The organism is Arcobacter thermotolerans (assembly GCF_983172305.1).
In genome coordinates this window covers 1-56905 of the sequence record NZ_CFAFZJ010000013.1, presented here as the reverse complement: position 1 = coordinate 56905, position 56905 = coordinate 1, and the positions used below count along the sequence as shown (strand labels likewise).

At 27.1% G+C, this 56905-nt stretch carries 66 protein-coding genes (1 of these 66 cut by a window edge); 40 read left to right on the top strand and 26 right to left on the bottom strand.

The features are described 5' to 3' along the window. On the top strand, positions 1–223 hold the 3' portion of the coding sequence (locus AC5LG6_RS09770) for an NnrS family protein (RefSeq protein WP_120986092.1). 1040 nt of this gene lie to the left of the window's left edge; only the last 223 of its 1263 coding nucleotides appear in the window; the start codon falls outside the window, past its left edge; it ends in the stop codon at positions 221–223. Positions 224–264: 41 nt separating this feature from the next. On the opposite strand, the gene AC5LG6_RS09765 is transcribed toward AC5LG6_RS09770, so the two are convergent. Next, the gene (locus AC5LG6_RS09765; protein WP_120986094.1) at positions 265–930 is read right to left on the bottom strand and encodes a rhodanese-like domain-containing protein; all 666 of its coding nucleotides are present in this window, start codon (positions 928–930) and stop codon (positions 265–267) included. A 130-nt stretch (positions 931–1060) separates the two neighbouring features. Between AC5LG6_RS09765 and AC5LG6_RS09760 the strand changes: the two genes are divergently transcribed. From AC5LG6_RS09760 to AC5LG6_RS09740, 5 genes are all read left to right on the top strand, one after another. Then, positions 1061–3676, top strand: a complete 2616-nt coding sequence (locus AC5LG6_RS09760; protein WP_498586403.1) for a valine--tRNA ligase — start codon at positions 1061–1063, stop codon at positions 3674–3676. Between the two features lie 27 nt (positions 3677–3703). Next, positions 3704–4405 carry a tetratricopeptide repeat protein gene (locus AC5LG6_RS09755; protein WP_066404262.1) on the top strand — a complete coding sequence of 234 codons (702 nt, stop codon included), beginning with the start codon at positions 3704–3706 and terminating at the stop codon, positions 4403–4405. A 270-nt stretch (positions 4406–4675) separates the two neighbouring features. Next, complete coding sequence (locus AC5LG6_RS09750; protein ID WP_066404263.1) at positions 4676–4948, top strand: type II toxin-antitoxin system Phd/YefM family antitoxin; 273 nt, start codon at positions 4676–4678, stop codon at positions 4946–4948. A gap of 2 nt (positions 4949–4950) precedes the next feature. After that, complete coding sequence (locus AC5LG6_RS09745) at positions 4951–5274, top strand: type II toxin-antitoxin system RelE/ParE family toxin (protein ID WP_066404265.1); 324 nt, start codon at positions 4951–4953, stop codon at positions 5272–5274. Between the two features lie 68 nt (positions 5275–5342). Beyond that, entirely contained in the window at positions 5343–6428 is a 1086-nt protein-coding gene (locus AC5LG6_RS09740) for an SPM autocatalytic domain-containing protein (RefSeq protein ID WP_066404267.1), read from the top strand. Between the two features lie 17 nt (positions 6429–6445). On the opposite strand, the gene AC5LG6_RS09735 is transcribed toward AC5LG6_RS09740, so the two are convergent. The 3 genes from AC5LG6_RS09735 to AC5LG6_RS09725 are packed head-to-tail and all read right to left on the bottom strand — an operon-like array spanning position 6446 to position 10225. Further along, entirely contained in the window at positions 6446–7981 is a 1536-nt protein-coding gene (locus AC5LG6_RS09735) for a methyl-accepting chemotaxis protein (protein WP_498586402.1), read from the bottom strand. A gap of 60 nt (positions 7982–8041) precedes the next feature. Then, positions 8042–8896, bottom strand: coding sequence for a hypothetical protein (locus tag AC5LG6_RS09730; protein ID WP_260887123.1), 855 nt, complete (start codon positions 8894–8896; stop codon positions 8042–8044). Positions 8897–8902: 6 nt separating this feature from the next. Continuing rightward, complete coding sequence (locus AC5LG6_RS09725; RefSeq protein WP_260887122.1) at positions 8903–10225, bottom strand: MFS transporter; 1323 nt, start codon at positions 10223–10225, stop codon at positions 8903–8905. 85 nt (positions 10226–10310) lie between these two features. Between AC5LG6_RS09725 and AC5LG6_RS09720 the strand changes: the two genes are divergently transcribed. Next, entirely contained in the window at positions 10311–10910 is a 600-nt protein-coding gene (locus AC5LG6_RS09720) for a non-canonical purine NTP pyrophosphatase (protein WP_498586401.1), read from the top strand. Here AC5LG6_RS09720 and AC5LG6_RS09715 read toward each other — a convergent pair. The 4 genes from AC5LG6_RS09715 to AC5LG6_RS09700 are packed head-to-tail and all read right to left on the bottom strand — an operon-like array spanning position 10900 to position 12589. Then, a complete protein-coding gene (locus AC5LG6_RS09715) occupies positions 10900–11226 on the bottom strand; it encodes a hypothetical protein (protein WP_498586400.1) in 327 nt (108 codons plus the stop codon). The genes AC5LG6_RS09720 and AC5LG6_RS09715 overlap by 11 nt on opposite strands. After that, a complete protein-coding gene (locus tag AC5LG6_RS09710) occupies positions 11223–11576 on the bottom strand; it encodes a hypothetical protein (protein WP_186984981.1) in 354 nt (117 codons plus the stop codon). The genes AC5LG6_RS09715 and AC5LG6_RS09710 overlap by 4 nt, the downstream gene beginning before the upstream one ends. Next, on the bottom strand, positions 11554–11784 hold the full coding sequence (locus AC5LG6_RS09705) for a hypothetical protein (protein WP_141051691.1): 231 nt from the start codon (positions 11782–11784) through the stop codon (positions 11554–11556). The genes AC5LG6_RS09710 and AC5LG6_RS09705 overlap by 23 nt, the downstream gene beginning before the upstream one ends. Positions 11785–11824: 40 nt before the next feature. Continuing rightward, a complete protein-coding gene (locus tag AC5LG6_RS09700) occupies positions 11825–12589 on the bottom strand; it encodes a pyrroline-5-carboxylate reductase (protein WP_434257496.1) in 765 nt (254 codons plus the stop codon). A 135-nt stretch (positions 12590–12724) separates the two neighbouring features. Here AC5LG6_RS09700 and AC5LG6_RS09695 point away from each other — a divergent pair, with 135 nt between their 5' ends. From AC5LG6_RS09695 to AC5LG6_RS09665, 7 genes are all read left to right on the top strand, one after another. Further along, complete coding sequence (locus AC5LG6_RS09695; RefSeq protein WP_434252829.1) at positions 12725–13378, top strand: hypothetical protein; 654 nt, start codon at positions 12725–12727, stop codon at positions 13376–13378. Positions 13379–13637: 259 nt separating this feature from the next. Further along, the gene (locus AC5LG6_RS09690) at positions 13638–14291 is read left to right on the top strand and encodes an outer membrane protein assembly factor BamD (RefSeq protein ID WP_066155605.1); all 654 of its coding nucleotides are present in this window, start codon (positions 13638–13640) and stop codon (positions 14289–14291) included. Between the two features lie 39 nt (positions 14292–14330). Next, a complete protein-coding gene (lon, locus tag AC5LG6_RS09685; RefSeq protein WP_141048612.1) occupies positions 14331–16748 on the top strand; it encodes an endopeptidase La in 2418 nt (805 codons plus the stop codon). Beyond that, a complete protein-coding gene (locus AC5LG6_RS09680) occupies positions 16748–17311 on the top strand; it encodes a rhomboid family intramembrane serine protease (RefSeq protein WP_066167948.1) in 564 nt (187 codons plus the stop codon). Before lon ends, AC5LG6_RS09680 begins: the two co-directional genes overlap by 1 nt. After that, the gene (locus AC5LG6_RS09675; protein ID WP_434266169.1) at positions 17308–17763 is read left to right on the top strand and encodes a low molecular weight protein-tyrosine-phosphatase; all 456 of its coding nucleotides are present in this window, start codon (positions 17308–17310) and stop codon (positions 17761–17763) included. The genes AC5LG6_RS09680 and AC5LG6_RS09675 overlap by 4 nt, the downstream gene beginning before the upstream one ends. Positions 17764–17833: 70 nt before the next feature. Continuing rightward, a complete protein-coding gene (locus tag AC5LG6_RS09670) occupies positions 17834–18058 on the top strand; it encodes a DUF2798 domain-containing protein (RefSeq protein ID WP_498586398.1) in 225 nt (74 codons plus the stop codon). 36 nt (positions 18059–18094) lie between these two features. Continuing rightward, positions 18095–18970, top strand: a complete 876-nt coding sequence (locus AC5LG6_RS09665) for a DMT family transporter (RefSeq protein WP_498586397.1) — start codon at positions 18095–18097, stop codon at positions 18968–18970. Here the strand turns inward: AC5LG6_RS09665 and AC5LG6_RS09660 are convergent. The 8 genes from AC5LG6_RS09660 to sufB form a co-directional block, all read right to left on the bottom strand. Continuing rightward, positions 18967–19890 carry an AEC family transporter gene (locus tag AC5LG6_RS09660; protein ID WP_498586396.1) on the bottom strand — a complete coding sequence of 308 codons (924 nt, stop codon included), beginning with the start codon at positions 19888–19890 and terminating at the stop codon, positions 18967–18969. The genes AC5LG6_RS09665 and AC5LG6_RS09660 overlap by 4 nt on opposite strands. A gap of 95 nt (positions 19891–19985) precedes the next feature. Next, positions 19986–21437 carry an acetyl-CoA carboxylase biotin carboxylase subunit gene (locus AC5LG6_RS09655; protein WP_498586395.1) on the bottom strand — a complete coding sequence of 484 codons (1452 nt, stop codon included), beginning with the start codon at positions 21435–21437 and terminating at the stop codon, positions 19986–19988. Positions 21438–21600: 163 nt separating this feature from the next. Further along, complete coding sequence (locus tag AC5LG6_RS09650; RefSeq protein WP_066167964.1) at positions 21601–21951, bottom strand: metal-sulfur cluster assembly factor; 351 nt, start codon at positions 21949–21951, stop codon at positions 21601–21603. A 15-nt stretch (positions 21952–21966) separates the two neighbouring features. Continuing rightward, positions 21967–22374, bottom strand: coding sequence for a SufE family protein (locus AC5LG6_RS09645; RefSeq protein ID WP_066167967.1), 408 nt, complete (start codon positions 22372–22374; stop codon positions 21967–21969). Between the two features lie 4 nt (positions 22375–22378). Next, complete coding sequence (locus AC5LG6_RS09640) at positions 22379–23566, bottom strand: aminotransferase class V-fold PLP-dependent enzyme (RefSeq protein WP_498586394.1); 1188 nt, start codon at positions 23564–23566, stop codon at positions 22379–22381. A gap of 1 nt (position 23567) precedes the next feature. Further along, positions 23568–24596 (bottom strand): SufD family Fe-S cluster assembly protein, encoded by a 1029-nt coding sequence (locus AC5LG6_RS09635; RefSeq protein ID WP_498586392.1) that lies wholly within the window; start codon positions 24594–24596, stop codon positions 23568–23570. Continuing rightward, positions 24583–25356 carry a Fe-S cluster assembly ATPase SufC gene (gene sufC, locus AC5LG6_RS09630; protein ID WP_066358954.1) on the bottom strand — a complete coding sequence of 258 codons (774 nt, stop codon included), beginning with the start codon at positions 25354–25356 and terminating at the stop codon, positions 24583–24585. Before sufC ends, AC5LG6_RS09635 begins: the two co-directional genes overlap by 14 nt. Before the next feature lie 2 nt (positions 25357–25358). After that, the gene (gene sufB / locus AC5LG6_RS09625; protein WP_434254330.1) at positions 25359–26795 is read right to left on the bottom strand and encodes a Fe-S cluster assembly protein SufB; all 1437 of its coding nucleotides are present in this window, start codon (positions 26793–26795) and stop codon (positions 25359–25361) included. Positions 26796–27034: 239 nt separating this feature from the next. Between sufB and AC5LG6_RS09620 the strand changes: the two genes are divergently transcribed. Both AC5LG6_RS09620 and AC5LG6_RS09615 read left to right on the top strand, forming a co-directional pair. Next, positions 27035–27967 (top strand): NifU family protein, encoded by a 933-nt coding sequence (locus AC5LG6_RS09620; RefSeq protein ID WP_498586391.1) that lies wholly within the window; start codon positions 27035–27037, stop codon positions 27965–27967. Between the two features lie 53 nt (positions 27968–28020). Further along, positions 28021–28644, top strand: coding sequence for a CBS domain-containing protein (locus tag AC5LG6_RS09615; protein ID WP_066219730.1), 624 nt, complete (start codon positions 28021–28023; stop codon positions 28642–28644). A gap of 17 nt (positions 28645–28661) precedes the next feature. On the opposite strand, the gene AC5LG6_RS09610 is transcribed toward AC5LG6_RS09615, so the two are convergent. After that, positions 28662–29912, bottom strand: coding sequence for a GGDEF domain-containing protein (locus AC5LG6_RS09610; protein ID WP_148570109.1), 1251 nt, complete (start codon positions 29910–29912; stop codon positions 28662–28664). A gap of 76 nt (positions 29913–29988) precedes the next feature. On the opposite strand from AC5LG6_RS09610, the gene argH reads away from it, so the two are divergent. Then, entirely contained in the window at positions 29989–31380 is a 1392-nt protein-coding gene (argH, locus tag AC5LG6_RS09605) for an argininosuccinate lyase (RefSeq protein WP_434257510.1), read from the top strand. Positions 31381–31414: 34 nt separating this feature from the next. On the opposite strand, the gene uvrB is transcribed toward argH, so the two are convergent. Genes uvrB through greA form a run of 3 tightly spaced genes read right to left on the bottom strand, consistent with a single transcriptional unit; the run spans position 31415 to position 34583 of the window. After that, on the bottom strand, positions 31415–33388 hold the full coding sequence (gene uvrB, locus AC5LG6_RS09600) for an excinuclease ABC subunit UvrB (RefSeq protein ID WP_498586390.1): 1974 nt from the start codon (positions 33386–33388) through the stop codon (positions 31415–31417). A gap of 8 nt (positions 33389–33396) precedes the next feature. After that, positions 33397–34095 (bottom strand): UDP-2,3-diacylglucosamine diphosphatase, encoded by a 699-nt coding sequence (locus AC5LG6_RS09595; RefSeq protein ID WP_390870138.1) that lies wholly within the window; start codon positions 34093–34095, stop codon positions 33397–33399. Between the two features lie 2 nt (positions 34096–34097). Then, the gene (greA, locus tag AC5LG6_RS09590; protein WP_431394685.1) at positions 34098–34583 is read right to left on the bottom strand and encodes a transcription elongation factor GreA; all 486 of its coding nucleotides are present in this window, start codon (positions 34581–34583) and stop codon (positions 34098–34100) included. 61 nt (positions 34584–34644) lie between these two features. Between greA and AC5LG6_RS09585 the strand changes: the two genes are divergently transcribed. Further along, positions 34645–35313, top strand: coding sequence for a tRNA threonylcarbamoyladenosine dehydratase (locus AC5LG6_RS09585; RefSeq protein ID WP_066219708.1), 669 nt, complete (start codon positions 34645–34647; stop codon positions 35311–35313). Positions 35314–35356: 43 nt separating this feature from the next. Beyond that, complete coding sequence (locus tag AC5LG6_RS09580; RefSeq protein WP_498586389.1) at positions 35357–36265, top strand: chemotaxis protein CheV; 909 nt, start codon at positions 35357–35359, stop codon at positions 36263–36265. A gap of 50 nt (positions 36266–36315) precedes the next feature. On the opposite strand, the gene AC5LG6_RS09575 is transcribed toward AC5LG6_RS09580, so the two are convergent. Then, a complete protein-coding gene (locus tag AC5LG6_RS09575) occupies positions 36316–38331 on the bottom strand; it encodes a TonB-dependent receptor (protein ID WP_498586388.1) in 2016 nt (671 codons plus the stop codon). Between the two features lie 131 nt (positions 38332–38462). Here AC5LG6_RS09575 and AC5LG6_RS09570 point away from each other — a divergent pair, with 131 nt between their 5' ends. The 5 genes from AC5LG6_RS09570 to AC5LG6_RS09550 are packed head-to-tail and all read left to right on the top strand — an operon-like array spanning position 38463 to position 41914. Next, positions 38463–38873 carry a hypothetical protein gene (locus tag AC5LG6_RS09570; protein ID WP_260896197.1) on the top strand — a complete coding sequence of 137 codons (411 nt, stop codon included), beginning with the start codon at positions 38463–38465 and terminating at the stop codon, positions 38871–38873. After that, positions 38870–39517: an endonuclease III gene (nth, locus tag AC5LG6_RS09565; RefSeq protein WP_141047173.1), complete on the top strand. Its 648-nt coding sequence runs from the start codon at positions 38870–38872 to the stop codon at positions 39515–39517. Before AC5LG6_RS09570 ends, nth begins: the two co-directional genes overlap by 4 nt. A gap of 48 nt (positions 39518–39565) precedes the next feature. Further along, positions 39566–40408 (top strand): thiamine-phosphate kinase, encoded by an 843-nt coding sequence (locus tag AC5LG6_RS09560; protein ID WP_498586387.1) that lies wholly within the window; start codon positions 39566–39568, stop codon positions 40406–40408. Positions 40409–40440: 32 nt separating this feature from the next. Next, on the top strand, positions 40441–41502 hold the full coding sequence (truD, locus tag AC5LG6_RS09555; RefSeq protein WP_498586386.1) for a tRNA pseudouridine(13) synthase TruD: 1062 nt from the start codon (positions 40441–40443) through the stop codon (positions 41500–41502). A gap of 55 nt (positions 41503–41557) precedes the next feature. Then, entirely contained in the window at positions 41558–41914 is a 357-nt protein-coding gene (locus tag AC5LG6_RS09550; protein WP_066404356.1) for a hypothetical protein, read from the top strand. Positions 41915–41920: 6 nt separating this feature from the next. Here the strand turns inward: AC5LG6_RS09550 and AC5LG6_RS09545 are convergent, their stop codons facing one another. Continuing rightward, positions 41921–44122, bottom strand: coding sequence for a methyl-accepting chemotaxis protein (locus AC5LG6_RS09545; RefSeq protein ID WP_498586385.1), 2202 nt, complete (start codon positions 44120–44122; stop codon positions 41921–41923). A gap of 131 nt (positions 44123–44253) precedes the next feature. Between AC5LG6_RS09545 and ruvA the strand changes: the two genes are divergently transcribed. The 7 genes from ruvA (at position 44254) to AC5LG6_RS09510 (ending at position 50849) form a co-directional block, all read left to right on the top strand. Beyond that, positions 44254–44811 carry a Holliday junction branch migration protein RuvA gene (gene ruvA, locus AC5LG6_RS09540; RefSeq protein WP_066220242.1) on the top strand — a complete coding sequence of 186 codons (558 nt, stop codon included), beginning with the start codon at positions 44254–44256 and terminating at the stop codon, positions 44809–44811. A 16-nt stretch (positions 44812–44827) separates the two neighbouring features. Next, the gene (locus AC5LG6_RS09535; protein WP_498586384.1) at positions 44828–45868 is read left to right on the top strand and encodes a D-alanine--D-alanine ligase; all 1041 of its coding nucleotides are present in this window, start codon (positions 44828–44830) and stop codon (positions 45866–45868) included. 2 nt (positions 45869–45870) lie between these two features. Beyond that, entirely contained in the window at positions 45871–46590 is a 720-nt protein-coding gene (estV, locus tag AC5LG6_RS09530; protein WP_498586383.1) for an EstV family lipase, read from the top strand. Continuing rightward, positions 46577–48013 carry a Mur ligase family protein gene (locus tag AC5LG6_RS09525; RefSeq protein WP_434244348.1) on the top strand — a complete coding sequence of 479 codons (1437 nt, stop codon included), beginning with the start codon at positions 46577–46579 and terminating at the stop codon, positions 48011–48013. The genes estV and AC5LG6_RS09525 overlap by 14 nt, the downstream gene beginning before the upstream one ends. A gap of 8 nt (positions 48014–48021) precedes the next feature. After that, complete coding sequence (locus tag AC5LG6_RS09520; protein WP_498586382.1) at positions 48022–48510, top strand: HIT family protein; 489 nt, start codon at positions 48022–48024, stop codon at positions 48508–48510. Between the two features lie 46 nt (positions 48511–48556). After that, complete coding sequence (locus AC5LG6_RS09515) at positions 48557–49183, top strand: putative metalloprotease CJM1_0395 family protein (RefSeq protein WP_260933863.1); 627 nt, start codon at positions 48557–48559, stop codon at positions 49181–49183. Between the two features lie 535 nt (positions 49184–49718). Beyond that, positions 49719–50849, top strand: a complete 1131-nt coding sequence (locus AC5LG6_RS09510; RefSeq protein ID WP_260937260.1) for a tyrosine-type recombinase/integrase — start codon at positions 49719–49721, stop codon at positions 50847–50849. Here the strand turns inward: AC5LG6_RS09510 and AC5LG6_RS09505 are convergent. Further along, complete coding sequence (locus AC5LG6_RS09505; RefSeq protein ID WP_260937262.1) at positions 50846–51814, bottom strand: hypothetical protein; 969 nt, start codon at positions 51812–51814, stop codon at positions 50846–50848. The genes AC5LG6_RS09510 and AC5LG6_RS09505 overlap by 4 nt on opposite strands. A gap of 220 nt (positions 51815–52034) precedes the next feature. Here AC5LG6_RS09505 and AC5LG6_RS09500 point away from each other — a divergent pair, with 220 nt between their 5' ends. The 4 genes from AC5LG6_RS09500 to AC5LG6_RS09485 all read left to right on the top strand — a co-directional run bounded on the left by AC5LG6_RS09500 (position 52035) and on the right by AC5LG6_RS09485 (position 53617). After that, entirely contained in the window at positions 52035–52280 is a 246-nt protein-coding gene (locus AC5LG6_RS09500; RefSeq protein ID WP_260937265.1) for a hypothetical protein, read from the top strand. 11 nt (positions 52281–52291) lie between these two features. Next, positions 52292–52627 carry a hypothetical protein gene (locus AC5LG6_RS09495; protein ID WP_498586381.1) on the top strand — a complete coding sequence of 112 codons (336 nt, stop codon included), beginning with the start codon at positions 52292–52294 and terminating at the stop codon, positions 52625–52627. A gap of 139 nt (positions 52628–52766) precedes the next feature. Then, positions 52767–53177 (top strand): hypothetical protein, encoded by a 411-nt coding sequence (locus AC5LG6_RS09490; RefSeq protein ID WP_498586380.1) that lies wholly within the window; start codon positions 52767–52769, stop codon positions 53175–53177. Then, a complete protein-coding gene (locus AC5LG6_RS09485) occupies positions 53174–53617 on the top strand; it encodes a hypothetical protein (RefSeq protein ID WP_260937271.1) in 444 nt (147 codons plus the stop codon). Before AC5LG6_RS09490 ends, AC5LG6_RS09485 begins: the two co-directional genes overlap by 4 nt. A 35-nt stretch (positions 53618–53652) precedes the next feature. Here AC5LG6_RS09485 and AC5LG6_RS09480 read toward each other — a convergent pair whose 3' ends face one another. The 3 genes from AC5LG6_RS09480 to AC5LG6_RS09470 form a co-directional block, all read right to left on the bottom strand. Continuing rightward, complete coding sequence (locus AC5LG6_RS09480) at positions 53653–53922, bottom strand: hypothetical protein (protein ID WP_498586379.1); 270 nt, start codon at positions 53920–53922, stop codon at positions 53653–53655. Between the two features lie 105 nt (positions 53923–54027). Continuing rightward, positions 54028–54600 carry a GNAT family N-acetyltransferase gene (locus AC5LG6_RS09475; protein WP_498586378.1) on the bottom strand — a complete coding sequence of 191 codons (573 nt, stop codon included), beginning with the start codon at positions 54598–54600 and terminating at the stop codon, positions 54028–54030. A gap of 129 nt (positions 54601–54729) precedes the next feature. After that, the gene (locus AC5LG6_RS09470; RefSeq protein WP_051487492.1) at positions 54730–55002 is read right to left on the bottom strand and encodes a helix-turn-helix domain-containing protein; all 273 of its coding nucleotides are present in this window, start codon (positions 55000–55002) and stop codon (positions 54730–54732) included. A 147-nt stretch (positions 55003–55149) separates the two neighbouring features. Here AC5LG6_RS09470 and AC5LG6_RS09465 point away from each other — a divergent pair, with 147 nt between their 5' ends. From AC5LG6_RS09465 to AC5LG6_RS09445, 5 genes are read left to right on the top strand one after another with little or no spacing between them, the layout of a single operon-like run. Next, positions 55150–55452 (top strand): hypothetical protein, encoded by a 303-nt coding sequence (locus AC5LG6_RS09465; protein WP_148572144.1) that lies wholly within the window; start codon positions 55150–55152, stop codon positions 55450–55452. A 28-nt stretch (positions 55453–55480) separates the two neighbouring features. Continuing rightward, the gene (locus AC5LG6_RS09460; RefSeq protein WP_148572140.1) at positions 55481–55768 is read left to right on the top strand and encodes a hypothetical protein; all 288 of its coding nucleotides are present in this window, start codon (positions 55481–55483) and stop codon (positions 55766–55768) included. A gap of 4 nt (positions 55769–55772) precedes the next feature. After that, positions 55773–56054 carry a hypothetical protein gene (locus tag AC5LG6_RS09455; RefSeq protein WP_260937277.1) on the top strand — a complete coding sequence of 94 codons (282 nt, stop codon included), beginning with the start codon at positions 55773–55775 and terminating at the stop codon, positions 56052–56054. 12 nt (positions 56055–56066) lie between these two features. Beyond that, positions 56067–56429 carry a hypothetical protein gene (locus AC5LG6_RS09450; protein WP_260937281.1) on the top strand — a complete coding sequence of 121 codons (363 nt, stop codon included), beginning with the start codon at positions 56067–56069 and terminating at the stop codon, positions 56427–56429. Between the two features lie 9 nt (positions 56430–56438). Further along, positions 56439–56624, top strand: a complete 186-nt coding sequence (locus AC5LG6_RS09445) for a hypothetical protein (RefSeq protein WP_260937284.1) — start codon at positions 56439–56441, stop codon at positions 56622–56624. Positions 56625–56905 lie beyond the last annotated feature (281 nt).

The following is a 56905-nucleotide window of genomic DNA, read 5'->3' as shown; positions in this document are numbered from 1 at the left end:
GATTTTAGCTTTAGTTAGGATATTTGCATCTATTTGTGTTAATTTTGGATTTAACTATATTGTTTTTATAGAGCTAAGTGCTATTTTGTTGATATTAGCACTAATTATTTGGTCTTTTAAATATGTTGTTATTTTATTAGAAAATGATAAAAAACCAGAAATAGTAGTTCAAAAAGTAGATGAAAATAAAAAAGAGGAATTTAAGCCAAAATGGAAAGTATAAATATTTTGTTTTCAAGGTTTTTGCCTTGAAAACAATATTTTTTATGGTTTAATAGTTGATAATCCAACACTAAGCCACGACTGCATTCCACCTCTGTACCATTTCATTTTTTCTTGAGGATAACCAATAGCTATTAACTCTTTCATAGCTTCAGGAGATTGTCCACACCAAATTCCATTACAAAACATTAAAAGAGTTTTTGCATTTGTAAAGTCATATTTTCCATTTTTTTCAACTACTCCAAAAGTCTCTAAAGCCTCAGCAAACTCATCTGGGTATTGAGATTTTTTTGTATAAACATATGGAACATTTATCGCCGTTGCAATAGTTTCATGGTTATACCAGTTTTCAGTTCTACTATCAATTAAAAGAAGATTTTTATCTGTTTTTGATTTCTCTATAAACTCTAAAACTTCTAACTCCCCATAAGTATCTATTTTATCTGATGCTTTTATTGGAGCAATTTTTCCAAAATATGTTACAAAACTTCTTTTGCAATTTTCATCTACAGTTGGAGCTGCTTCGTGTTTCCCACCAAAAATATCTTTTGGGTCAAATGCTACAGTTTCACACTCCTTTGGTTTAGCTTCCCTTTTTATAGTTGTTTTTTTACCATTTTCTAAAGTTACTTCAACTCCAGAACTTTGTAAATCAGCACTTAGTAGAGAAGTGGCTACAAGCAAACTTCCTAAAATTATTTTAAACATAAACTCTCCTTGTTTTAAAATTGTATGGAGTTTGATTTTATCAAAAACTTTTAAAAATGACAACTATCAGGGACTTAAGTGAAATTTAGGTAAAATCTATGCCATTTTAGTAACACAATTAGGATTATTTATGAGTGAAAAGTACGAACCATCAAAGATAGAAGATAGTTTTTATAAAATTTGGGAAGATAGAGGTTATTTTGAGATTGATGGAAACAGATCAATTCAAGAGCCAAATAAAAATTTTGCAATTATGATGCCACCTCCAAATGTAACAGGAAGCTTACATATTGGACATGCACTTACATTTACATTGCAAGATATTATTACAAGATATAAAAGAATGGATGGGTATAAAACTCTTTGGCAACCAGGAACTGACCACGCTGGAATTGCAACTCAAAATGTTGTTGAAAAACAACTTTTAAAAGAGGGCACTACAAAAGAGGCTTTAGGAAGAGAAAAATTTTTAGAAAGAGTTTGGAAGTGGAAAGAGTTTAGTGGTGGAACAATAGTTCATCAAATGAGAAAACTAGGAGTTAGTCCTGCTTGGTCAAGAGAGCGATTTACTATGGATGAGGGTTTAAAAGAGGCTGTAAAAGAGGCTTTTGTTAAACTTTATGATGAGGGTATGATTACTCAAAACAACTATATGGTAAATTGGTGTACTCATGATGGAGCTTTAAGTGACATTGAGGTTGAACACGAAGAGGTAAATGGTAAGTTCTATCATATGAACTATCACTTTGCAGATGGAAGTGGCTTTGTAACAGTTGCAACAACAAGACCTGAAACATACTTTGGTGATACAGCTATAATGGTTCATCCAGATGATGAGAGATACACAAATATTGTAGGACGTGAGGTAGTTTTACCTTTAACAAATAGAAAAATAAAAGTAATTACAGATTCTCATGTTGATATGAGTTTTGGAACAGGTGTTGTAAAAGTAACTCCAGCTCACGATACAAATGACTATGAAGTAGGGCTTAGACATAATCTAGAGTTTATAAAATGCTTTGATGAAAAAGGTATTTTAAATGATTATTGTGGAGAGTTTAAAGGTTTAGAGCGATTAGAAGCTAGACCTTTGATTGTTAAAAAACTACAAGATGAGGGATTTATTGTAAAAATTGAAGAGCATATTCATCAAGTAGGGCATTGCTATAGATGTAAAAATATAGTTGAACCATATATTTCAAAACAGTGGTTTGTAAAAAAAGAGGTTGCTAAAAAATCAATTGAAAAAACTTATGCAGGAGAAGCAAAATTTCATCCAAGTCACTGGTTAAACTCATATAGAGCTTGGATGGATGAGTTAAGAGATTGGTGTATTTCAAGACAACTTTGGTGGGGACATAGAATTCCAGTATTCTATTGCGATAGCTGTAATCACCAATGGGCTACAAAAGAGGATGAGCCAAAGATGTGTCCAAAATGTGGTAAAGAGCATATTCATCAAGACCCAGATGTTTTAGATACTTGGTTTAGTAGTGCTTTATGGGCATTTTCACCACTTGGTTGGGGAAATAATGGTCAAATGCAAAAAACATTTGGTGCAAACGATTTAAAAGATTTTTATCCAAACTCACTTTTAATTACTGGATTTGACATTATGTTCTTCTGGGTTGCTAGAATGATGATGATGGGTGAACATTTTATGGGACAACTTCCATTTAAAGATATTTATATGCACGCATTAGTTCGAGATGAGCATGGTGCAAAAATGAGTAAATCAAAAGGAAATGTAATAGATCCTCTTGATATGGTTGAAACTCATAGTGCTGATATTATTAGATTTACTTTAGCATATCTTGCAATTCAAGGAAGAGATATAAAACTTGGTGAAAAAAATCTTGAGCAGTTTAGAAACTTTACAAATAAACTTTATAATGCTTCAAACTTTTTAACACTAAATGTTGATACATTCCTTGATTTAAAAGATATTGAAATCAAAACACCACTTGGACTTTATATGCAAAGCAAACTTAGCCATGCTGTTGATGAGGTTAGAAATTCACTTGATAGTTATAAGTTTAATGAAGCAGCAAGTACACTTTATAGATTTGTTTGGATGGAGTTTTGTGATTGGGGAATTGAGTACTCAAAAGCTTCTAAAGAGTCTATTGTAGAACTAGGTAGCTTATTTAAAGAGACATTAAAAATGGTTAGTCCATTTATGCCTTTCATTTCAGACTATTTATATCACAAATTAAGTGGAACAACACTTGAAAATGGTGATTCATTAATGATTATGAACTTTCCAAAAGATATTAAAAAAGATGAAAATATTGAAAATATGTTCTCTATTATTGAAGAGGCTATTATAAGTATAAGAAGAGCTAAAACTCTAATTGATATGGGTAACTCTAAAATCGAAAAAGCATATCTAAAACTTGATGTTAAAATTGATACAGATGTTGCAAAACCATTTATTGAAAAATTAGCAAAAGTTGAAAATATTGAGTTTGTAAATTCAAAAGTTGAAAACTCTATAACAGATGTTTCAAACAATCTTGAGGTTTATATTCCAACAAGTGCAATTGATATGAAACCAATTATTGAAAAGCTTGAAAAACAACAAGAGAAAGCACAAAAAGAGTTTGATAAGTTAAATGGTATGTTATCAAATGAAAGATTCGTTGCAAATGCACCTGCAAATGTAATAGAAGAGAATAAAAAAGCTCTTGAAGAAGTAAAAACAAGGTTAGATAAAATAGAGGCTGAGCTTAAAAGTTTGGCTTAAAATTTATAGGGAAAAAAGAAACATAAAATGAAAAATTTGATTTTAGGAGTAGTATTAATATTGACTTTAGCATCTTGTGCAAAAGTTCAATACACACCAGAACAAGCAGGAAAAGATTATGCTAAATTACTTGTTTTAGCATCTCAAGGAGATTCTAATGCTCAAAATAGCATAGGAGTTATACAAGAAAAACTTGGAAACTATGATATAGCTGTTAGTTATTATGAAGAATCTGTAAAGCTTGATAATGAAGTTGCACAGTACAATCTTGCAGTTTTATATGATGAAGGTAAATTTATAAAACAAGATTATAATAAAGCTTTTGAATTATATAAAAAATCTGTAGATAAAGGGTATCCTTATGCAGAAAATAATTTAGCTATGATGTATTATAGAGGAAAAGGGATTACTCAAGATTATAATAAAGCTTTTGAATTATTAGAAAAATCAGCAAATCAAGGACTCTCAATAGCTCAATATAATTTTGGAGTTGTGTATGATAATGGTAGAGGGGTAAAACAAGATTATAAAAAAGCTATTGAGTGGTATGAAAAATCAGCAAATCAAGGAAATACAAAAGCTCAATTTAATCTTGGAATTATGTATGCAAATGGTCAAGGTGTAATACAAGATAAAAAAAGAGCAAAAGAGTATTTTAGAAAAGCTTGTGATGGTGGAGACCAAAAAGGTTGTGATAATTATAAAATTTTAAATCAACAAGGGTATTAAAATTTTAGTACGGAACTGAGACTTTAGTCTCAGCTTAAAGCAAAATCTTGCGATAGCAAGTGTTGAGAAAGAGAGTGCTAAAGCACAAGAATCCCAGCTATATTATCAAAGAAACATTTGATAGGCTTGGACTTGTGTTTTAGCACTCTCTTTGAGAAAAGTCCAAGTTCTGAAATAAATAAACCAAAAAACTAACATTAATTCATTTTCATTTAATACCAAATAAAAACTAAATTTAGTACAATATCTAAAATAGTTAAAGGATTTAAAATGAATCTAAGTAGTGATATAAAACCAATCTCTTATCTAAAATCAAAAACAGCAGAAGTTATAAATGAAGCAAATGAAAATAAAAGAGCAATAATCATAACTCAAAATGGTGAAGCAAAAGTCGTAATCCAAGATATAAAATCTTATGAAAATATGCAAAATTCAATAAATCTGTTAAAACTTATTGTTCAAAGTGAGAATGATATAGAAAATGGTGATATTATAAATCAAGAAGAGATGTTTGAAAATTTAGAAAAAAAACTTTTTGAGTAAATATGAAAAATTTTGAAGTTTTATGGACAAAAAGTGCCAAATATGATTTGGAATTGATTGTTGAATATATCAAATTAGATAGTTTTGCTACTGCTAGAGAGATATTTTTTGGTATAAAAAAAGAGTGTGAAAGTTTATACTATTTTCCTAAAAGAAAAAGAGTGGTTGTAGAACTGGCTCAAATAGGAATTTTGAAATATAGAGAGCTTATATATAAAAGGTGGAGAGTTATATTTAAAATAGAAAAGCAAAAAGTTTATATTCTTTTAGTAGTTGATTGTAGTAGAAACTTAGAAGATATACTGTTTCAAAGGCTAATAAAATAGAGTAAAAATAACCTTGACAATTATCCTTTAATATTATACAATTCTTAAAATTAGTTAAAGGATTGAATATGATTATAAAAAATTCGAAAATTGAACTATATTCAAGTTCACAAAGTATAAACAAACACTCATCATATACTAGTTTACAGCTACATTATGGAGCAAAAGATGAAAACAGTCAAAGCGAAAATCAAGCTTTTAAGCTAGATATTAGCCAACAATTTAGCACTATTTCAAGTTCAAGTAAAATAGCATTTAGTAGTGAAGATATGCTAAGCCCTGAAGATAGGATAAAAAAGATGATTATTGAAAGACTTTTAGAACGACTTACAAATAAAGATAAAGTATCTTTATATCCACAGCAAAAAAGTGTAAATATGGAATTTTCTCAAAATAAAACTCAAAGTTCAACATCTTCATTTTTAAGTGCAATTTTCAAAAACCCATACAAAAATGATGAAAATCAAAACCAAGAGTTAAAGGCTATGGTTTTTACAAATACACAAGAGTATTATCAAAAAGAGAGTATTGATTTTGGTGCAAAAGTTAAATTTAATACTCCGAATAAAAGTTATGAGATGAGTTTGGATATATCTTTTTCAAAAGAGTTTTATGAGAAAACATCTACAAGGCTGGTAATTGGTGATGAGAAATTTATTGATCCATTGGTTGTAAATTTTGGTGAAGATATAAATCCATTTGATAATATAAGTAGCCTAAAATTTGCATTTGATTTGGATAGTGATGGAAAAGATGAGCTAATACCATATCTAAAAGCAGGTGCTGGATACTTAGTGCTTGATAAAAATCTAAATGGAAAAATAGATAGTGGAAAAGAGCTTTTTGGACCACAAACAGGAGATGGTTTTAAAGAGTTGGCAAAATATGATAGTGATAAAAATGGTTTTATAGATGAAGCAGATGAAGTATTTTCTAAACTTAAAATATGGAGTTTTGATGAGGCTGGAAATAGCTCTTTAATCTCTCTTTTAGATGCAAATATAGGTGCAATATACTTAAGTGATGTTCAAAGTGGCTTTAAGTACAAAGATGCAATTAATAGCACTTTGGCACAACAACAAAGCAACGGAGTATTTATAAAAGAGGATGGAAGCGGTTTAGGAGTTGTAAACTCTATAAATATAGTAGTATAATCTTAAAAAAGATTATACTACTTTAGCTCTTGTAGAGTTTTTATAAGTCTGTTTGAAATCTCAACTAAAGAGTTTGAGCTATCTTGTGTTTTTTGGGCTTCTGTTAGAGTATTTTGTGTACTTAAAACAACATCTCTCATATTTTTTGTAACTTCATTTAAACTTTCTGAGCCATCTTTTGCATTTTGTGAAACTATAGAAGAGTTCTGTTTTTGCTCACTCATAGAGTGTGAAATCTCTTTTGAAATAGTGCTAATATCAGATATTGTATCATCTATTTCATGAATAGAGTCAAGTGAATTTTTAACCAAATTTTGAATGAGCGCAATTCTTTCTGTTATATTTTTTGCAGCATCATTCGACCTTGAAGCTAAATTTCTTACTTCTTGAGCAACAACTGCAAAACCTTTTCCAGCTTCTCCTGCTGTTGCTGCTTCAACTGCTGCATTTAGACTTAAAATATTTGTTTGAAATGCTATTTGAGAGATTATATTTACTGTTTCACCTATTTTCTGACTCTCTTCATTTAATTTTACCATTGCAGTTGCTGTCTGTTTTGATTGAACAGTTGCCTCTTGAGCTATTTCTTCATTTTTTGAAGTTTTTGAAGAGATATCTACAATTGCTTGTTGCATCTCATCTATTTTGTTTGATAAATCTTGAATTAAAGAGTTGATATTTTGTGAAGAGTTTGTCGCATTTTGAGAGTTTTCATTTGAAAATTTTGCATCTTTTAACATATTTATTGAAGTAGTTAAAAGAGTATTTAAAGAGTTAGAAAACTCTTTTATCTCTCTTTCTATATCCATCATAGTATTTGTTTTAGTTGTAATATCTGTAGCATATTTTACAACTCTAAAAGCTTTACCATCCATATCTAATATTGGGTTGTAACTAGCTTGTATCCAAATATGTTTTCCATTTTTTCCTACTCTTAAATACTCTCCACTATCAAACTCTCCGCGATTTAGTTTTCTCCAAAACTCTTTGTATTCGTTTGAATTTTTATAGCTATCTTCGCAAAAAATAGAGTGATGTTTTCCAACAATATCATCTTTTTTGTAACCTAGAGTATTTAAAAAATTATCATTTGCATTTAAAATATTTCCATTCATATCGAATTCAATAACTGCATTAGATTTATTTATGGCTTTTACTTGTCCTATATAAAATAGATTTCTTAATCGATTTTTTGTAATATCTTGAGCTAGTTTTACAACTTCCACAACTTTTCCATTTTCTATAACTGGCATATAAGATGCTCTTAAAAATATTAGATTTCCATCTTTTTTTACTCTTTGAAACTCTGCTGTTAAAGTTTTTCCTGCTCTTAAATCATTCCATCCATCTTTATACTCTTGAGTTTTTGTAAATTTTTCTTCGCAAAACATAGAGTGATGTTTCCCTACAATCTCCTCTAAAGAGTAACCCATAGTTTTTAAAAAAACTTCATTTGCCTTGATTATTGTACCATCTGGTTTAAAATAAATAACTGCATAGTTTCTATTTATAACTTCGCTTAAAATCTTCTCATTTTTATTTTTAAAAAACATTTGTTAATCTCCCCTTTAAAATTTGATTATACATCAAAAAATCTTTTTATTATTAAAATCTTAAGATTTTGATTTTATAACTCTATATAAAATATCAACAAATAGTATAGAGATAAAAGATATAAAAAACCAGAAAAAGTGGTTTAAAAACTCAGTTTTTGCTTCTTTGTATAGTTCAAAATATATTTTCTCTATATTTGTGTTTATATAAAATATTGCATCATTTTGTAAACTATTATTTACTTTACTTGCTTCTTCATTAAAATATATAGGAATTAATTTTTTAAACCAAAGTGGTGCTATATTTTCATTTTGATTATTTGTAAATGAGCTAATATCTTTTTCAAAACTTATAATCGCACTTGAACTTTTTGTTTCATCAAACTGGTTTGTGGCATCAAAATTTATCACTAAAGATGATAAGTTTCTAAAATTTTTGCTAGGAACAAATGTATATATATCACTACTAGGAGTAATATTTTTATTTATCTCATTTGGAATAGAACCTTCAATAGTCAAAAGCTCTTTTTGTAAATCATCACTTTGAGTAGATAGAATAATTTGTCCTAAACTATCATCTATTTTTATATTTGATATCTCCCAAGATAGAGTTTTATCTAAATTATTTGTAAGCTCTATAAGCTCTTTCTCTTTTATTGAAAAAAGAGCTTTTTGAATAGATATTGATGAAAAGTTGTCATTAAAAACAGAATTTATTGTATTTAATATCTCAATATCTTTAGTTTGTAGATATTTTTTTAAATTCTCTTGAATAAAAAGAGATGTAGTTTTTGTCTCTAGTTGATATTTTGTAAAAATTTGCTCTTTTTGTTTTTCAAAGTTATTTAAAAATGAAAATCCAAATCCTATTAATAAAATAGATATTAAAAAAAAGTAAACTACAAATCTAAACATCTTAAATCACTTCAAAATTGATTTAATATCATCTTCACTTATCTTATCAACACTATATTTTACTACTAAAATATTTTCTGTATTATTTATATACCATTCATCGATATTTGAATTATCGTTTAGTTTTCCACTATTTTCAAGTTTATATTCATCTAAACTTAAATATAAATTTTTTGTTTTTGATGGATTTTTCATTAAAATTATTAAAATAGCCCATAATATACAAATAACAGCAACTGCTAAAGTGAAACTTTCTATCTCATAAGAGTCTAATTTGTCTAATAATATACCACCAAAAACTCCACCAACAAATGTTCCTAAATATCCAAAAGAGTTAAATACTCCTAAAACACTACCTCTTTGATGAACTTTTGCAAATTTAGATGTAAGAGATTGCATAATTGGTTCATGCATATTAAAGCCTATAAAAAATAGAACAACACCAATACAAAAGATTATAGAACTACTGCTAAATCCCATTAATAAATAAGATATTATAAATAATAAAATTCCTATAACTAATACTTCTCTATATTTGCCTTTTTTCTCTGCTAAAATTGAAGCTGGTCCCATTGCAAGAAGCCCCAAAATCATAGATGGAATATAAACTTGCCATAAATCTTTTATCTCCCAACTGTATATTTTTGTAAGAATTATTGGAATAACTAAAAATGCAAAAGTCATTAATGCTTTTTGTAAAAAGTTAGTAATGTGCATTTTATTTATATTTGCATTTCCTAAAACATCTTTTATTCTCAATTTATCATTATAAGTATGAGTTATTTTTGGTGGATTTGGTACTTTTTTAACTAATATAAAAATAGCAATCAAAGATAAAATCATAGTAATATAAAAAAGAGCTGGAACACCTGCATATCCACCAATAACTGGACCCAATCCCATAGCAAGTGCAAATGAAATACCAATAAAACCACCCATAATTGCCATGGCTTTTGATCTTTGTTCTTCTTTTACAACATCACTAATCATAGCAGTTACCACTGCACCAATAGCTCCAGCACCTTGTAAAAGTCTTCCTAAAAGAAGAGCTAAAATATCTGTTGCTAGAGCACAAATAAGTGAACCAATAGCAAAAAGTAAAAGACCAGTGATTATTGTGCCTTTTCTCCCTAATTTGTCACTCATAATTCCAAAAGGAGTTTGAAAAATAACTTGAGTTAGTGCATAACCACCAACAACAATTCCAACAAGTGTAGCATTTGCACCTTCTAGGCTAAATGCATATACAGAGATAACAGGAAGAACTATAAAAAGTCCAAAAAATCGTAAAGATATAATAAAACTCAAAGGTAAAACTGATTTAATCATACATAATCCTAAATATATTATAATTTGAGTATTGATTATATACTAAGGTTCCTTTTAAATAGGAACTATTTTTTAAAGGCAAAAAATGAATATTATTTTAGCAAGTGCAAATAAAGGTAAAATAGAGGAGTTTAAAAAGCTTCTTCCAAATAACAAAGTTATTGCATATAGTTATATTTTAGGAAAATTTGATATTCCTGAAACAGGAGTTACATTTAAAGAGAACGCAATTATAAAAGCAAGTGTAGTAAATGAGAAATTAAAAGCAAAAGGTGAAAAAGATTTTATAGTTATTTCAGATGATTCTGGAATATCACTTCCTATTTTAGATGGAGCACCTGGGGTTTATAGTGCAAGATTTGCAAGTTTAAATGCAAGTGATAAAGAGAATAATGAAAAATTAATCTCAAAATTAAATGAGCTTAATTTAGAAAAAACAGCAGCTTTTTATACAGCTTGCATAGCAATAATATATAAAGATTTCACATATACAGTTCATGGTTTTATGCATGGAATGGCTATAAATAAAGAGTTAGGAACAAATGGTTTTGGATATGATCCACTTTTTATTCCAGATGGTTTTGATAAAACTTTAGGAGAGTTAGATTTTGAAGTAAAGCAAGAGTTTTCACATAGAAATAGGGCACTTAAATTGGCAAAAAAAGTTTTAGAAGTTATTCTTTAACAATTTGTTTAGTTACTCTTATATTTAACTCTTTATCTTGAACACTCAAAAAAAAGAGTTTACTATTTTCTTCTCCATATCTTTTTGCAATAATTTCAAATAAATCATCATCTATTTTTATGTCTTTTGTATCTTCTAGCTCTGTTTTTAAAATATAATCTTCTAGAAATAAAATATGATTTTTTGCTTGTAAATATAGGTATTTTTGTTTAAAAGCTTCATTTTTTAAAGAGTTTGTTTCCAAAATAAAATTTGCTAAAACAGAAAAAACAACTACTAGAACTAAAGTTATAAAAAGCACATAAGATTTTTTCATAGTGCAATTTTCCATACTTGTTTATAGCTATTTTCTAAAGAGATATTTATAGTTGCTACTTCATTGCTTATATAAATATTAAATTCATTTACATTTTTTAGTAAAATATGATTATCAAAATAGAGTATTTTATTATTCAAACCAAATTTATTTAACTCATTTTTATTTTTTTCAATAAATATTTTTGTATAGTTTAGTTCAAGTTTTGCTAACTCTTTTGAAAGTGATGTTTTATTTAAAATAACTAAATCTTTTACAAGTAAAGTTGAGTATATTATTATAGTTGTTGATATTGCTAGAGTTAATATTAGTTCAAATAAAGAGAAGCTATTTTTCATATTTAAAAACATTTATTTTCTCATTTTTAAAGCTATATTTATCTACTTTTATAATTTCTTTTTTTTCATCTTTTGTGATAGTCAAAAACTCATCTTGCTTTAAAAAATATCTGTAATCTTTTGTAGCAAAACTATTTTCAAGTTCATTTAAACTATTAAAAATTTCTTCATCTTCGTAGCTATTGTAGGGAATCTTTAAAAATCCTCCTACAATTATCATTAGAATTAAAAGACTAACTATTGTCTCAAAAAGAGTTATACTACTTTTGTGCAATATTTTGTGATTTTTGAAATGACCCTTCAATAGCTTTAATAAAAGCATCTCTTACTCTTCCTTCTTCAAGTTTTGCATATCCAGCAGCTGTTGTTCCACCTGGACTCATTACACTATCTTTTATAATAGCACTATGAGAGTGTTTTAAAAGAGAAGAAGTTCCACTAAAAAGTCCTTGAACTAAGTGTTGAGCTAAATGTCTTTCAAGTCCAACTTTAACAGCTCCATCTGCTATAGCTTCAGCAACTAAAGCTAAAAAAGCAGGTCCAGAAGCTGTAATTGCACTAGCAATATCTAGTTGATTTTCATTATTTACCCAAATAGCTTCACCAATAGATCCAAAAGCTTCAAGAGTTAAATTTTTTATCTCAATATCTCCTGTAGCTGTTGTCATACAGTTTTGTACACTTGCAGCAATATTTGGCATAGTTCTTGCATAGTGTTTTGCACTAATTTGTTTTCTTAAATAATCTAATTTTGTACCAGCTAAAATAGATATTAATGAATTTGCAGTACCTACAAGTCTTATTGAAACATTCTCTAATGCATAGGGTTTTACGCAAAAGATTATATTTTTCCCACTAATATCTTCTTTGTCACTTAACTCTTTTATTTGTAATTCAGGGATTTTCTCTTTTATTAGTTTTAATTTATTTATCTCTCTTCCTATCATCTCAACTTCATGCTCTTTTACAAGCCCAATAGCTAAAGATTGAGCCATAATTCCATTTCCAATAAGTGTTAATTTCATACTCTGCCTTAAAATTATTTTTTAAGATTATAACAAATTTAAGATATAAATCTATGTTTAATTTTAAAAATAAAAAATATATGAAATCTTAAGTTTTTATCAAGTAAAATCAAAACAGATAACAAGGAGTTCAAAATGGTAGATAATAGTTTACAAAATAACAATTACGGACTGGGACTTTATAGCAATAACAGTTTACAAAACTCTACGCAAACTGCTGGAAAAACAACTTCTGGGGAAAAAGAGTTAGAACAAGCAAAAGATAGTAAGGTAAAAGATAATGAAGCTGTATCTTTATCTAAAAATGTTGAAAAAGCAGTAGATACAAAAAGTATTTCAAAATCAAATGAGTTTGAAAATTTTCAAAATAAAATAAACTCTTTTACAACAGATAATAAAACAATAAAAGATATACAAGAAGATATGAAACTTTTATCTTCAGCAGATGGTGAAGTAGATACAAAAAAAGTAAATGATAGAATAAATCAAAATATCGATAAGTTACAAAACTTGTCACAAGATGAAAAAGATAAGTTAAAAGAGAATCTAAATGGTGTTGATAATATTGTAAATAACAATATAAAAGGGATTCAAGATGCTGCAAAAGAGATGCAAGATTTTATAAAAAATAGATCTTCAAGAGGTGAAGAGAATAAAAATCTTGTTGATGTAAATTATTCTAAAGATTCAATGTTTTTTTCAAAAAACAATGTTTTAAATCTTCAAGGCTCATTTGCGAATATTCAAGCAAACTTAAATCAAGATATGATTTCGAAATTGCTAAGATAGAAATCTTTGATACTTTTTTGATAAAAAGCAAAGCCTTTGGGCTTTTGCTTTTTATCAATCTCTAATATAAAATCTAATTTTTAATTTACCTCTTTTTTGAACTTATTAATATTTACCAATAAAATTATTAAAAAAGTTAAAAAGTAGATTAGAAGAGTACAAAAAACTATATGAAAAAGGTTTTTTTTAAATCTTTAAATTCAAAAATAAAGTATTTTTTAGATAACATATTGCTTTATGCTAGATAATGGAGACAAAAATGTTAAAAAACCTAAAAATCAAAAATCTTTTACTGATTTTTACAGCAGCTATTGTATTTGGTGCTTGTGCATCAAAAAGTGAGCAAGAGTATAACAAACCAGCACTTTATTGGTACAATAAAATGATGATGCAAATAGGAATGAATGATTTAGACGAGGCAGATGATACTTATACATCGCTAGAGAGCGAACATAGAAATTCACCATATATTCCAACAGCTATGCTTATACTTGTAAATGCACATATGGCAGATGAGCAGTATGCTTTGGCAAATTTTTATTTAGATGAATATATTAAAAGATTTAGCTTAAGTAAAGATATTGATTATGCAAGATATATGAAAATTAAAGCAAATTTTATGGGGTTTAAACAACAATTTAGAGATCAACAGCTAATAGATGATACTTTGGCAAATATTATAGATTTTAAATACAAATATCCAAATTCACCATATATGCCACTTGTTGATACTATGAATGCAAGACTTTTTATGGCAAAAGCTTCTATGGATAAAGAGATAGCAGCATTATATGAAAGAAGAGACAAACCAAAAGCAGCAGAACTTTATATGGATAAGGCAAAAAATTCTTGGGTAGATCCAAACGAAATAAAACCAGTAGAAGTACCATTCTACAGAGCAATTTTTGAATAAATATATAAAATGTATAAAATAAGGGAGTTAGAGTAAGATATGCAATTAGAAAATTATGGTAATTTTCCACAAACAATACCATTGATTATAGAAGATGAGATTTTTTTATATCCATTTATGATTACGCCTTTGTTTTTAGAAAATCAAGAAAATATTAAAGCAGTTGAAAATGCAATTGAGTTTAATAGACTTGTAATGATAGCAGTTTCAAAAGCGGGAAAAGAGGGTGTTAGAGAAAAGGATAGTTTTTATGATGTTGGTGTAGTTGGAAATGTTATGAGAAAAATATCTTTACCAGATGGTAAAGTAAAAGTTTTATTTCAAGGTGTTTCAAAGGCAAAAATTATAAATTTTGAACCAACTTCTAGTATATTTGCTACAGTAGATATTCTTGCTGAAGAGACACAAAATGATATTGAGTTGAAATCATTAATAAATATTTTGATTGATAATATAAAAAAACTATCAAGATTAAATAACAAATTTCCAGCTGATTTAATAAAAGCTATAGAAGAGAATGATGTACCAAGCAGAGTTGCTGATTTGGTATCCTCTGTTTTAAAAATAAAAAAAGATGAAGCATATAAGATTTTTTCAAATACAAATTTAGAACAAAGAATTATAGGTATTATTGAGATTGTAAAAAATGAGATAGAGTCATATAAAATACAAAAAGAGATAACTCAAAAAGTAAATTCAAAAATAGAAAAAAGCCATAAAGATTACTTCTTAAAAGAGCAAATAAAAGCTATTCAAAAAGAGTTAGGAGCTGATAATCAAAGAGAGGAAGATATAAAATCTTTCAAAAAGAGATTAAAAGCGAAAAAGTGTTTTATGGGTAAAGAAGCCTATAAAGAGACAAAAAAGCAAATAGAAAAACTAAGCCGAATGAATACAGATTCTCCAGATGCTTCACTTCTTCAGACTTATGTAGAGATGGTTTTAGATATTCCTTTTGGTGAATATTCAGATAGTAAAATATCAGTTTCTAGTGTTGAAAAGCAATTGAATAAAGATCACTACTCTTTAGAAAAAGCAAAAGAGAGAATCGCTGAATATTTTGCTGTAAAGCAGCTTTTAGAGCAAAGAAATATTGAAGATTTAAAATCAAAAGGTACGGTTCTTTGTTTTGTAGGACCTCCAGGAGTTGGTAAAACTTCACTAGCAAATTCAATAGCAAATGCTCTTGCTAGACCACTTGTAAGAGTTGCTTTGGGTGGAATGGAAGATGTAAATGAATTAAGAGGACATAGACGAACTTATGTTGGAGCAATGCCAGGAAGACTTATTAAAGGTTTAATTGATGCAAAAAAAATGAATCCAGTTATTGTTCTTGATGAGATTGATAAATTAGGAAGTAACCACAGAGGTGACCCTTCTGCTGTTATGTTAGAGATCTTAGATCCAGAACAAAATCATGAGTTCAGGGATTTATATCTTAATTTTCCAGTAGATTTATCACAAGTTATTTTTGTTTCAACTGCAAACGATATTAGAAAAATTCCAGCACCACTTAAAGATAGAATGGAGTTTATAGAGCTAAACTCATATACTCCAAATGAAAAATATCATATTGCAAAAGATTATTTAATTCCTCAAGAACTTGAAAAACATGGTCTTAAAAAAGATGAGGTGAGTATAAATAAAGCAACTATTGAGCTAATAATTGCAAAATATACAAGAGAAGCAGGGGTTAGAAATTTAAGAAGAGTCTTCTCAAAGATATTTAGAAAAGTTGTAAAAAAGATATTAGAAGATGAGACTATTGCAAAAGTAACAATTGGAATAAAAGATTTAAAAGAGTATTTAGATAATCCAATTTTTGAGATAGAACCAGCAGATAAAGTAGATGTTGTTGGAGTTTCAAATGGTTTGGCTTGGACAGCTGTTGGTGGAGATATTTTAAAGATTGAAGCGATTAAGCTAAAAGGAAAAGGTGATTTAAAAGTAACTGGAAACCTAGGTGATGTTATGAAAGAGTCATCAATTATCTCATATTCTGTTGTAAAACATCTAATAGACAACAAAATTCTAAAAATAGATGAAAAAGATATTCCAAAAACTTTTAAAGAAAAAGATGAAAAAGAGCTAGTTGATTGTAGTGAAATTTATAAAAGATATGATATTCATCTACATATTCCTGAAGGGGCAACTCCAAAAGATGGACCAAGTGCTGGAATAACAATGGCTTTAGCTTTGGCTTCAGTTTTAAGTAATAGAAAAATAAAAGCAGATGTAGCAATGACAGGTGAGCTTACTTTAAGTGGAAAAGTTCTTCCAATTGGTGGTTTAAAAGAGAAATTGATAGCTGCTTATAAAGCAAAAATTAAAAAAGTTCTAATTCCTAAAAAGAATTATGAAAGAGATTTAGATGATATTCCGCAAGAGGTAAAAGAGTCTTTAGAAATAAAAGTAGTTGAAAAAATAGAAGATGTTTTAAAAGAGGCTTTAATTTAATGAGTTTTGTATCTAAAAAAGATTTGAGTGCTACAAATGTGATAATTTTTATCACTCTTGTAGCTTATATTATTCAAATAAATATACAAAATGGCTCACTTCTTATGGGATTAAACCTATATTTTTTAGTTGGTGGATTTTATTGGCAACCACTTACATCAATATTTTCTCACGGTGGAATTGCTCACCTTGGAATGAATATGTTTGTTTTATGGCAATTTGGAAATCTTATAGAAAAAGCTAGAGGTAAAAAAAGATTTATAATACTATATTTATTTACAGGTATTTTAACTTCTCTCTTATCGTTTTTATATATTTTTTATATTGATATTCAAGTAAATTTAGTTGGAGCTAGTGGTGCTATATGTGCTATTTTAGGTTATATTGCATATTTTGATAAGTATCAAAGAAATGGAATAATAACTTGGATTTTATTAATCTCAGTTGCACCTCTTTTAATAGGACTTCCAATTGCTTGGTATGCACACTTTATAGGTCTTTTTGTTGGATTTGTATATGCAATTATTGAAAAAAGATTTTTTCCATTAATATCTTATAGATGAAGAAATCAATACTTTTTGTTTGTTTAGGAAATATTTGTCGCTCTCCATTGGCTCATGGTATTGCACAAGAATATATAAACAAAAATCAACTTGATATTTTAGTAGATAGTGCTGGAACTGGCTCATGGCATATTGGTGAAGCTCCTTGTGAAAATTCAATAAAAGTTGCATTGTTAAATGGTGTTGATATATCTAAACAAAAAGCAAGACAAGTAAAAAAAGATGATTTTCAAAAGTTTGATTTGGTTATTGCACTTGATGATAATAACTTAAAAGATTTGAAAAATTTAGGTTGTAAAAATCCTCTAAAACTTGGAGATTTTGGATATGAAGGAGCTTGTGTTCCTGACCCATACTATTTTAAGGATTTTGAAGAATTTAAAAATGTATATTCTATGATTGAAACTTGTGTGATATCTTTAATTGAAAATTATATTAAAGATATTAAGTAACATAAAATATTGTTGAAATATAGACTGGTATTAAAGTTTAGTTTTTTGTTAATCTAATAAAAGGTAAAAAATGTTAGATAAAAAGTATGAAAGATACATTTTTGCACTCATTATGGGTACAATTATGAGTTTTATAATGAGCTTTATAATTTCATTTATAAATTTAGGATTTATAGATGGTTTTTTTCTAAAATGGATGGAGGCATTTTTTAAAGCAGCTGTTTGTGCAATTCCAATAATATCAGTTGTTGCACCATTTGTAAAAAAGATTGTTTCAAAAGTGATAAAAGAGTAGATAAATTTTAAATGTAATTAAATTTAAAGGTAAGCTATGAAGATTTTGAGTTTTGATTTAAAACTTATAGGATTGATTTTTATAGTTTTACTATTTTTTGCTTCAAACTCAATTTTAGCTAGAATGGCTATTTTTACACAAAATATTGATGCTTTCTCTTTTACATTTTTAAGAATAATATCTGCTATGGTTATTCTTTTATTTATCTATTTTTATAAAAATAAAAAGATAAAAATTGATTTTAAAAATAACTATATTAGTGGATTTATGTTCTTTTTATATGCAATTTGTTTTTCATACTCATATATAAATATGGCTGCTGGTATTGGAACTTTGATTTTATTTGCAGTTGTTCAGCTAACTATGATTATTTTAGCTCTATTTTTAAATGAAAAATTAACTTTTAATAAAATTATTGGAATAATGATAGCTTTTGGAGGACTTGTATATCTTTTATATCCAAAAGATGATTTTACAATATCATATTTTCACGCCTTTTTGATGTTTTTATCAGCAATTGGATGGGCAATTTTTAGTGTTCTAGGAAAGAAATCAAAAAATGCAACTTTAAATGCAACAGATAGTTTTGTCAAAGCTTTTATCTTTACAATATTGTTTGCTATTTTTTATCTTTTCTTTTTTGAAAATAGTCTAAAAATAGATTTTCCAACTTTTATAATGGCAATTACTTCAGGTTCAATAACAACTGCTTTTGGAGTATTTATTTGGTATTCAATTTTGCCAAAAATGCAGATTATGACAGCAAGTATAATTCAGTTAATAGTGCCAATAATAGCCATTATTTTAAGTATTATTTTTCTTAATGAAACTTTTACTTTTGAACTTTTTATCTCTACTATTATTATACTTTTTGGAATTTTTATAGCTTTATACAAAAAAAGAAAAATTTAATTCATATAAAAATATAAAACTAATGGAATATAAAATAGTGATATAACTGTTGAGATAAACAAAGCTACACTCATAATTTGAGGTTTTACATTTAATAAAGTTGCTACAGTTACAGTATTTCCAGCAAGTGGTACAATAGAAAATAAAAACATAACAGTGTATAAACCATCATTTAAAAAGTGAATATAATTTTTGTCTATAAATATAAAAGTTAATATACAAACAGGCCACACAACAAATTTTATAAACATAGCATAAGAGATAAATTTTATATCAAAAGAGCTATCAAATCGAACTTTTTCAAGCCCCATTCCTACAATCATCATACCTAAGATTGTATAAGCACCTTTTATATATTCATTATAGTTGATAAATATTTCAGGAAGTTTTATCTCACATAAATTAAATATTACTCCTAAAATAAATGCGTATAAAACTGGAAGTTTAAGCATTTTTAAAAGGCTTTGCTTTGCACTAAAATTCCCTTTAGCAGTAATATAATATCCAACAGAGTTTTGATACAAAAGTGAAGCCAAAACAGTAAATATAAAAACATCAACCATATTTGGTTCTAAAAATAGTATTGCAAGTGGAATTCCTATATTTCCTGTATTTCCTGTTGAAGTGCTAAAAGCTAATAAATTTGCACTATTATCGCTATAAACTCTTTTAAAATATGCTAAAAGAGTAAAACTTAAAATTGAACTAAAAATAAAGAAAAATAGTGGTAGAGATAAAGTCGCAGCACTTAAATTTATATTTATAGTTGCAGTAAAAATAATTAGTGGTGATAATAAAAAAAGTAAAATTTTTGCAATAGTTTCTTTATCGCATTTAAGTAAATATGTGCTTAAAAATCCTAAAATAATACTTACATATAAAGGGATTATTTTTCCTAATAGAGTAAAAAAGATAGACAAAATACGGCCTCAAAATTTATTTTTGAAATTATATATTATTGAAGCTTTAGATGTAGATACTAAGAGATCTAATATTCCCTTAGTATCTTTAAATTTTAATGTCTTGTTGTGATGTTTTTTGAGTTAATTGTTGCAATTAATTTTTTAAGATTTTCTACTTTTTCTTCTTCTTCTTGAATATTATCTTGAGTTTGAAGAGTAAAAATATCCATTTTTTTATCAAGGTAATTTGTAGTAAATTTACCATCTTTAAAATCTTGATCTCTTACAATCTCTCTATGAAGTGGAATATTTGTTGGGAAACCTTCAATATAGAACTCATCTAAAGCTCTTTTTGCTTTTTTAACAGCACCTTCCCAATCAAGTGCCCAAACAATTAGTTTTCCAACCATTGAGTCATAGTTTGCTGGAACTTTGTATCCTGTATAAAGTGCAGAATCAAGTCTAACTCCAGGACCATTTGGTGTAAAATATTTTTCAACAGTACCAACAGAAGGCATAAATCCTTTTAGAGGATTCTCAGCATTTATTCTAAATTCAATACTATAACCTCTAAAGTTAATCTCCTCTTGTAAGAAGATCATTTTACTACCTTCAGCAATTTGAATCATTCTTTGAATAATATCAACTCCTGTAATAGTTTCAGTTACTGGATGCTCAACTTGAACTCTTGTATTCATCTCGATAAAATAGATATTGTCATCTGGGTCAAGTAAGAATTCAACTGTTCCAACACTTTCGTATCCAAGTTTAAACATAGCTTTTGTAGCAATTCTATAAAGCTCTTTTCTAGCTTCATTATTTAAAAGTGGTGAAGGAGCAATTTCAATAACTTTTTGGTGTCTTCTTTGAATTGAACAATCTCTTTCACCTAAATGAAGAACATTTCCATATTTATCAGCAATAACTTGAATCTCAATATGTCTTGGATTTTCAACATATTTTTCAATAAATGCTTCACCACGACCGAAATATTTTTTTGCTTCATTTGAGGCGCTTTCAAATAGTTCTTTGAAGTCTTTTTCTTCTCTTACTATTCTCATTCCTCTTCCACCACCACCAAATGCAGCTTTGATTATAACAGGGAATCCAATTTCTTTTGCAATTCTTGCACCCTCTTCAATATCAGTAATTGGTTCATCAGTACCCTCTAAAACAGGAACACCAACTTTTTTCATAGCCACTTTTGATGCCATTTTATCACCAAAAAGTTCTATATGCTCTGGTTTTGGACCAATAAAAATAATACCATTTGCTTCACAAGCTCTTGCAAAATCAGCATTTTCACTTAAAAATCCATATCCAGGGTGAATAGCATCACAATCAGATTTTTTAGCTATTGATATAATTTTTTCATAGTCTAAATATGCTTGAACAACATCTCCCATAATTGGGTAGCATTCATCTGCTTTTTTTACCCAAAGACCATCTACATCAACTTCAGAGAATACCGCAACACTTTTAATTTCAAGCTCTTTACAAGCTCTGATTATTCTAAGTGCAATCTCTCCTCTATTTGCAATAAGTACTTTATTTATCTTTTTCATATACTCACCTTTTAAAATTTTATATTGTGATTTTAGGGTATTTTTTTGATTTATTCTTCTTAATTTTTGTTAATTTAATAGTTGGATATTGCTAATATTGTTTAATAAAAAAATCTTTAGCTAACAAAACTAAAGATTTTTTAATTTAATTTTTTAATTTATATTACCAAGAAATAGCAGCTCCACTAGCTCCCATAACCTCTTTTGCTTCTTCACTCATCATATGAGGTTCCCAAACAGGTTCAAAAACTAGATTTACTTTTGCTTCATCTACTTCATCAACAGCCATAGCAACATATCTTACTTGTTCAAGTAAACTATCTGCAACTGGACAAGCTGGGCTTGTAAGAGTCATATCTATTTCACAAAATAGATAGTTTTCTCTCTCCTCTAACTCTATGTTATAAATAAGTCCTAAACTATAAATATCTACAGGGATTTCAGGGTCATAAACCTTTTTTAAATTCTCTATAATTTTCTCTTTTATTGCATCTTTATTAAAAATTCCACTCATAATTTATCCTTTTGCTTAAGCTTTTAAAGCATACTCTTTTATTTTTTTAATCATTCCAATAACTCCACTTTGTCTATTTGGAGTTATAACTTCGCTTAGTCCTAGATCTTTTACTATATCCATATCAACATTTTTTAGCTCTTCTATTGTAGAGTTTGAGAAAATCTCTAAAATAATATAAACTAAACCTTTTACGATTATCGCATCACTAGTGCCTTTAAAAATTAGCTTGTCATCTTTTTTTTCACAAATCAACCAAACCTGTGAAGTGCATCCATGTACTAAATTTTCAGGAATTTGGTTTTTTTCATCAAAAGCTGGTAGTTTTTTCCCTAAATCAATAATATATTCATATTTTGCCAACTCTTCATCAAAAAAATCTAAATCCTCTTTTATATTCTCTAATCTTTTTTCTATACTCATTTTTTTAACCCTTCAACATACTTAATGCTTTTTTTAGTGCAACAATAAGCTTATCTATATCTTCAAAATCATTGTAAAATGCAAGGCTTACTCTAATTGTTCCTTTTATCCCAAGTTTTTTCATAATTGGTTGAGCACAATGATGACCAACTCTAAGCGCAACTTTTAGTTTATCAAGAAGTATTGAAATATCATCATGCATAATACCTTTAAAATTAAAGCTTCGAGTTCCACTACAATCTTTTAAATCGTTATAAAAAATTATATCAGGAAGCTTTTTTAACTCACTATCAAGATACTCTAAAAGCTCTTTTTTTATACTTTGTATTGTTTCATATCCAATATTTTCAATATATTTTAAAGCCTCTTTAAAAGCAATCACTCCAGCAATATTTTGTGTTCCTGCTTCAAACTTATATGGAGAGTTTAAAAAAGTAGTTCCCTCTTTAAAATCAACACTATTTATAACTGCTCCACCTGTTTGATAAGGTCTAACACTTTCAAAAAACTTCTCTTTTATATAAATAGCTCCAACTCCTGTTGGACCAAAAGTTTTATGTCCTGAGATTGCAAAAAAGTCACAATCAAGCTCTTGTACATCTATTTTAAAGCTACTTAAACTTTGAGCTCCATCAATCATTACTACACAACCATAATCATGAGCCATAGAGATTATTTTTTTAATATCATGAACTTTACCAAAAGCATTTGTAACATGAGCAACACTTACAAAAGAGTTTGGATTCTTTTTCAAAATCTCTTCAAAATCTTCAAAATCAAAATCTAAGTTTTCGTTACATTTTACAACTTCAAGACCAGAGTTTAAAAATCTTCCTTGCATATGCCAAGGTACAATATTTGCATGATGCTCTAAGCTTGAGATAATAACTGTTTTAAACATATATGCAAAAGATGAAGCTATGAAATTTATACTTTCAGTTACACCTTTTGTAAAAATTATCTCCTCTTTTTTTCTTGCATTTATAAATTTTTGTAAAACTTCTCTTGTATTTTCGAACTCAGTTGTGGCATGAGCAGCATCTCCAAAACCACTTCTATGAGTGTTTGAACAGTATTTTGTGTAGTATTCAACTGTTGCATCAATTACACTTTGTGGTTTTTGAGTTGTAGCTCCACTATCCAAATATACACTGTTTGAATTTGTAAAGTATGGAAAATCTTTTTTATACATCTTATATAAAACTCTCTTTTTTGTACTCTTCTAAGAACTCTTTTATCTTTTCATCTTTTATACTGTTTTTTATTGAGTTTTCAAAAGCTTCAAGTAGCATCTCATATGATTTCTCTTTGCTTATACCTCTTGCTTGAAGATATAAAAGCTGCTCTTTATTTAAAGTTCCTGTTGTTGTTCCATGGCTAGCTTCAAGTTCATCTATAAATATTTCAAGAAATGGTTGAGCGAAAATAACTGCATCATCACTTAGAAGTATTGAGTTACAGTTTTGGAAAGCTTTTGAATAAAGTCCAGTTTGTGTAACTATTGATCTAATTTTTACAACTGCTCGACTTTTATCAAGAAGTGAATTTTTATAATTTATATTACTTCTTGAGCTTTGATTGTTGTGAGTTGTTTTTACTAAAGTTGAACTATTTGCACTATTTCTTAGTTTATTTAAACCATTTAACTCATAGTTTACTTCTAAGCTATCAATTTTATTTTCAAAACTATTTACACAAAATCCATCTCCAAACTCAAAGTTTGAGATTTCTAAATTTGATTTATCATCTTGTTTTGCTTTACAAGAGAAGATTAAAGAGTTAGAAATACTTATATCTTGAATTTTTAAATATTCTAAAGATGAATTTTTTTCAACTTCTATAGTTCTATTTGCCAAAATTGTTGAGTTATTTAAGTTAGAAGTAAAAACTTCAACAACAGATGCTTTTACTCCATCTTTTACCTTTATTAAAAGATTATTTGTATATAGAGTTTCGCTATTTTTTAACTTATTTACAATAATTAAAGGTTCCTCTAAATTTTCTGATATTGTTAAAACTCTTTTACTGTTATCAAAACTATTTGCTATAGAAAATAGTTTTGAATCATAAACTTCATCATCTTTTATAGATTCTAAATCAAGAGCAAAATCCAAAGTTTTATGCTCTTTAAAATCAAAATCAAAAAGTGAAGTAAAATCTATCTTTAAAAACTCTTCTTCTTTTTTTTGTGGAAGATTTATGTTTAAATTAGCTATTTGCATTATTTATTCCTAATGCTTCAAAACCTTTCTCATCTAGTTCTAAAGCTAAACTATAATCTCCAGTTTTAGCTATTTTCCCATCACTTAAAATATGAACAAAATCAGGTTTTATAAGCTCTAAAAGTCTATCATAGTGAGTAATCATAAGAATAGATTTTTTTCCATCAAGCATTGAGTTTATAACATTTGCAACTATTTTAATAGCATCAACATCAAGTCCACTATCTATCTCATCTAGCATTATTAAATCTGGATTTAGCATTAGAAGTTGAACAAGTTCATTTCTTTTTTTCTCTCCACCACTAAAGCCATCATTTAAATCTCTTTGTAATAGTTTTCTATCAATATCAAATTTATTTGTCTCTTCTTTTACAAGTTTTAAAAACTCCATTGCATCTAGTTCATCTTTACCTTCATATGCTCTTTTTGCGTTCATAGCAGTTCTTAAAAAGTAGCTATTATTTACTCCAGCAACTTCTACAGGACTTTGAAAACTCATAAAAATACCTTCGTTTGCTCTAGTTGTTACATCCATTTGTAGTAAATCTTTCTTTTTAAATGTAACTTTACCACTAGTAACTTCACAGTCATAATGAGCAGCAAGTGTTTTAACTAAAGTAGATTTTCCAGCTCCATTTACACCCATTAAAGCGTGAATTTCACCCTCTTTAATCTCTAAATTTAATCCTTTTAAAATCTCATTTCCATTTATATTAACTTTTAAATCTTCAATTTTTAATAATGTATTTTTTGTACTCATAATTAACCCACACTTCCTTCTAATGAAATATTTAATAACTCTTTTGCTTCAGCAGCAAACTCCATTGGTAACTCTTTTAAAACCTCTTTACAAAAACCATTTACAATCATAGCAATTGCATCTTCTTCATCTATTCCTCTTTGGTTTAGATAAAATAGTTGTTCATCTGAAATTTTTGAAGTTGTTGCTTCATGCTCTATGTTTGCACTACTATTTCTAATCTCATGATATGGATAAGTATGTGCTTGACATTTATGACCAATCAATAAAGAGTCACACTCTGAAATATTTCTTGCATTTATAGCATTTTTACCAACTCTAACTAATCCTCTGTAGGCATTTATACCTTTCATAGCAGAGATACCTTTTGATATAATTGTTGATTTTGTATTTTTACCCAAATGTATCATTTTTGTACCAGTATCTGCTTGTTGAGCTCTTGATGTTAATGCAACAGAGTAAAACTCTCCTACACTATTATCACCTTGTAAAACACATGATGGATATTTCCAAGTGATACTTGAACCTGTTTCTACTTGTGTCCAAGATACTTTTGAATTATCACCTTTACATAAGGCTCTTTTTGTAACAAAATTTAAGATTCCACCTTTTCCTGTCTCATCACCTGGATACCAGTTTTGAATAGTTGAATATTTTATATGACCATTTTTAAGTGCAACTAATTCAACAACCGCAGCATGAAGTTGTCTATCGTCTCTACTTGGAGCAGAACAGCCTTCATTGTACGAAACATAGCTTCCTTCATCACAGATAATTAAAGTTCTTTCAAATTGCCCTGTATTTAAAGCATTTATTCTAAAATATGTTGATAACTCCATTGGGCATCTTGTATTTTTTGGAATATAAACAAAACTTCCATCTGTAAAAACAGCACTATTTAAACAAGCAAAATAGTTATCAGTGACAGGAACAACGCTTGCTAAATACTCTTTTACAAGTTCTGGAAATCTATGTGCTGCTTCACTAATTGAGCAAAATATAATTCCTAGTTTTTCAAGCTCATCTTGATAAGTTGTTTTAATAGAAACTGAATCAAAAACAGCATCAACAGCAACACCTGCAAGCATTTTTTGCTCTTCAAGTGGAATTCCTAGCTTTTCATAAGTTTTTAAAATCTCAGGATCAACTTCATCCAGAGAGTTTAAAGCTTTTTTTGGTGCTGAATAGTATGCATAATCTTGATAATCTATTTTTGGATATTCTAAATTTGTCCATGTTGGTTCTTCCATCTTTAACCATTTTTCATATGCTTTTAATCTAAAATCTAGTAAAAATTGAGGTTCATCTTTTTTTGCACTAATTGCTCTTATAACATCTTCATTTAAACCTTTTGCAAAAGTGTCACTTTGAACTAAAGTTTCAAAACCTAATTTATAATCTGTGTTTATAATGTCATGTATTTGTTGATTTTCACTCATGACTTCTCCATAAAATTTATTTGTTTTAATTAAGACTAATATTGTCCGATTTGAATAATATCAAAATAAGTATATAATGTAAAGACATAAATACTAATAAAGTAAAAGGAATTAGTAAAAAAAGTAATTTATTGCCTATTAAATCGTATTTAAAATTAAGATAAAATTTATCCTATTTTAAATAAAATGCAAAAAAATTATTATAAAAATAAAAAAATATTATAAAGTATGGAATGAAAATGAAAAATTATTCAAAAAAAATAGAGGAAAGAATTAACAATCCAAAGAATTTTGGAGAGATAACAAAAGAAGAGGCACGAAGTTTAGGCTGTAAACTAGTTGTTGCAGACTTTGAATCAAATGGAAATGATACTTTAAGAGTATATTTTGCAATTACAAAAGATAAAATAGTTTTTAATGCAAAATTTAAATCATTTGCAACAGGTTTAATAGTTGCTCTAAATGATATGATGATTGAGTTATGTATTGGAAAGAGTATTGAAAAAGTAGCAAATTTGTTTAAAACTGATGTTGAATTTGCTTTAAGAGATGAACCACAAATACCAGCTCTTAGTATTGAAGAGCTACACAATAGTTTTTTAAATTTTGTGATACTAAAAAAAGTTGCATTAAATTCTGAAAAAAGAGATATTAACGATTTTGATGATGATTATATAGTTTGTGATTGTGCTAGAACAAATTTAAAAACTATAAAAGATGCTATCAAAAATTTTGATTTATTAACTATTGAAGATATAGGAAATGTTACAAAAGCTGGAATATTTTGTAAATCTTGTCAAAAAGAGGGTGGACTTGAAGAAAAAGAGATATATTTAAGTGATATTTTGGAACAAACAAGAGCGCAAATAGAAAATGAAAAACAAAAAGATGAGCCATCATATATTAATACAAGTTTTGAAGTTATGACAAAAGAGCAAAAAATAGAGTTGATAGAAGATGTTTTAGATGATGATGTAAGACCAATGCTTGTTATGGATGGTGGAAATATGGAGATTTTAGATATTGTAGAGTCACCTCCTCATCATGATTTATATATTAGATATTTAGGTGCTTGTAGTGGGTGTAGTTCTGGAAGTATGGGAACTTTATATGCAATTGAGTCTATTTTACAAAGTAAAGTAAATGAAAATATTAGAGTTTTACCAATTTAAGATAAAAGATTAGTTATTTTGATACAATAAAATAAACTTTTTTAGGAATATTGATGTTTGCTATATATAACAATGGAACAGTAGGATTTAGAAGTACTAGTGACAATTTATATGCTTTGAAAAATGTGGAAGAGTTAGAATCTGCTAGGTTTGAACCAAAAGAGGGATTGATTCAAAATTTTTCAAATGAATTAAATCAAGAGAAAAAAGATCAATTCCTAAACTCTTATAAAAAAGTTGCTACTTTAGATACTCTGGAGCCAGTTTATAAAGCAAGAGATATTATGACTCATGATGTAATATATGCTAGAAATGACTTAACAATTGAAGATATCTACTATTTAATAAAAGAGAAGAAAGTATCACAAATTCCAATTACTGGTTTTGGTAAAAAAATTATTGGTATTGTGAACAAAAAAATAATTTTATCTTTACTTATGAATCATTTAGATGATACACAAGCTATTTTAAAAAGAAAAATTGATGATGTTTATTTGCCAGAAGTTTTAACAGCTGATCCAGATTCGGATGTTAGAGATGTTGTTAAAGTAATGCTTGATTTAAAACTAGATGCAATTCCAATAGTTGATGATAGTGATGTTTTAATGGGAATAATATCAAAAACAGATATCCTAAAAGCTGTTGCAAACTTACCAAAACTTCAGCTTTGGTCTTAGTTAAGTTAGATTTTTATTTATAAAACTGTTCCATCATCAAAAATAACTTTATCTCTACCCTTATTTTTTGCTTCATAAAGTAGTTCATCAGCCTTTGTTTGAGCATCAACTATAGAGTTATAATTATTTCTAAAAGTAACTCCAGCTGAAAAAGTAATATTTATTTTATGCTCTTTATATATAAAAGTACTATTTAAAAAAGCATTTTTAACTCTTTTTATATATCTTATTAGCTCTATTTTATCTCTAAAGTTGATTAATGCCACAAACTCTTCTCCACCATAACGAGCTACAATATCCTCTTTTCTTGTAAGCTCTTTTAAGATTTTTGCAAAAGATTTCAAAATTTCATCACCACATGCATGACCATATTTATCATTTATTTTTTTAAAGTGGTCAATATCAAAAAATACAACTGCGAAATTTGTTTCAAATATAAAAAACTGTTTTTCTGTTTTTTTTGCTTCAACTTCATAAGCTCTTCTATTTAAAACAGAAGTTAAAAAGTCATATAAATACTCCTCTTTTGTCATTTGAAGTTCTCTTTCAAGCTCTTCAATTTGCTTATTTAGCTGTTTAAATCTATCAATATTTGATGATAAAATTCTGTTATTTTCAAGTAAAGAGTCCTCAAGCTTATAAATAGTATTAATCAATCTTTTTTGAACAGCTGTTAGCTCTCTTTTTGAAAAATCAGAAATTTCTAAAGATTCTAAATCTTCTTTTATTTTTTTTATATCTTCATTTGAACTATTGCTATCATTTAATGTTTTATCGTAGTATCTGCTCATTAAAGATGTTAGTTTTATAATATCATTTGTTTTCTCTTTTAAAACTCTTCTATCGGCTTCTATCCTATTTTTTGCAAAATTTTTTATTTTTAAAATAGACTCTTTTGTTGTTATTTGTATTGGATTTCTAAGACAATCAAGAATGAAATTTTCAATCTCCTCTTTTAATTCAAAATTTACTGAAGGAGCTAAAAGATCACTAAAAGTACCTATTAGTGATTTTAATTCATCATTATTTGCTCTTTTTGATAAAATAGGTATTATTTCAAAAATTGACTCACTACTTAGAACTTTTTTTTCATCATTTGTTAGATTTTTTAGAGCTTCGTTTAGTATGTTTACATCACTATATTCAGTGTTGAAAATTTTTGCTTGTTCTTTAAATTCTAAAAAGTAGTTTTCAGGAGTTGTTGGTAGGTTCTTTTGTCTTAATTTCTCTAAAGTATTTTTAGTAATCTCTTTTAGATTTTCATTCATCAAAGTGCCTTGATTTTTTTGAAAATATTATATCACTTATGATATAATATTTACTTAATCTTTAAAGGAAAATTTTATGCCAAATACAAATAATCAGATTTTAAAAAATACAAATTCAAAACTATTAGATATGTTTAATGCTTCTATAATGTTTGATAAAAAACTATATTCTCAAGATATTAAAGGCTCAATTGCGCACTCTAAAATGTTGGCTTTACAAAATATTATTACAAATGATGAGCAAAAAAGTATCGAAAAAGGTCTTTTACAAGTTTTAGAAGAGATAAAAAGTGGTGAATTTGAATTCTCTTTAGAGTATGAAGATATTCATATGGCAGTTGAAAATAGGCTTACTCAAATTATAGGAGAAGCTGGTAAAAAGGTTCATACAGCAAGAAGTAGAAATGACCAAGTTTGTACAGATTTTACACTTTATGTACAAGAAAAAACAAAATCTATTCAAAATCAAATAAAAGAGTTAATATCTACTTTTGTTGAAATTGCTTCAAAACATACAACAACAATAATGCCAGGAATGACACATTTGCAACATGCTCAACCAATTAATTTTGGTTTTCATATGATGGCATATGCAAATATGTTTAAAAGAGATTTTGAAAGATTTGAAAGCTCATATATAAGAAATAACTACTCACCTCTTGGAAGTGCTGCAATGGCAGGAACTCCACACAATATTGATAGATTTAAAACAGCAGAACTTTTAGGATTTTTGGCTCCAACACAAAATGCTATGGATAGTGTTTCAAATAGAGATTTTGCTTTGGAATTGCTATTTAATATCTCTACAACAATGATGCATGTTAGTCGTATTTCAGAAGAGCTTATTTTATGGAGTTCTTATGAGTTTAGATTTATTCAAATGAGTGATGAGTATGCAACAACAAGTTCTATTATGCCACAAAAGAAAAACCCTGATGTACCAGAACTTTTAAGAGGCAAAACTGGTCGTGTATATGGAAATTTAATCTCACTTTTAACAATTATGAAATCACTTCCATTGGCATACAACAAAGATACACAAGAGGATAAAGAGGGAGTTTTTGATTCTGTTGAAACTATTGAAATCTCGCTTAATATTTTAAATGAAGTTATAAAAACTATGATTGTAAAAGAAGAAAATATGAAGAGTGCTTGTAAAATAGGACATTTGACAGCTACTGATTTGGCTGATTATTTGGTTGCAAAACAAAATATGCCATTTAGAACAGCTTACTATATTACAAAAGAGGTTGTTCAAAAAGCAAATAGTTTAAATAAAGATATAAGTGAGTTAAATATATCTGAGATTAGAAGTTCAACAAAAGAGCTTGAAAATATAGATGAAGAGATAGTTTCATACTTGAGTTTAGAAAACTCTATGAATAGTAGAAACTCATTTGGTGGAACATCTACAAAACAGACTGAAGTTCAAATTGATTATTTTCAAGAGTGGTTATCAAAGTCTTGATAATAAAAATGTAGTTAATACTACATTTTATTAGTTATATCTCTTTAATTTTAGCAATCTCATCTCTAAGTCGTATAGCTTCTTCAAAGTTTAAATCAGCTGCTGCTTTTTTCATCTGTTTGTTTAATTCTATTAATATTTTTTTACGTTCACTTGCTGGCATCTTTTCAAGGCGTTGTTTTTTTAGAGCAACCGTATCATACTCTTCAACTTTTAGATTTTGGTCTAGTTTTCTTGTTGTTGATTTTGGAGTTATATTGTTTTCAATATTATATTTTTTCTGAATCTCTCTTCTTCTATTTGTTTCATCAATTGCAAATTGCATAGAAGCTGTAACTCTTTTTGCAAATAATATAACTCTTCCCTCTTCATTTCTTGCAGCTCTTCCTATTGTTTGAATTAGTGAAGTTCTACTTCTTAAAAACCCTTCTTTATCAGCATCTAAAATAGCAACTAGGGAAGTTTCTGGAATATCAAGACCTTCTCTTAAAAGATTTATTCCAATTAATACATCAAAAGTTCCAAGTCTAAGCTCTCTTATTATTTGATTTCTTTCAATTGCATCAATTTCACTATGCATATATTTTACTTTTATTCCTAAATCAGCATAATAACTAGCAAGCTCTTCAGCCATCTTTTTAGTTAGAACTGTAACTAAAACTCTTTGATTTTTTGCAATTACTTTTTTGATTTCATCGTGAAGTTTTTCTACTTGAAATTCACTATCAATAATATCAATAACTGGGTCAAGAAGTCCTGTTGGTCTTATAATTTGTTCTGCAACAGCAGAGCTAAGTTCAAGTTCTAAATCATTTGGAGTTGCACTTACAAAGAGATAATTTGGAGCTTTTTTTATAAATTCATCAAATTTCAAAGGTCTATTATCCAAAGCACTTGGAAGTCTAAACCCATACTCAACTAAAACCTCTTTTCTACTTCTATCAGCTGCATGCATTCCACGAAATTGAGGTAAAGATACGTGTGATTCATCAACAACTAGTAAAAAATCTTTATCCATTTGAGCAAAATAATCTAATAAAGAGTACGGAGTTTCTCCTGGTTTTTGTCCTGTTAGATGCCTCGCATAGTTTTCAATACCCTTGCACATTCCAGTTGCTTCAATCATCTCTAAATCAAATTCAACTCTTTGTTTAAGTCTTTGATACTCCACAAGTTTATTTTCACTTTTAAAATAGTTTAATCTTTCTTCAAGATCTTCTTCTATCTCTTTAACTGCACGTGCAAGATTACCTTGTGTTACAACGAATGGATTAACAGAGTAGATTATTATCTCTTTTAACTCTTTTATTTTTTCATTTGTTAAATATTCATGTTTTGAGATAGTTTCAACTTCATCTCCAAAAAACTCTACTCTGATAAATTCATCTTCATAATATGCAGGAAAAATATCAATTACATCACCATTTACTCTAAAATCAGCTCTATCAAAAAACTTATCATTTCTTTTATAACCCATTTCTATAAGTTTTAATAAAAACTCTTTTTGAGAATATGAAAATCCAACTTCAACTCTTTGAACCATTGCTTTATACTCAGCTGGATTTCCTAAACCATAATTTGCAGATACAGAAGCAATAACTATAACATCGTCAAAAGATAGTAAAGAAGCAGTTGCACTTAGTCTTAGTCTTTCTAATTCATCATTAATTGAGCTATCTTTTTCAATAAATAGATCACTTCTTGGAATATAAGCTTCGGGCTGATAGTAGTCATAGTAAGAGATAAAATATTCAACATGATTATTTGGAAAAAATTGTTTGAATTCACTGTAAAGTTGAGCTGCTAAAGTTTTATTATGGGTCATTATTAAAGTTGGTTTTTGAACCTTTTCAATAACTTTTGCAACAGTAAAAGTTTTTCCGCTTCCAGTAACTCCTAAAAGGGTATTATACTGGTTACCTTCTTCTATACTTTTAGATAAAATTTCAATAGCCTTTGGCTGGTCTCCACTTGGAGAGTATTCACTTATTACTTCAAATTTTGCCATTTATTTTCCTATAAATTTTCATTTAAAAAAGTTTTATTTTTAAATCTTGTAAAACTTTTTTGACAACATAAAGATGGAATATTTATATACTCTTGATTTCCTATTTTATAAGATTTTGCTTGATGATAGTGCCCTTCAATAATAATATCTTCTGTATAATTTTTAACTCTTTTATTTACAAGTTCTTCAAAATAATTTAAATTATGACAAATATTTTTATTTTCTAAAGCTTGTTCTATTTTTTTGCTTATAAAAAAATTTATATCTAAAAAATTTAAAAAATAAAGAAAATAGCTATTTCTTATAATTTTACAATACAAATTGTAGTGCCAATTTATGAAATTGTCACCATGTGAAAGAGCTATTTTTTTATCTTCGTACTTTAAAAGTAATGGTTGGTTTTCTCTTTTTACAACTTTAATGTTTGGAAATATTTTTGAAAGATTGTAGTCATGATTTCCTTCTAAATAAAATATTTCAAAACTATCTGAAAGAGAATTTAAAAGTTCTATAATATCTTTATTTCTATTTTTAAAATATTTTATTTCATTAGATAAAAAGTCGAAATTATCACCCATCAAAAAAATTTGACTACAAAATATTTTATTATTTTTGATTTTTTCTAAGATAATTTTAAACTCTTGATTTTTTTTATTGTAGTGTGAATCGGCTATAAAAATAGCCTCATCTTTTAAAATAAAACTCAAATTTATAGCTCTAACTCTTTATAATATACTTTTAAGATTTCAAAAGTTTTAGTTCCACCTGGAAGTGTTGCAATAAATTCATCCCCTTCTACTTTCCCCATAAGTTGTTTTGCTAAAGGTGAGTTAAAAGAGATTAACCCTTTCTCTACATTTGATTCAACTCCACCAACTATAGTATAAGTAAATTCATCATCAGTTTCAACATCTACTAAATCTATAGTTGAACCAAAACTCACACGATCATGTGGTAAAGATGATGGATCAACTATTACTGCTTTTGAAATTGTATTACTTAACTCAGCTATTTGAACATCTATAAGTTTTAATTTCTCTTTTGCACTGTGATACTCAGCATTCTCTTTTAAATCTCCTAGTTGTCTTGCTTCATCTAGTGCAACTACAGTTTCTGGCCGCTCTGTACTTTTTAAAAACTCTAAATCGTTTGTTACTTTATTATAACCTACAAGTGTCATTGGTTCTTTATCCATAACATCTCCCATAAATATTTTTGTGTTATAATACCCAAAAATTAGTAAAGAAGATGTAAATATGCAATATAGTAGGACTAAAATACTTTTTGGAGAAGATGCCTTTAAAAAGTTTCAAGATACAAAAATAATACTTTTTGGAGTAGGGGGAATAGGAAGTTTTGCCCTAGATGCTTTGTATAATACAGGTGTTACAAATATCACAATAGTAGATTTTGATGAATATGAAGCTTCAAATCAAAATAGACAATTGGGCAGTCACGGTAATATTGGAAGAAAAAAAGTTGAAGTTTTAAAAGAGAGATATCCAAATGTAACTCCTATTTGTGTAAAAATAACACCAGAGTGGATTGATAACTTTGATTTTTCATCTTATGATTATATATTAGATGCAATTGATGATGTAAAACCAAAAGTACATCTTATAAAAAAACACTTCACAAAAGTAATAAGTACAGGTGGAGGAGCAAAAAGGATTGATCCTTTACAGATAAAATATAGCTCTATTTGGGAAACTTACAATGATAAATTTATTAAAAAAGTGAGAGAAGAACTCAAAAAACAAGGATTTAAAAAGAAATTTAAAGTTATATATTCAAGTGAAGCTCCACTTTGTGTTGATAAAGGTAGTTTTGAAGGAGTAACTGCAAGTTTTGGGCTTATGATGGCATCTGTAACTATTCAAAAAATTGTAAAAAAGCTAAGTTTAGTTAAAGATAGTCAAAGTTAAAAAGATATATAATAATTTACTTTACACTAAAAAAAGGATTTTCATGAGCGGTATTGGTGGTAGTGTTGAACAAATGACACAGGGACATTTACGAAATGTTCAGCAGTTAGCAGTATTTTACACTGGTCATAATAATATTTATGCAATAAACATAGCTAAAGTGAAAGCATTTATAATAACTGAAGAAGTTGCTATAAATGATACTCCAAAAGATACAAATATTATTGCAGGGATTGCTACAATAAGAGGGGAACCAGTTACTTTAATAAATCTTGATGCATGGTTAGGGCTTAAGCCATTTGACACTCAAGAGTATAAACTTATTATTTTTTGTGAATTTAATCATAAAAAAATAGGTTTTTTAGTAAAAGATATGCTTGATATTGTTGAAAAGACTACTCAAGAGTTAAGACACACAGAGGAGACAAACTCAAAAATAACTTATACAACTTATGTAAAAGTAAATAACAAAGATGAGCTTTGTACAGTTTTTAATGCAGAGCAACTTTTAAGAGATATTAAGTGGACAGATGATGGTGGAAGAGATATTAAAAAATATGTTGAGGGGAAAATCCACTCTTCTAAAAAAATACTTGCAGCTGAAGATTCAGCAGTAGCAAGAGAAGTTTTACACAAATTTTTTAGTCAAATAGAAGTTGAATATGAGATATATCCAAATGGTGGAGAACTTATAGATAGACTTCAAGAACTTGAACCTGAAAAAGTAGGTTTGGTAATAACAGATATAGAAATGCCAGGAACTGATGGATATCAGGTTGCCTCTTTTATAAAAAGTAATAGTAAATATGAGCATATTCCAGTTGTTGTAAACTCTTCAATGACAACAGATGCAGTAAAAGGTAAAATGACACGAATAGGGATAGATGGATTTGTTGGAAAGACAGATATAAATGCTTTATATAATATTACAAATAAGCTTCTTCTTAGATAATCAAAAATTTATCAAAAAAAGCTAGAAATTCTAGCTTTTTTGTTATTTAGTTAAAAACTATATTTCAAGTTTACATATCCATATCGACCTGGGTCATTAAATAGAATTTGTTCACCACCAACTTCAACATATCTAATATCTTGATAAGTATTTGTTGAGTTATAAACTTTATCAAATAGATTATCAACTCCTAAAGTTAATTCAAAATGTTTAAATAACTCTTGAGTATATTTTAAATTTGTAACAGCATATCCAGCAATTTCTTGCTCTTTTGCACTATCATCAAATTTACTCCATCTATCAACTGCTACAACTTCTGCTTTAAATTTAGATTTTTCATATTCATAACTTAGACCTAAATTTGCTTTTAAAGGTGGAATTTCAGCTAAATCTTTGTCTGTAAAAACTCCATCTTTTTTACCTCTTTGGTAAGCAACTCCATAATCAAATGCAAAATTATCTGTAAAGTAGTAGTGCCCACTTATATCAAAACCATAAATTTTTGCATCAATATTTTGAAATTGTGTTCGATTAGTTCCAATTGTACTATTATATATATAATCTTTTAGAACTGAGTAGAAAACTTTTGGTTTGATATAAAAATTACCAATAGTTTTCTCAATTCCTAAATCTATCTCATAATTTTTTGTTTGATCTAAATTTGGATTTGAAGCAGAGGCATTTATCGCAGCTGATTCAGTTCCACCCATTCCTAACTGATATAACTCTCTTGCATCTGGAACTCTTGAAGATTTACCAATACCTGCAAAAACTTTACTTTGTTCATCAAAATTATAAGCAGTAAAAATATATCCATTTAAGCTATTATATTTTTTATCATCTACATTTGGTCTTTGAGTATCTATATTTGTATTATCATATCTAATACCTGCTTCTAAATCGAAGTTTCCAATAGATTTTTCAACCTTTGTAAAAATTGCTTTGTTTTTAGTATCTGTATCATACATACGATTATTATATGGCATTGAAGTTATGGCTCCAGTTGCTACTGTGGTGCTATGCATAGAGCCTCTCCAGTTTCTAACACTTGTATCAAGTCCAACCGTTACTAAACTATCGGCAACTTCTAAAGAGTTTTTAACAGTTGTACCCCATATTGAAGTTTTTAGATGGTTTGTATTGTATGTTGTTTGTCCACCATTTCTCTCTTTTGTACTCATAGGATGATCTACTTTAGAGTAATAATAATCTAAATCTAGCTGTTTTGAAAAAGCCCCCAAATCTCTTATTGTATATCCCAAAGTATAAATATCACTATCATCCCAATCAGCATCCATAGGACCAGCTGGATACAAAATACCATCACTTCTATTTGCAGTGTAAGATAGTCTTAAATCCTGATCATCTGTAATATTAAATTGAAGTTTTGTTAAAACACTCTTTTTTTCAAAGGCATCAATATTTCCATCTTTATATTGGTCTTTAACTTGAAGCCCTTTTTTTATTTGTTGTTCTAAAAAGTTATCACCATTTCCATCTTTATATGCTTTACTCTCTTCATTTGAAGCAGAGATTAAGGCTTTAACTTTATCATTTCCACCTTCAATTGTTGCACTTGCTTTTTTATAGTTAAAACTTCCTGCATTTAAATTCAACTCACCATGAAATCCCTCTTTTGGATCTTTTGTTTCAACTTTTACAAGACCACTTAAAGTTCCAAAATTTTCAACATCATAAGGACCTTCAATAATCTTTACACTTTTAATATTATTTGTAACCACATGAGAAGTTGGTGGATCCATTCTATTTGGACAAGCTCCATATATTTTTGCATTATCTATTAAGATATTAATATTGTCTTTTTTTTGTCCTCTTAAAATAATATCATTTGCAATTCCATTTCTTCTTACAACTGATATATTAGCAGAGTTTTTAGTTAAAGCTTCAGCTAAATCAGCACTTTTTAGCTCTTCACTATTTATATCTTTTATAAGTTTTGAGTTAGATTTTTCTACTATAGTTATCTCGTTTAAAGTTGTTGCTTCATTTGCATTTAAAGCTGTAGCAACTACAAATGATAGCATAGTAATTTTTTTTACATTCATAATTTTTCCCTTTTTTAAAATTTTAGAAGTATTGCAAAGATGTGTTAATTTTTTATTAATTATTTATAAATTTTGCAAAGCTTTGATATAATCGTATTTAATTACAAATTATTTAGAAAAAAAGGTTTAAAATGCAGATTATTATTACGATTTCACTTTTACTTATAATTGCTACAGTTATTATTTATAAAGTAAATGATAAATTTGAAAAAAGAGAGTTTATTATATTGCTATCAACTATATTTTTATTAACAATTGCTTTTTTATATTATGAAAATAAACAGGATAATTATTTGCCAAATATGTTTATTAAAAAATATGAGCAAGAATACAAAACTACAATTAAAAGTTTAGATTATGAGCTTTTAAACAATAAAGTTGTAAGTAGTAAAGATAAATTTGTATATAAATTTATCTTTACAGTTTTAAAAGAAGATAAAGAGTTTTTATGTACTTTAAATAATGTTGAAATTAATAAAATAAAAGATGAGTATATTTTTGTAAACTTTGATGGCTTAAAAGAGGAGTGCTTTAAAAAGTGAAAAAAGCAACAAAAGATGATATAAATATTATAAAAGAAGCATTTATAGAGCATTATAGTGATGCTGTTACTGAGCTTAATTATAAAAATGATTATGAACTTTTAATTGCTATCATTTTATCAGCTCAATGTACAGATAAAAGAGTAAATATAATAACTCCAGCTTTGTTTGAAAAATATCCAACTGTTTTTGACTTAAGTTGCGCAAATCTTGATGATGTAAAAAAACTTATAAACTCTTGTTCATTTTTTAATAATAAAGCACAAAATATTATTAAGATGGCAAGAAGTGTTGTTGAGAATTATAATGGAAATATTCCGCATGATCAAAAAGAGCTTATGAAACTTGCAGGTGTAGGAAATAAAACTGCAAATGTTTTTATGATTGAGTATAAGCAGGAAAATCTTATGGCTGTTGATACACATGTTTTTAGAGTTTCTCATCGATTGGGACTTAGTGATGCAAAAAATGTAGAAAAAACTGAAGCTGATTTGGTAAAAAAACTAAAGGGTCATGATTTACATATTTTTCATCAAGCTATGGTTTTGTTTGGAAGATATATTTGTAAGGCAATTAAACCAGAGTGTGATAAATGTTATTTCCCACAAGTTTGCAAAACAAAAAGTAGTTTTAAACCTAGTTAAATTTTAATATCTAAATATATTTTGCAAAACTTTGATACACTTCGCCTTATGAATAAAGAAGATTTTTTTATAAAACAGATATCAAATAGTAAATACAATGGTGATGATGGAGCATTTATAAATGGGTATGTTTACTCAATGGATGCTTTTTTTGAAAATGTGCACTTCAAAAAAGAGTGGATAGATAAAAAAATTATTAGCTTAAAGCAAATAGCTTATAAATCAATGCTTGTAAATATTTCAGATGCAATAGCAATGAATGCAAAACCAAAATATGCACTTATTTCAATAGCAATTCCAAAAAGTTATACGAATGAAAATTTAAAAGAGCTTTCAAGTGGTTTTAAAAAAGCTGCACGAGATTTTAATTTTGAAATTATTGGTGGAGATACTATTGAAAATTCAAAGTTAGATATTAGTATAACAATAGTTTCAAAGACAAAAAATCCTATTTTTAGAAATGGTGTAAAAGAGGGTGATTATCTTTGTTATACTGGTAAACTAGGGGAGAGTAAAAGAGATTTAGATGCTCTTTTATCTGGAAAAAAGATAAAGAAATCTTCAAAATTTATAAAACCAAATTTAAGAGCAGATTTCTTTTATGAAGCCGCAAAATATGTAAATACTGCTATGGATATTTCAGATGGTCTTTTTTTGGATTTAGAAAAACTTTCAAACTCTTCAAATATTGGATTTGAGTTTTTTAAAGAGATAAAAGAGGAAGTTGGAATTTCAGGTGAAGAGTATGAGATACTTTTTTCTTGTAATCAAAAAAATTTAAAAAAGATAGAAAATATTGCAAAAAAATATGAAATAAAATTAAATATTTTTGCAAAAGCAGTAAGAGGAAGCTATAAAAGTAGTTTTTCCAACCATCATTTTAAAGATTAAAAAAGATACAAAACTTAATAAAAGGATAATAATTGAAACCACAAAGATTTCTAAATCACTCACAAATTGATGTATATTTTAAACAAAGCAAAGATGATTTTGTAGTAAATGAAGTACCACTTTATGAGTTTAGTAATGAGGGTGAACACCTTATTTTAAAACTTAGAAAAAAAGATTTAGCTACTTGGGATGCTATTGAAATTTTAGCAAATTATCTAAAATGTAGTACTAGAGAGTTTGGATATGCTGGCTTAAAAGATAAAAATGCAATGACTGTTCAACATATTTCTGTGCATAGAAAATATGAAGATGCTTTGAAAAGTTTTAATCATGAAAATATTAAAATTCTTGAAACAACTTATCACAACAATAAGATAAAAATAGGGCATTTAAAAGGAAATAATTTTTTTATAAGATTAAAAAGAGTTGGACTTGTTGAAAAACAAAAAATAGAAGAGGCATTTTCAAAAATTGCAGTTTTTGGAATGCCAAATTATTTTGGCTTTCAAAGATTTGGAATAGATGGTGAGAATTATAAAAAAGGGAAGCAGATTGTTGAAGGAACTCTAAAAGAGAGAAATAGAAATTTAAAGCAGATGTTTATTAATGCTTATCAAAGCTATCTTTTTAATTCATGGTTATCAAAAAGAATAGAAATATCAAAGTTAATTGAAGCTTTTGAGCCAAAAGAGATTTTTGAAAAGCTAAATCTTCCACTTGATGAGGTAAAAAGAGCAAAAAAACAAGCACACCCTTTGAAGATTTTTACAGGAGATTTATTAAGTCATTATCCATTTGGGAAGATTTTTATAATAGATGATTTAGAAACTGAAAGTCAAAAATTCTTTGAAAAAGATAGAGTGCCAACAGGTCTTTTATGTGGAAAAAGAGTAAAAAAATCTGAAGGTCTTGCATATGGGATTGAAAAAGATTTTGAAGTACAAATGAGTGAAGATGGAGCTAGAAGATTTGCTTTTGTTTTTCCAGAAAATTTACAAAGCAATTATAAAGAGGATAAAAATCATATGGAACTAAGTTTTTATCTTCCTAAAGGTTCATATGCAACTGAGTTAATCGCGGAGATTTTACACTAATTTTTTAAGTGCTTTTTTGCTAGTATCTATTTTAGACTACACAAGGGGATAAGAAATGAGATACGAAGAACTAATAACTGAGTTATGCGAAGTTATCAAAGAGACAGAAAAAGATGCAGAAGGAATTTTTGATAATACTGATGAAATTTCTAAAATTATAGATAATATTAAAATTCCTGTTCATAAAAGAGAGAAGCTAAAAGATTTATTATCAAATATTTACGGTCTTTTACAAAGACAAGATTTGCATAGACAAAAAATAGAGAGAGTTGTAAATTTTGTTTGTGATAAAAATGATATAGATAAGGCTCAATATAACTTAGCACCAAGTGCAAAAACGATAGATGCTACAGAAGATTCTTTAAGTGAAGATGAATTAGCAGCTTTAATACAGAGTATGCAAAATAACTAAAAAAGCTTAAGCTTTTTTAGTTTTACTATCTTTTTTATTAAACTTCATATCATCTAAACTTTTAAATATTTCAGTTGTACATTTTTCAACTGCACTTGCTTTTGTGTTTAAAATCTCTGGTTTATCACCATTTGAATTTGATATTACCAAATCTTGAAGATTTTTATAAAATGTTGTATCTAATAATTTTATATTTTCTAAAAGGTTTTTATCAGAGATTTTACTTACATTATCATTTGAATTTAGCCAATCTTTTATAGAGTTATCATCAACAACATTAAAGTTTTTATAATCTCCTAATTTTGAGTAAACTTCATCTTTTTTCTTTAAAAGATTTGTTTTAAGTAAAGCAGTATCATATACTAAATCAACATTATCAACTTTATCTAAACTATCTTTTATAAATGATGTTCTTGAAGAAGCAGTTACTAAATAGTTTGATGTATAAGCAATAGAAGTTGCCATATTAGATATTTGCTCTGCTACTTGTGCATTTTTTTGTGTTGAAGCATCTAAAGAGTTAATTGCATCATTTATTTGTAAAATACCACTCTCTTGCTCTTTTGAAGCAGTTGCAACATTTTCTATGGTTACTAAAGTATTTGAAATACTATTATTTAACTCAGAGTAACCATCTATCATATTAGTTGCTATGCTTTTTCCATTATTTGCTTTTTCACTTGCTTTTTCAACTATATCTTTTATCTCTTTTGCAGCTTGCGCACTTCTATTTGCTAGATTTCTAACCTCTTGAGCAACAACTGCAAATCCTTTTCCAGCTTCTCCAGCAGTTGCAGCTTCAACAGCAGCATTTAGACTTAGAATATTTGTTTGGAATGCTATTTGGTCTATTACTTCAATAGCTTCATTTATAGAGCTAACTTCTTTATTTATATCATCCATAGATTTAGCCGTTTGATTAGCTAATTCTTGACCTTTTTGTGCTGAAATACTAAGCTCATGTGCAAGTTTTGACATTTTTATTGTTGATTGAGTGTTAGCTTGAATTGTTGCTGTTATCTCTTCAAGTGCAGCTGCAGTCTCTTCAAGACTAGCAGCTTGTTTGCTAGAAGAACTTTTAAGCTCCAAAGAGGTGTCTGAAAGTGTTTGAGTACTATCTTTTAAGCTATTTCCAGTATTCATAACAATAGCTAAAAGTTCTGATGTATTATTTCCTACTAGATTTATTCCACTAGCAAGTGAACCTAAATTTCCAAAAATAGCATCATCTTTTAAAACATAATCATATTTTGATTCAGCATATTGTCTTAGCGCTTCATTTATATTATCAAGAGTATCTTTTGTTTTTTCAATCATAACATTTAGTTTATTTTTCAAATCTTCAACATGATGATTTGAAGCTGTATTGTGAACTTTATATACAAAAAATCCATTTGCAGTTTTTTCTATTACATCATTTGCTTCATCAATTACTATCTCATCTTGCTTTAACCCATCTCTTACTTTATCCATATAAGAGTTGAAAAGCGTTGCTACATCTCCTATTTCATCATTTGATTTTACTTTCAAAGTAATATTTGTATCATTTGAATGAAGTAGATTGCTAAACCCTTCTTTTAATATCTCTATAGAGTTTGTAGCTTTTTTTACAATAAAAAATATTAGAATAATTGTAAGTAATCCTAAAACAGCTGATGTAAAAGATATCTCTGCTAAAAGTGATTGAATTCTTTTATCTGTCTCTTCAAGAGAAAAAGTAAGGTCCATAACACCAATTACATCTCCTACATTTTGGTTTGCATGACAAGCCATACACTCAGGTGTAGCAATCATTGGTTTTATCATTCTTATAGTATGACCATTTTCGTCATTTTTTTGAATGATTTGATTCTCTTTTGATTCAAAACTTTTTAATATTTGAGGGTCATCTGTAAATGGTGTATCAACAGAGTATAGCTCCATCAACTCTTTACTTTTTGCTACTGTTAGATTTTTTACACCTTTTATCTCTCTTGCTTCATCTTCTGCTTTTTGTATAAGTGCTGGATCTCCAGTGTTCATTGTATTTCTTAAGGTTTGAAATATGGATGCATTTAACATCTCTAAACTATCTTTTGCATTTGCTATCGAGTCTTTTGTTACTTTGGTTGTTGTAGAGTAAACTATAATCGAACTGCTAATAAACATTAGTAAAAATAGTGCAAATATAATTTTGCTGCTAATCTTTTTTGTTATAAAATCAAGCATATTAGAACCCTTATTTTTTAAGTGGAATTATTATATACTTTAAAATATTTAAAAAGTATTAAATAAGAGTTTAGTTTTCTAAATTAAGCACTCTTTATAAAAATTATAATAAAAAATAAAGTGAGAACGCTGTGATAGTAGGATTAGTTGGTAGAGTTGTTAAAAAAGAACCAACATCACTTCAACTAAATGTTGGTGGTGTTATATATGAAGTTTTTGTATCTTTAAATTGTAGTTCAAAAATTATTTCAGATGAAATAACTCTTGAAATAACAGAGATAATAAGAGAAGATGCACATAATCTATATGGTTTTTTAGATAGTAATGAGAAGAAATTATTTGATACAGTTATAAAAATAAATGGAGTTGGTCCAAAAGTAGCACTTGCTATTTGTTCAACTTTTACTCCTAGCTCATTTGCACAAATTGTCACTTCAAATGATGTAAATATGCTAAAAAGAGTTCCTGGAATTGGACCAAAAGGTGCAAGTAGAATTTTAGTTGAGCTTAGTGGGTTTATTGTAGATGGAGCAAGTAGTGATGAATCTACAAATATAAATATTGAAGCTTCTTTGGCTCTTGAGAGTTTAGGATTTAAAAAAGATATTGTAACAACAATTTTAAAATCTTGTACAAGCACAACTACAGCTGAGTTAGTTCGTGAAGCACTTAGAAAATTACAAAAATAGATAAAGGGAAATAATTATGAAAATAGCAATATTTTTTGGTGGTTTGAGTTTTGAGCATGAGATATCAATAGTGAGTTCTATTGCTATGAAAGATGTTTTACAAGATGATTTAATATATTTTTATGTTGACTCAAAAAGAGATATTTATGAAATTCCAACAAATAAGATAAATTCAAAACTTTTTAGTAGTGGTGAGTATAAAAAATTTGATAAAGTTTATTTAAAAAAAGGTGGTTTTTATAAAATTTCTGGATTATTTAAAAAAGAGCAAAATATAGATTTTGATGTAGTTTTAAATCTATCTCATGGAGGAGATGGAGAAGATGGTATTTTATCATCTGTTTTGGATTTTTATAATATTCCTTTTATAGCTCCAAGAACTGAAGCTTGTGTTGTAAGCTCTAATAAGTTCATCACAAAAGGTTATGCAAAAAGTGTTGGTGTGAATGTATTGGATTATAAATATTTTACAAAGAAAGATAGTGTAAAAGTTGATATGTTTCCAGTTATTTTAAAACCAGTTAAACTAGGAAGTTCTATAGGTGTTTCTATTGTTAAAAATCAAGAAGAGCTATCTTATGCCTTAGATGTTGCTTTTGAATTTGATGATGCTATTATAATTGAGCCATTTATTAGTGGAGTTAAAGAGTATAATTTAGCTGGAACAAAAGTAAATGGAGAGTTTATATTTTCAATTATTGAAGAGCCTCAAAAAGCTGAATTCTTAGATTTTGACAAAAAATATTTAGATTTTTCAAGAACTTCAAAAGCAAAAGAGGTTGATTTGGGTGATAAATTAAATTTAGAGATTAAAGAGAGTTTCAAAAATTTATACAATACACTTTTTGAAGGTTCAATTATAAGATGTGATTTTTTTATAATAGATGATAAAGTTTATTTAAATGAAATCAACTCAATTCCAGGTTCGATGGCAAACTATCTGTTTTCTGATTTCCAAGATTTATTTACAAAAGTTGCTTCAAATCTTCCAACTAAAAAAGATATACCTATAAATTTTGAGTATGTAAATAAAATCCAATTTGCAAAAGGAAAATAGATTTGGCTATTAAAAATGTCATAGTTGATGGTAAAAATTTTGATTTATCTTATGAGATAATTAATCCTACAAAAAAAGAAGATATTTTGTTTTTACATGGTTGGGGTTCAAATAAAGATATTATGAAAAGTGCATTTTCTTCTTATTTGCAAGATTATAGACATATTTATCTTGATATGTCAGGATTTGGTAAAAGTTCTAACAACTACGTTTTGACTACAAATGATTACTCAAAGATTACAAAAGAGTTTTTAAAATCTATAAATTCAAATTGTGAATTTATTTTTGGTCACTCTTTTGGTGGGAAAGTAGCTACCTTATTAAATCCAAAAAATTTAGTTTTGCTAAGTAGTGCAGGAATTTTGGAAGAGAAGCCAATAAAGGTAAAAATAAAAATATTTTTTGCAAAACTTTTAAATAAATTAGGTTTAAAAAATTTTACAAAAGTTTTTAGAAGTAAAGATGTTGATAAAATGAGTGAAAATATGTATTCAACTTTTAAAAATGTAGTAGATGAAGATTTCTCTTCATATTTTTCAAATTTTCAAAACAATGCTTTTATTTTTTGGGGAGAAGATGATAGTGCTACATCTTTAAAATCTGGAGAAAAGATAGCAAGTTTAATCAAAAAATCAATTTTTACTTCATATAGTGGTGACCACTATTTTTTCTTAAAAAATGCAAAAAATATATGTGAAAGAGTAGAAAATGGAATATCTTAGTATAGTTACTAAAATTGTTTTAGTTTTAAGTTTGGGTTGGTATTTGATTACTAACTTACAGTGGTATAACTATAAAATAAGTAGAGTTATATTTAAACACCATAAATGGCAGTGGCATTTAACATTTTTTATCTCTCCAATAGTTCTATTTTTTATAATTCCTAGCCCATATTTTGATATATACTTTTTTGTTTTATATTTTGTAAGTTTTATTTTATGGAATAGAAAACTTGATAGAAGTTTAGTGCTTACAAGCAGAGTAAAAAGATTTTTGACTATTTTACTAATAACTATTTTTGTTCAAATTTCATTATGTTTAGATGATGATTTTTGTTCAAAAGTAACTCTTTTTTTAACTCTTATTGTGACTTTAATTCTTTCAAATATTATAGAAAAAATACTTTTTTTACTATTTAAAAGTAGAGCAAAAAAACGATTATTTGAAAATAAAGATTTAAAAATTGTTGCAATTACAGCATCTTATGGAAAAACATCTATAAAAAACTTTTTACACCATGTTTTAAAAAATCATTTTAAAACATATAAAACACCAAGAAGTGTAAATACTATTGTAGGTCTTGTTCTTGATGTAAATAGAGATTTACCAAAAGATACACAAATATATATAGCAGAAGCAGGGGCAAGAGTAAAAGGTGATATAAAAACAATAGCAAACTTTTTGGAGCCACAAATTGCTGTTGTTGGAAGTGTTGGAGAGCAACATATTGAGTATTTTAAGACTTTAGAAAATATTAAAAATACAAAAAAAGAGCTTTTACTATCTCCTAGATTACAAAAAGCATTTGTTCATAGTAGTGCAAATGTAGTTCCTAGTGAAAAGATAGAGGAGTTTCCAAATAATCTTCATATAGTAAAAAGTAATCTTGATGGTCTTTGGTTTGACATGGAGTTAAATGGAAAAGTTGAACACTTTTATGCACCAATTTTAGGAAGTTTTAATGCAATAAACTTAGCAGCAGTTGTTTTAGTAGCAACTCATTTAGGAATGAGTGTTTTAGAGATAAATGAAGCTTTAACAACTTTACCACAAGTAGAACACAGACTTCAAAAAATTGAAGCAAACGGAAAAATTATAATAGATGACTCTTTTAATGGAAATCTTGAAGGAATGTTAGAAGCTATTAATATCTCTTCAAACTATAATGGAAGAAAAGTGATAATCACTCCAGGGCTTGTAGAATCTACAGATAGTGCAAATATTCTTTTGGCAAAAGAGATAGATAAAGTTTTTGATTTTGTAATAATAACTGGAACTTTAAATGCAAATATTTTAAAAGCGAATATAAATGAAGATAAAGTTTTTGTTTTAAAAGATAAGACAATGCTTGAAACAACTTTAGCAAGAACTACGAAAAGTGGTGATTTAATACTGTTTGCAAATGATGCACCAAATTTTATATAGGGTAAAAAATGGAACATATTTATGCACCTTGGCGATATAACTATGTAACCGATGAAAAGGTAAAAGGGTGTGTTTTTTGTCATATTAGTGAAAACTTAGAAGATGAAAAATTACAAGTGATATTTAGTGATGAATATTGTTATGTAGTTATGAATAAGTTTCCATATAGTCCAGGGCATATTATGGTTATTCCATATTTTCATACTTGTAATGTTGAAGATTTAGATGAAACTATTTGGTTAAAAATGAGTATCAGGGTACAGCAAGCAGTTAAGCTTTTAAAAGAAGTTATGCCATGTGAAGGTGTAAATATTGGGATGAATTTAGGAAAAGCAGCTGGTGCTGGAGTAGAGCAGCATATACACTACCATTTAGTTCCAAGATGGATTGGAGATACAAATTTTATTACAACAATAGCTCAAACAAGAGTTTATCCAGCTTCATTTGAAGAGATTTATAAAAAGTTAAAAGATAATACAAAAAAGTATTTTTTCTGAGATAAATTTTAAGTAATTTCTTATTTTCTTTTTATATAATTTTTTTATGGAAATATCAAATAATAACCTCTATTCTTTTAATATAGATTATTTTTCAAGAGCGAAAGCTCAAAAAGAGTCTCAATCAAATGAGCAAAAAGTAGAACCAGATACTAATGCTGTTGAAAAAAATGAATCTTCTACAAAATCTAAATATGAAGAAAATCAAGAGAAAAAAGAAAATCCTACAAAACTAACTAGTGATGAAGAAGCAGAAGTTTTTAAACTTAAAGCTATAGATTCAAAAATAAAAGCACATGAAATGGCACATAAAAGTGGTCCAGCTGCAAGTGGTGGAGCAACATATAGTTATACAAAAGGTCCTGATGGTTTAATGTATGCAATAGCTGGAGAAGTTCCTGTTGAGATAAAAACAGGAGATACTCCACAAGAGACAATATCAAATATGCATGATGTTATTGCAACAGCATTAGCTCCTTCAGATCCTAGTCCACAGGATTTGTCTATTGCTTCTAAGGCTAGAGTTATTATGATGAAAGCTCAACAAGAGTTTACAAAAGAGATACATGAGCAAATAACTAACTCAAATGAATATACAAAAAATGCAAAAAGCGAGTATGAAAAAAATAGTAATATTCAATCTTTAGATAAGAACTCTAATATTAAATTTTAGTACTTACAAGTACTTATTTTATGTATATTAAATACAAGTTTATTGTTTTCATCACTTATCTTTTAATCTTTAGTTTTTAAACTTTTTACTTCTGTATCAGCGATTGTTTTAAATATTTAGCAATATTATTATGGTACAAATTCCATTTTAATTTTGTACCGCAAAAATTTTTTCCTATAAGTGAATTTAATGGAATTCTATGGAACAGAATGGAACAAACAAAATACTATAAAAAGGGAGTTTTGAAACGTTTTGAGATGTTATGATAAGTAGTGAAATTAATAGCTGGTGGGTCGTGAAGGACTCGAACCTTCGACCACTCGGTTATGAGCCGAATTTGAAAAGATTTTCTAACTTTTTCAAAGATTAACAAACTTCTTCAAAGTATCGATAAAATAGAGCTTTATAAATAATTTTAGATTAAAAAAGATTTATTAACTTTAATAAACTTTTACATATCTTGTATTAAAAATGTATTAAAAATTTTATAATTGATTTGGTACAATTCATATTATTAAATATAAGGTATAAATTTATGGCATTAAAAAAAGCAAGTAGTAAATATCCAGGTATTTTTATAAATGAATATAAAAATGGAAATGTTGCTTATTATATAAATTATAGGAATGAAGAAGGAACTCCTACTTTAAAAAAAGTTGGGATGAAAACAAAACAGTCAAACTATACAATTATGGATGCATATGATAGGTTGATAGAAGTAAAGCATAAGATAGCAACTGGAGAGGAGTTACCAAAGGTAGTACAAAGAAAATCTAAAGTTCTTTTTGAAGATATATTTGAAGATTATCTAAATTGGGCTAAAGCAAATAAAAAAACTTGGAAACATAATGATTTACTAGTTTATAATAAACATTTATCATTTTTAGGAAAGAGTGATCCTCGAACACTCAAACCAAAAGATTTTGAAGAATTAAAACAAAAAAAGCTTACAGAAGTTGATAAAAAAACTGGAAGAGTACTTGCTCCAAAAACTGTACAGCATATATTAGCAACTGCAAGGCATATATTTAACCATGCTATTAAAAATGAATTAATAAAAAATCTTACGAATCCAATTGGTTCAGGTAGAGTAAGAATGCCAAAAGTTGAAAATCAAAAAATAGGATTTTTTACAAAAGAAAAAGCACAGGAATTACTTGAACTTTTACAACAAAGAGAAAATCAAAGATTATATGAACTAACGACATTATTATTATTTACTGGAGCTAGATTTAGTGAAGTTGCAAGATTAACTTGGTCAGATATAAATTTTAATACAAATTTAATTTATTTTGCATCATCAAAAGATGGAAATGCAAGATATATTAAAATGAGTAATAGGGTTTTAGAAGTAGTTAATTCGCTTTATAAAAATAAAATAAATAATCTTGTAATACCCACAATAAATGGAAATAAATATGAAAAAATGCCTAAAGAGTGGCAAATTGAAGTTGATAAGTTAATACCAGGAAATGACAATGCTAATAAAGATAGACTAACAACACATAGTTTAAGACATACCCATGCTTCTTGGTTGGCTCAATCGGGAGTAGATATCTTACATATAAAAGAGCAGTTAGGGCATAAGAAGATAGAAACGACAATGCGATATAGTCATCTCATAGATGATAGACGGCATCAAGCTACTGAGAGATTGAATTTTTAAAGAATACCTCTATTAACAAAACGATACAATAGACCTGGCTCTTCCCAGCGTCTATAAAAAGCCATCATCAATTTCATTTTTTCGTTTCTTAATAGAATATTTTCTCGATGTTTAATTTTAATTTGAGTACGATATTTAAGCACATTAAATAAGTTGTCTAAATGGATAAGTAAAGGTTTTAAATCAAAATGTATATGTATCCGTTTCGTATGATAAGATAGAAATATTAATTTAATGAACATGTCAATATCAAGCCTTTTGATGCAATCGAAAAAATATATATCTAAATTAAATGATTTTGAAAAAATTTCTTCCAGATTGGTAGAATCTATTTTTTTTAAAAATTTAATGTACGAATCAATCGGAATATAGTTATCAATTTTAAGTTCATTAATGATTGAATATTTGATATTATTTTTATCTATTTTTTCTATCTTGAGATTAATTAAAAAATAAATTATTGGGTCTTTTATATTTAAATCACTTAAATTTAAACCTGATAATAAATTACCAATATCCAATGGGTTATTTTTTTCATCAAAGAATTTCTGATTTTCACATAAATCATTTATAAAATTATATAAATTATGATTAATAAATGTTTGATTTTCAGTTTGAAATTTTTTGTTTTGTATCCAATAATCAAGATCATCTATATTTTTAAATATAGTTTCAAATAGTTTAATTATATTTTCTCTTTTTCCAGTTTGCCAATGATAATAACTAGATGGTTTTATACCTAAAATTTCGCATAATTTTTCCTTGTAGCTCTTTTCGTTATATGTTTTTTTATGGGAATCAGAGTATGAATAAGGTAGTTCCCAAAATAAATTAAAAAATAATATATCTTCTTTTGTTTTAAATACATCATTAACTATCTCAATAATGTGTGGGTGCTTATCTTTTTGCCAAGTATAATAACTTCTTTGAGATAAACCTAAAAAATTTAATAATTCTTTTCTCATTTTTTTTTACCTTATTTTTATATTATGGGACAAAACTTGTCCCAAAAGCATAATATACTTCTTGTATTTTAAGATTATACCTTAAGTATAGCTAAAATTATATAAAAATGATGAAATATATTAAATATTAGTCTAATAATGATATCTATACAATTACATCACAAAAGATTAACAATAATTAATTTTTTTAAATTTTTTCAAAAAAAGAAAGGATATGAAAATGGATAAATTTGAATTTTATTTAAACAAGATAGAGACAAAATTTCCAAAGAAATCAAAATTAAATTCACGGCAATATTGTGAAATAAAAGGTATTTGTAGTAGTACATTTAATGAAATTATTAAAAAAAATGAATTAGATAAATTACCTACATTCAAATTTAAAGAAATAATCAGAAGAAATGGTATACCTTACCGTACTTATGGTTTCGATATTTACGATGTTGCACAGTTCTTATCAAAATAATAGGAACAAATATGTATCAAAAAAATAAAATAGGATTAGCTGATTTTACAACCATAAAGCATAATCCAAGAGTTAAATATGACTTATCCAATAATGACTATTGTATTGCAAGTGCAATATTTACATTAAGTCATAATCCAGACTCAATATTCCCTGGTTGGTATTATGGTAAAGCTGAAACTTTGGGATTAAAGTTTGATTTTTCAAGAGCAACAACTTATCGAAGTATAGAAAAACTAATAGAAAAAGAATTACTTGAAAAAAATCCTGATACAAATTTTTTAAGAACAACAAAATTATGGTGGGATGAATTTGAGTCTCTAAGACTCGTAAAAAAAGACGATTGATATGGTAGTCTCAAATTGAGACAACTATCTCAAAATGAGATTTATTCAGTCTCAAAATGAGACAAAACCCGTCTCAAAATGAGACACATATAACTATATAGATAACTATATCCTATAAAGAAGAAGAGGAAGAAGAAATATGATAGCTGAAAATCAAAAAGTAGAACTCTTTGATGAGTTTTATAATTGGCTAGTAGCTGATGGATTAAAAGCAAAAAAATCTGAAAGATTACATCGTAAAAAAATATTTGCATCTTTAATGGCAAATAAAGAGATGACACTAGATAACTTTAGAGATTTTTTAGCCTATAAAAAAGAAGATGAGAAAAGAGCTTTTATTAGAAGAATTGAAAATCTTGAATGTGAACAAATCTTTTATCTTGATTGTTACAGATATATTTCAAAAATTGAAATATTTGAACATTTAGAAGAATTCAAACTTACAACTTCATCATTTGAAACTGGGAAAGAGATAAATCATATTATCACTTGCAAATTTAAACAATTACAAGAGATAGAAAAATTAATTAAAAAAGAGGTGCTGCAATGAATTTAAAAGCTTGTGAGATAATCACAAAACTTAATCAAGAGTCACAAAATCAAAAATTGAGGCTCTTTGCAAAAGTTGATTTTGAAATTAAATTGAAAATTCTCACTTCTCAAAAGCAACTGTTTCACAAACTAAAAAATAATAATAGTGATGTTGATAATAATATTTTGACGCTATCTGCACTTATTTTAGCTATAGATTCAGTTGTAAAAGAGCTAGATGATGTAAATTTCAATGCAATAAAACTTAGGGGTAAAAAGAATACAAATAAAAGCAAAAGAGAAAAATTGCTTTCGTATTGGGCAATCGTAAGAACCCTAAAATTAGAAAAAAATATGAGTTTTAGAGATATAGCCATCTATTTTGGGAAATATCATAGGTTTAAAATTTATTATTCTACTATCTATAAAGTATGGAATGAGCTTGAAAATAACATATAAAGTAAGAAAAATGACTAGAGGTGGTTTACACAGTTTTACAGTCCCGCCTCATGCATTTCTAGCATAAAATTTATTTTTTCATAAATTTCTTCAGCTTCTTTATCATTTAATTGATTATTATCAATTGTTTTTAATATAGTTTGAAGTTCTTCTAAAAAATATTCCATATCTTTTTTTGCTTCTAAATCATCTTCACTTGAGCTATTATTTTTTATCATTTCATCTAACTCATTTAAAAAAGTTTTAGATTCTGGAATCATTATCTTTTCAATAATATCTTTTAATTTCATTTGTATAGTAATCAAATATTGTCCTTATTTTTAAAGTTTCGTATTGTACAAAGTAACTCTTATAAAAAGTACTTATATCACTTATATTTAGTTTATATAAAATATTTAAAAATTATGAAGTTACAATTTTTTTGTATAAATTATAGCTGAACATAAACATGGAGGCTTTCCACAAGCTGTACAATCAAAGTTGAATTTAAGACTATCTTCTTTCCAGAACTCTTCAATTATAAACTCTTCTTTGAATCCTTCTTTTATAGCTAATTTTTTAATATTAACTTGGTCTTTGTTTATCCAGCCAGCCATTATTGCAAATCCTATTTTATGTTCTCTTAATTTAGAAATTGTATCTTTAAGCAGTAAAGTTCCAATACCATAACCTGAATAATCTTCATTAACAGCAATTGAGTCAATATATCCTATTTTTAGAAATTCTTCATCTAATTGTAATTTTTTATCTCTTATAATTTTTTTTAAATAATCTAAATCTATAAACTTTGTAGTTGCATAAGCAACTATTTTTTCATCTATTTTTGCACATAAATTTATATCATTGTCCAATATGTCTTCATTAACAAATGAACTTCCTAATGCTTTAGAAGCTATTTGTGAAACTTCACATAACATAGATTTATCCATTTTAACTATATGTATATTTTTATTATCTATTTTATTTGTATTAATATTTTTCATTCTAATTGTCTTATTAGGAATTTTTTAACCTAAAGCTTATTTTTTCAAACTTCTTTCATGATCATACTTACCAATAGCTAATATTGTTCCTAAAACTAAAACTGTAATTGTAATTACTTCTAACACTTTTTAATCCTTATTTTGATTTGTTGAATTTTGTTTTCTTTGTTTCATCTCTTCTAATAATAGTTGAACGACTTGTTTTTTTACTTTATCATATTTTATAGATTGACTATAATGCTTTAAAAAAGGCTCTACCCACGTTGGAACTTGTATTATTTTACCATTAGCCATACAACCCCAATTATTTAATGTTGAGTAAGGTACGTGTGCAATCTCTGCAAAATCTTTTTGTGTAAGATTTAATTCCTTTAATCTAACACAAAATTCTTCTTTTGTCATTTATTATTCTCTTTATATACTAATTTAGAGCATATTATAGCATTAAATTAACTATTTTAGCTTGTAGGTATTGCTTTAATACCTAATTTAGATTATAATACAACTATTAAATTCCTATTTTGGATAAGTAAATCACAAGGAGAATCTATGGAGAATCAAGAATATTTAGCAGATGATTGTAAAAAAGATAAAGAACTATTTAATTCTTATGTTAGAGCTTTAATCCTTCCTATTATTTTTCTTATTTTTATAGTAGTAGTTTTTTATGTTGCTCAAGAGGAGAGAAAAGAGATTTATAATGCTTTTATAAATGGAGAAGAAATTATATGTGATAACTTTATTGTTTCTAAAAAACTAGGGTTCAAATTTGATAAAAACAATAAATATAGAGTTAGTGATGATAAAAATTCATTTATTTTATATAACTGTATATCTAAAAAAACAGAGTAAAAAATACAAAAGAAGTAGGGTAATAAAGATGAATCAAAATAGATTAGATAAATACAGTAAAACAAATGAAAAAATAGTTCCTTGGACACTATTTATAATATTTTTAATTTCAATTCCAATTCTATATATACTTTCGATTGAAAAGGTTAGATTTGATATTACAAATGATTTTAATAGTAATAAAACTATTATTTGTAAAGTACATGATATAAAAATAGAAGTCTCAAAAGCTGATGGATGGATAATTGATGATAGTTATAAATTTGTTAAAGGTCCAACAAGACTAATAATTTCTAGATGTGAGACAAAGGAGTAAAAATATGATACCAAGAGGATTTTTCTATAAATATATGTTTTTATTCCTAATATGCTTTTTAAAAGGTAAATTGTTACTATGGGTATTTATTTTTTATATAGCAACTGCATTTTACTATAATTCAAATGATGGAAGAGTTTTAGTAAGCTTTATGGCAATACTTTTCTTTCTTATAGGTATTAAATTTTATTTAGAGGATAATTTTAAAGAAGAGCTTTATAGATATAAAAAATATTTAGTACTAAAAAGAAAAAGAGATAATAAAATTAAAGTTGTAAATAAATAAAATGATTCTTCTATGCAAATAACAGTAATAATATTTTTAACTCTAATTACTCTATTTGAGTTAAAAATTTATAAATCAAATATTAAAAGCTTAAAAAGCTATGTAGGTTATTATAAATTTATCAAAAGTAATAAAAATATAAAATTTAAAAAAGATGAAAAAATATCAATTATAAACTCAAAAAATAAAATAGTAAAAACTAGTTCAAACTCATTTGTAGTTTCAATTGCTATATTGATTTTTATACTCTATTTAAATATAAGTCTTTTAGTAAATATACTTTTAATTTTACTATTTATATTTTCAATATTAAAATATATAAAAATAAAAAAATATGGTAATTATGTTTATAATTACTATAAAAATCAACCTTAAGGATAAAACTTGAAAAATTATATACTCATAATACTATTTTTAATCATTCCATCAATAATACTATTTTTTAGCAATATAAATGACTCAAAGCAAGCAGCTATATTTTTATTTATTGGTGGATTATTTGTAAGCTTTTTAAATTATAAAAAAGATAAAGATGAAAGAGTTATGAAATTTTTAAATAAATGGTTTTAAAGATTATGTTCAAGTGCTTTTATAAAAATATTTAAAATTAGACATAAGTATGTTCATTTTCATATCTAACTTTATTTAAAAAATTCTGTTATATCTTCGTTTAAAACAAATGATATATTTGCTAAATGTTCTAATGAAAAGTGTTGTTTATTATAATAAATTTCAGCTCCAGAGACCGTTAAATATTTCGTGTCAAAGTAATTCTGATAGGAGAAATCCTATCACACCAGAACTTAAATTTTAAGTTCACTATCTAATCTTCCTTCAAAAAATATTGCCAG

Bases quoted from the DNA above. Each gene is read 5' to 3' on its own strand.
- AC5LG6_RS09535 (WP_498586384.1), top strand. From the start codon at position 44,828: ATGAAAATAGCAATATTTTTTGGTGGTTTGAGTTTTGAGCATGAGATA.
- AC5LG6_RS09575 (WP_498586388.1), bottom strand. From the start codon at position 38,331: ATGAATGTAAAAAAAATTACTATGCTATCATTTGTAGTTGCTACAGCT.
- AC5LG6_RS09710 (WP_186984981.1), bottom strand. From the start codon at position 11,576: ATGTTTTTAAATATGAAAAATAGCTTCTCTTTATTTGAACTAATATTA.
- greA (WP_431394685.1), bottom strand. From the start codon at position 34,583: ATGGATAAAGAACCAATGACACTTGTAGGTTATAATAAAGTAACAAAC.
- AC5LG6_RS09650 (WP_066167964.1), bottom strand. From the start codon at position 21,951: ATGAGTGGAATTTTTAATAAAGATGCAATAAAAGAGAAAATTATAGAG.
- AC5LG6_RS09725 (WP_260887122.1), bottom strand. From the start codon at position 10,225: ATGATTAAATCAGTTTTACCTTTGAGTTTTATTATATCTTTACGATTT.
- AC5LG6_RS09730 (WP_260887123.1), bottom strand. From the start codon at position 8,896: ATGTTTAGATTTGTAGTTTACTTTTTTTTAATATCTATTTTATTAATA.
- AC5LG6_RS09750 (WP_066404263.1), top strand. From the start codon at position 4,676: ATGAATCTAAGTAGTGATATAAAACCAATCTCTTATCTAAAATCAAAA.
- AC5LG6_RS09675 (WP_434266169.1), top strand. From the start codon at position 17,308: ATGAAGAAATCAATACTTTTTGTTTGTTTAGGAAATATTTGTCGCTCT.
- AC5LG6_RS09580 (WP_498586389.1), top strand. From the start codon at position 35,357: ATGAGCGGTATTGGTGGTAGTGTTGAACAAATGACACAGGGACATTTA.
- sufB (WP_434254330.1), bottom strand. From the start codon at position 26,795: ATGAGTGAAAATCAACAAATACATGACATTATAAACACAGATTATAAA.
- AC5LG6_RS09765 (WP_120986094.1), bottom strand. From the start codon at position 930: ATGTTTAAAATAATTTTAGGAAGTTTGCTTGTAGCCACTTCTCTACTA.
- AC5LG6_RS09455 (WP_260937277.1), top strand. From the start codon at position 55,773: ATGATACCAAGAGGATTTTTCTATAAATATATGTTTTTATTCCTAATA.
- AC5LG6_RS09690 (WP_066155605.1), top strand. From the start codon at position 13,638: ATGTTAAAAAACCTAAAAATCAAAAATCTTTTACTGATTTTTACAGCA.
- AC5LG6_RS09745 (WP_066404265.1), top strand. From the start codon at position 4,951: ATGAAAAATTTTGAAGTTTTATGGACAAAAAGTGCCAAATATGATTTG.
- AC5LG6_RS09665 (WP_498586397.1), top strand. From the start codon at position 18,095: ATGAAGATTTTGAGTTTTGATTTAAAACTTATAGGATTGATTTTTATA.
- AC5LG6_RS09490 (WP_498586380.1), top strand. From the start codon at position 52,767: ATGATAGCTGAAAATCAAAAAGTAGAACTCTTTGATGAGTTTTATAAT.
- lon (WP_141048612.1), top strand. From the start codon at position 14,331: ATGCAATTAGAAAATTATGGTAATTTTCCACAAACAATACCATTGATT.
- AC5LG6_RS09615 (WP_066219730.1), top strand. From the start codon at position 28,021: ATGTTTGCTATATATAACAATGGAACAGTAGGATTTAGAAGTACTAGT.
- AC5LG6_RS09450 (WP_260937281.1), top strand. From the start codon at position 56,067: ATGCAAATAACAGTAATAATATTTTTAACTCTAATTACTCTATTTGAG.
- AC5LG6_RS09560 (WP_498586387.1), top strand. From the start codon at position 39,566: ATGAATAAAGAAGATTTTTTTATAAAACAGATATCAAATAGTAAATAC.
- AC5LG6_RS09620 (WP_498586391.1), top strand. From the start codon at position 27,035: ATGAAAAATTATTCAAAAAAAATAGAGGAAAGAATTAACAATCCAAAG.
- AC5LG6_RS09705 (WP_141051691.1), bottom strand. From the start codon at position 11,784: ATGATAATTGTAGGAGGATTTTTAAAGATTCCCTACAATAGCTACGAA.
- AC5LG6_RS09635 (WP_498586392.1), bottom strand. From the start codon at position 24,596: ATGCAAATAGCTAATTTAAACATAAATCTTCCACAAAAAAAAGAAGAA.
- AC5LG6_RS09550 (WP_066404356.1), top strand. From the start codon at position 41,558: ATGAGATACGAAGAACTAATAACTGAGTTATGCGAAGTTATCAAAGAG.
- AC5LG6_RS09715 (WP_498586400.1), bottom strand. From the start codon at position 11,226: ATGAAAAAATCTTATGTGCTTTTTATAACTTTAGTTCTAGTAGTTGTT.
- AC5LG6_RS09695 (WP_434252829.1), top strand. From the start codon at position 12,725: ATGGTAGATAATAGTTTACAAAATAACAATTACGGACTGGGACTTTAT.
- AC5LG6_RS09570 (WP_260896197.1), top strand. From the start codon at position 38,463: ATGCAGATTATTATTACGATTTCACTTTTACTTATAATTGCTACAGTT.
- AC5LG6_RS09755 (WP_066404262.1), top strand. From the start codon at position 3,704: ATGAAAAATTTGATTTTAGGAGTAGTATTAATATTGACTTTAGCATCT.
- AC5LG6_RS09485 (WP_260937271.1), top strand. From the start codon at position 53,174: ATGAATTTAAAAGCTTGTGAGATAATCACAAAACTTAATCAAGAGTCA.
- AC5LG6_RS09720 (WP_498586401.1), top strand. From the start codon at position 10,311: ATGAATATTATTTTAGCAAGTGCAAATAAAGGTAAAATAGAGGAGTTT.
- AC5LG6_RS09680 (WP_066167948.1), top strand. From the start codon at position 16,748: ATGAGTTTTGTATCTAAAAAAGATTTGAGTGCTACAAATGTGATAATT.
- AC5LG6_RS09525 (WP_434244348.1), top strand. From the start codon at position 46,577: ATGGAATATCTTAGTATAGTTACTAAAATTGTTTTAGTTTTAAGTTTG.
- AC5LG6_RS09585 (WP_066219708.1), top strand. From the start codon at position 34,645: ATGCAATATAGTAGGACTAAAATACTTTTTGGAGAAGATGCCTTTAAA.
- AC5LG6_RS09645 (WP_066167967.1), bottom strand. From the start codon at position 22,374: ATGAGTATAGAAAAAAGATTAGAGAATATAAAAGAGGATTTAGATTTT.
- AC5LG6_RS09760 (WP_498586403.1), top strand. From the start codon at position 1,061: ATGAGTGAAAAGTACGAACCATCAAAGATAGAAGATAGTTTTTATAAA.
- AC5LG6_RS09505 (WP_260937262.1), bottom strand. From the start codon at position 51,814: ATGAGAAAAGAATTATTAAATTTTTTAGGTTTATCTCAAAGAAGTTAT.
- AC5LG6_RS09735 (WP_498586402.1), bottom strand. From the start codon at position 7,981: ATGTTTTTTAAAAATAAAAATGAGAAGATTTTAAGCGAAGTTATAAAT.
- AC5LG6_RS09700 (WP_434257496.1), bottom strand. From the start codon at position 12,589: ATGAAATTAACACTTATTGGAAATGGAATTATGGCTCAATCTTTAGCT.
- AC5LG6_RS09465 (WP_148572144.1), top strand. From the start codon at position 55,150: ATGGAGAATCAAGAATATTTAGCAGATGATTGTAAAAAAGATAAAGAA.
- AC5LG6_RS09545 (WP_498586385.1), bottom strand. From the start codon at position 44,122: ATGCTTGATTTTATAACAAAAAAGATTAGCAGCAAAATTATATTTGCA.
- AC5LG6_RS09510 (WP_260937260.1), top strand. From the start codon at position 49,719: ATGGCATTAAAAAAAGCAAGTAGTAAATATCCAGGTATTTTTATAAAT.
- AC5LG6_RS09610 (WP_148570109.1), bottom strand. From the start codon at position 29,912: ATGAATGAAAATCTAAAAGAGATTACTAAAAATACTTTAGAGAAATTA.
- AC5LG6_RS09475 (WP_498586378.1), bottom strand. From the start codon at position 54,600: ATGAAAAATATTAATACAAATAAAATAGATAATAAAAATATACATATA.
- AC5LG6_RS09520 (WP_498586382.1), top strand. From the start codon at position 48,022: ATGGAACATATTTATGCACCTTGGCGATATAACTATGTAACCGATGAA.
- AC5LG6_RS09655 (WP_498586395.1), bottom strand. From the start codon at position 21,437: ATGAAAAAGATAAATAAAGTACTTATTGCAAATAGAGGAGAGATTGCA.
- AC5LG6_RS09460 (WP_148572140.1), top strand. From the start codon at position 55,481: ATGAATCAAAATAGATTAGATAAATACAGTAAAACAAATGAAAAAATA.
- AC5LG6_RS09495 (WP_498586381.1), top strand. From the start codon at position 52,292: ATGTATCAAAAAAATAAAATAGGATTAGCTGATTTTACAACCATAAAG.
- AC5LG6_RS09515 (WP_260933863.1), top strand. From the start codon at position 48,557: ATGGAAATATCAAATAATAACCTCTATTCTTTTAATATAGATTATTTT.
- AC5LG6_RS09470 (WP_051487492.1), bottom strand. From the start codon at position 55,002: ATGACAAAAGAAGAATTTTGTGTTAGATTAAAGGAATTAAATCTTACA.
- AC5LG6_RS09500 (WP_260937265.1), top strand. From the start codon at position 52,035: ATGGATAAATTTGAATTTTATTTAAACAAGATAGAGACAAAATTTCCA.
- AC5LG6_RS09740 (WP_066404267.1), top strand. From the start codon at position 5,343: ATGATTATAAAAAATTCGAAAATTGAACTATATTCAAGTTCACAAAGT.
- AC5LG6_RS09670 (WP_498586398.1), top strand. From the start codon at position 17,834: ATGTTAGATAAAAAGTATGAAAGATACATTTTTGCACTCATTATGGGT.
- sufC (WP_066358954.1), bottom strand. From the start codon at position 25,356: ATGAGTACAAAAAATACATTATTAAAAATTGAAGATTTAAAAGTTAAT.
- uvrB (WP_498586390.1), bottom strand. From the start codon at position 33,388: ATGGCAAAATTTGAAGTAATAAGTGAATACTCTCCAAGTGGAGACCAG.
- AC5LG6_RS09640 (WP_498586394.1), bottom strand. From the start codon at position 23,566: ATGTATAAAAAAGATTTTCCATACTTTACAAATTCAAACAGTGTATAT.
- argH (WP_434257510.1), top strand. From the start codon at position 29,989: ATGCCAAATACAAATAATCAGATTTTAAAAAATACAAATTCAAAACTA.